We start from the raw sequence: 57,671 nt of genomic DNA on the forward strand, positions 1-57,671 counted from the left end.
GCTAAGGTTTGCAATGGTTGGATTGCTTTTTTCACTTCTTCTCTAACAGCTAAAAAGAGTTGGTATTCTAGATCTACTGATTTTTCTTCCGCTTCTAGAATCTGTGTTTCTAATTCTTTTAATTCAGGTGTGATAAATCGTTCTGCATTAGCTAACGTTTGTTTACGTTCATATTTTTCCAGTTCAGCATTCATCAAATTCGCTTTCGTGATTTCAATATAATAACCAAACACTCGATTAAACCCAACTTTTAAATTTTTGATTCCTGTACTTTGACGTTCTCGTGCTTCCAATTCCGCTAACCACTGTTTGCCATTCCTCATCGCAGAACGATACGTATCTAGCTGTTCATTGAATCCATCTTTGATGACGTTTCCTTCAGTGATTTGTAAAGGTGCATCTTCTTGGATCGCTTGTTCGATCAGTTCCACTAATGAATCCATTGGTTGCATATCTGTTAATAACTCTGTCCATTGCCCTTGATCGATGCCTTCAATCAGCCCGCGAATCATCGGTACTTGTTGTAGCGATGTTTTTAACTGGATCAAATCTCGACCATTGACGTTACCAAATGCGACACGTCCAGCTAAACGTTCTAAATCATAGACTTTCGTCAACGCACTCTGTAAATCAAGACGTTCAAAATAACTATTGATCAGCGATGCCACCATTTCTTGCCGAGCATTGATTTGATGGGATTGGATCAGCGGACGATCAAGCCATTGTTTTAGCAAACGTCCCCCCATTGCTGTTTTGGTTTCATCTAATAACCACAGAAGCGTGCCATGTTTTTTTCCAGTACGGATCGACTGGCTTAATTCTAAATTGAATTTAGAATAATAATCCATCTTCAAGAAATGATCTGGTTGGTATTCGACCGCTTTTTGGATATGTGCCAAACTTCTTTTTTGCGTGACTGCTAAATAAGTAAGTAACTTTCCAGTCGCTTCCTTTTCTAATTCATCCGTCAACTCACTCGTTAGAAAATTGAATTCCGCATTTTCTTCTACACTTTCTTGTTTTGAAAAGACTAAGCCAAGTCTTGTACTTAGTTGCTCATATAACGTTTCACTGATCTCTGTACCTAGAATCAATTCTTTTGTTTGTAACGCAGAGGTTTCGTTCAAGACAGCTTCTTCGTCAAGTAAGCGGGCCGTTTTTAATTCGCCTGTACTTAAATCGGCATAAGCAAACCCAAAAGCGGAACCTTGATTGACTACCGCCGTCAGAAAGTTGTTGTCTTTGGCTGATAATCCTTTACTGTCCATCACTGTTCCAGGAGTCACTAATTGTACGACTTCTCGTTTGACCATGCCTTTAGTCGTCTTAGGATCTTCTACCTGTTCACAAATCGCTACTTTGTATCCTTTTTCGATCAAACTGTCGATATATCCTTGTGCAGAATGATGCGGTACCCCACACATCGGGATTGGATCATCCGCATTACGATTTCTACTAGTTAGTGTCAGTTCTAAGATTTGTGCTGCCTTGACAGCATCTTCATAAAATAATTCATAAAAATCTCCGAGACGATAGAACAAAAAAGCATCTTGGTATTGCGCCTTGATGCTTAGATATTGTTCCATCATTGGAGTGTTCTTAGTTTTTTGAGGCATTATGCTCCTCCTCTATATACTCATTGATTTCATTTTGGATCATTTGAGTCAAGTGTTGCAATAACTCATTTGCTTCCACCAGTTGACGGCGGTAAGCAATCACTAAAGGATAGCCGTCGATTGATTGTGTTAAGACTTCGATCCGTTTGATCGCTTCTTTTTCTGCTTCTTTTTGTCCATATTGCGCATATTGTACTGCATCTTTTTGCGCTTGCTTCAACGTTTCTGTTTGTTGATTCAAGTAACGACTATGTTTCACTTTATGTTCCAATTCTTGATAACGTGTGATCGTTTCATTCTTCTTTAAAAGAGTCGCCAATTGGTCGACTTCTAATTGGATCGTCGTTTTGTCCTGCACATTCCCTCTCGCTTTCTATTCTCTGTAAGGGCGGTCATCGTTGATTTGGATCAATTGGATATTTTTTGCCTGTCCCGTCTGGTCGTCGATGTCCAAGATACAACCACTTAAAAGACCTCGACCTTGTTCCACCACTTCAAAACGCTTTGGTAAAGCCGTTAAAAATTTTTCAATCACTGGTTCACGGCGCATCCCTAAAATCCCATCATATGGACCCGTCATACCGACATCCGTCAAATACGCCGTTCCTTGTGGCAAAATTCGCGCATCGTTTGTTTGAACGTGCGTGTGTGTACCGACTACAGCAGATACTTTTCCATCTAAAAACCAACCCATTGCTTGTTTTTCACTCGTCGTTTCTCCATGAAAATCAACAAAAATGATTGGTGTTCTTTTCCGAGCTTCTTCGACTAACTCGGTCATTTTACGAAATGGATCATCTAAATCAACCATAAATGAACGAGCTTGCATATTGATGACAGCCAGTTCCAAGTGATTGACTTTGACAAAAACGATTCCTTGCCCAGGGGTTCCTTCTGGGAAATTTGCTGGACGAACCATTTTTTTCGCATCATCGATAAATTCAAAAATATCACGATTGTCCCACGTATGATTCCCCATCGTCACGACATCTACGCCATCTTGCAGAAACTTCTTATAGATTTTCTCTGTGATCCCACGACCTGAAGCCGCATTCTCACCATTCACGATCGTCATTTGTGGACGATATTTTTTCTTCAAGCGAGGGAGATATTCTGTGATCATTTCTCTACCCATCGCACCTACTACATCACCAATAAACAATACCCGCACACGATTTCCTCTTCTCTTCTAACGTATCTTATATTATAAGTGTTTTAGTAAAGAAAGGAAAGAGGTTGTAAAAGAAGCTCTTTTCTAGAATATTAGGAAAGGTCATTTGGAACTAACTAGCAACAGCTTTTTATAACTTTATTCTCTAACTATGTAAATTGACCAAAATTTATTTTTTTATTTTTTTACTAAGTAAACAATACATAGTGCTAAACCTGTGAAGAGCATAAACCAAAACAGAAATTAAAAAACTAAAACAACGTGTACAACAATGTCCCCCATGATATCACCTCCAGAATAAGAAAACATTCACCATCTAAAGAAAACGTTTTCTAAAAAGTTCACTAATGATAAAATATATAAGAATATAATAACATACTATTAAGGAAGTAACACTATGTTTTTTAAAAAAGTTTATACAGATTGGTTTAGCAACAACTATTTTATCAGTTGGGGGGAAGTACTGGTACGCCTCTAGTATCAGCTATTGAAATTAATAAAAATTCAACTCCTTTAGAAACAAATATCCAACAAAAGCAAGACCCTTTAGCTTTCGATAAAAATACAACAAGGATGAGTAAATATGTATTTGAAACTCTGAAATCAAATGCAAGCAAGTCAATAGGAGATTTGGAAAGTATTCGTGTAGATTTTACAGATGCAACATTTTATGATGAAAATGGTATCGAACTAAATAAAGATATTATTATTGAAAATATTAGCAAAGAAATTGAAGAATCTAAAAATCCTATTATTGGTATTTCTACTTGGAGAGAAGGAGGAAGTTGGACTAGTGGTTCCGGCTATTCAAGTTGTAAAGGTACAGCAATTCATGGTTTCTACTCTGGTTTTGAGCTTGTTTTCACAGCTGACTATACCAATCTACAAGGAAATTATGACCAAATTGATAGAATTTACAACGTAAATTGGGCTGGACTTGGTAATTTTTCTCTTATTTCTCAAGGTATATTCCGAGCAAAAGAACAATCTGGATATTCTGCATACGGTGGCGTTAAAGGCGGTTGGAATTTAGGAAATGTATCTAAATCATTATATTTATACTTCAGAGTAGGAAATGATACAGCTTGGATTGATAGCAATATGTAAAAGAATTATTACATAATTTAATTAGAAAAGAATAGTCACTTTAGTAATTCCTGTATCCTAACAGAAGAAAGAAAATAAACACAGAGGACATCCAATCAGAAAATTCTGTTGCATGTCCTCTGTTTTGTTAAGCGGATTGTCGAAGTATTTATTTGACCTAAATCAACGCTAACTCTTTCAATGCCTTCCAAATACCATCTTGATCATTCGTATCTGTCACCATTTTTGCTTCCGCTTGGACTTCTGGTACGGCATTCCCCATTGCCACCCCAATACCAGACATACGAAGCATTTCGCGATCATTTTGTCCGTCACCAAAACTGATGACGTCTTCTGGCGCAATCCCTACTCGATTGGCTAGGTTCATGATCGTTACCGCTTTGGAACCATCGTGTGGCACCACATCGACACTATTTTCGTGCCAGCGCACAAAACGGATACGATCGTAAGCACTGAATTGTTGGTCATAAGAGTGATCAAAGAAAGCTAATGCTTGATACACATCCTGTTTTTCAACAAAGTATTCGTCCAATTCTGGTAAGTGTGCACCAAATGAATGCATCGCATCTTCCATCATATCGATACGATTAGATGAAAAGCGTTTGATTGAATCTAAACTAACAAATGCTGTATCGATAGCCTTTTCTTGTGCTTCTTGAATAAATTGGTGTAATTGTTCTTGATCCAGCAAATTTTTATAGACTTGTTCATGATCCAAAAATCCGGCTGCACCGTTACATAGAATATAATTGCTAAATGCTAGATCACGGATAACTTCTTGTGCGTGAAAGCGACTACGCCCTGTAGCAATCGTCACTAAATGTCCATCTTTACGCAGTTTTTCCAAGGCTTCCCTCGTACTGTCCAATGCCTGTTTGTTGGAATCTAACAACGTGCCGTCGATATCAAAAGCAATTAATTTGCGTGTCATTCTATCTCGCCTCTCTATAAATACTTACTTGCTTCTCTCGTTGCAAGCTTACTTAATTCTTTTGTCAATTGTTCTTTTACCCAAAGTGGATTTGTTTTGCTATAGTCCCGCAACGCCCAACCAATAGCCTTTTGAATAAAAAATTCCTTTGTTGAACGATCTGCATGAATCGCTCGTTCGAGTAGAGCGACATCTGTCTGTTCTTTAAACCCTAGTTGCAGGGTAATCGCAATTCGTCTTAACCAAAAGTCTTCTTGACCTTCAAATAATTTGAAAACCGCATCAACTTCTTGGTGAAGTTTTCCCCACGTGCTGTAGACTTTTTGCCAAGAATCGATACTGTCCCACCATTCCTTCTGTGAGACAAGCTCAAGTAACCATACTAAGTTATCAAAAGAAAGACGTTTGACGTTCTTTTGGACTAAATCGATCGCTAAATACTGATACTCACGTTCTTCCTGCATATAATAATCTTTTACTAATAAAAGTAAGTCTGAAATAGGTATCTTCTGGCTTTCTTTTAAAAGAGCCTTTTGTAGTAACACTCTTTCTGGCTTAGGAACTCCCGCAAATCGGAAATGATGCTTCATGTAAGCTTCCATCTGCTGAGCTTTTTCTTTATTATTTGGAAAAACAATTGTCTCCAAGGGATGGCCTCCTTCGATTTTTAAAGGAACGAACTAGTCAACATAGGATGATTTTGATTGATTCAACCATGCATAACCTAACCCAATGACTAAACCACCGCCAACGTAATTCCCAATCAACGCAAAGGATAGATTGTGGATCACATTACCAACAGTCATCGCATCCATCTGCCCACCTGAAACAAAATAAGCTAATGTAAATGCCGGGAAGTTGGCAATAACGTGTTCATAGCCTAAAAAAGCAAAAATGAAAATAATGAAAACAATCGCTAAGACTTTCCCTGCATCATCTTTCATTCGCATACTAATCAATACCGCTGTATTTACTACAATGTTGGCAAACATTGCTTCTACCAAAATAGTTGTTGTCGGTTTCGTCAATTTGACCGCAATCGACTCTAACATATAATTATCCATTGGCAGATCTTGGAATGGTGTTGTCAAGGAAATTAAAAAGCCAAATAATACCCCACCAATCAAGTTAAATAAAATACAAGTAAACAGAATTTTTGCAGCTAGACCTAATTTTAACCGCTTACGTTGGACCCCGACCGACATATAAAGCATATTTGAGGTACCAAGTTCAGCATTCATGTATAAAATCATGACTAACGACCAACTAAACATAAACGCATAAAGTATTTTTCCAAATCCATGAGCGATATGCTCACCTTTGATCGCAATCGAAAAAGCAACAGCAGTTCCAAGTGTCAAGAACAAACTGGCTAATAAAGCACGCACGGCATAACGGGCGTAACTATTTCCGATCAAATCAACTTTCTTTTCGATTGATGCCTCAATCTTTTCAAACAACGGTGATACTGGGTTCATCTCTTTTCTCCTTTAAGATTTGTTCAATTATTTTCATGCTTTTGGCATATACCCTCTTATTCTATAGACAGAACTGGGGTTTGTAAAGCTTTTTTGCTACTTATTCTCTTGACATTGATAGGTCATATCGCTTATACTGTAATTCGTGTAAAATAATGCAGCAGAAAAATAATAACTCGTCCCTAGTTTGTTGCCCCGCTTCGGGTTCAATTGCGTAACCGCGGCTGCAAAGGTGAAGATTGAAGAACAAACTATACGATTATGAATTTTTTAACGGATTATTTTACTCCAAAAAATATAGTTATCTATTGGAGGAAATTTTAATGTCTCGTTATACAGGACCATCATGGAAAATTTCTCGTCGCCTAGGTATTTCATTATCTGGCACAGGAAAAGAATTAGCACGTCGCCCTTACGCTCCAGGTCAACATGGACCAAACAGCCGTGGCAAACAATCAGAATACGGTATGCAATTAACTGAAAAACAAAAATTACGTCATATGTACGGTATGAACGAACGTCAATTCCGTAACTTGTTCGTTAAAGCAAGCAAAATCAAAGAAGGTAAACACGGGGTTAACTTCATGATCTTACTAGAACAACGTTTAGACAATGTTGTTTATCGTCTAGGTCTTGCAACTACTCGTCGTCAAGCACGTCAATTAGTTAACCATGGTCATATCATGGTTGATGGCAAACGTGTTGATATCCCTTCATACCACGTTGCAGTTGGTCAAGTGATTTCAGTTCGTGAAAAATCACAAAACATCTCAACTGTAAAAGAAGCAGTTGAAGCAACTGTTGGACGTCCAGCATTCGTAAGCTTTGATGCTGAAAAATTAGAAGGTTCATTGACTCGTTTACCAGAACGTGACGAATTGTACCCAGAAATCGACGAAGCACTTGTCGTTGAATACTACAACCAAAGCCTATAATTCAACAAACTTTGGTACAAAAAAGCCGGCTATCTTTTGGATAGCTGGTTTTTTTAGATTGTGAAAAAGATGGATAGATCTAAGTAATAAGAAATAATGTCCCCGTGTCTTTTCTTCGCTCGGACATACATAAAAAGATAGAACTCAAAAAAACATACGTATTGCGTTGAGTCGAGTGCTATCTTTTTATGTTGGCTTTAGCAGGTTCAGGTGCATCCATGACTCGAACAATAGCAAGAGAAATCAATTTGTATTCGCTACTTGGGTGATAAAACAGCGAAGTTTTTGATATTCTCAATTGTTCTCTGAAGATACAGCTTTTAACTGCCACTTCCCAATTGGTTTAGATGAGGAAAAGAACATGTCCTCTACAGTGTGATGCTTCAAAATTCATAAACTGTCTTGCATCATTGCTTTTTCAATGAAATGTTTCCTCTAAGCAAGCAACTGCTTAATTTCTTCCTTTATCAATGGTGGATAGACATATTAACTTCTCACTTTCACAGTTGTTGATTATTGGCACATTCATTCGTCAAACAGCTTTTTGTTACCCATGGCAAAACGATGAATGTTCACTGGCCTTTTCAAGCAACAAACCAGTTCATTGACTAGGTTGGGCACCTATCTGTAGAAAGATCATGAATGATCATCCTCATTTTTCTATGTGCTTAAATATAGTTGATTATGTTATATAAAAATTATATCACGTATCAAAACACTTGCTATTCATACTTTTTCTCACATTTGGAAATTTTTTTTGTACGCTTACTTCTTATGTGCTTTTTCAAAATATACCATAAAGAGACTTTACATTTATTTTCTCTTCCTCTATAATTTCGTTAACCATAAAAATAAAAAAGGTTAACATAAGGAGAACGGATGACAAAATCATTAAAAGAACTTATACTCGTTGCCGAATTTGCCGCAATCATTGCAATTCTTTCACAATTTGTTATTCCATTAGGATTGATTCCACTTACTGGTCAGACTTTTGCGATTGGCTTGACCGCCACTTTTCTTGGGAAACGTGCTGGTACTCTCGCAATTTGTCTGTACCTCTTATTAGGCTTGATCGGACTTCCCGTCTTTTCTGGCATGACTGGGGGAATGGGCATCTTATTTGGACCAACAGGTGGCTACCTTTTTGGTTTTATTCTTCAGTCTTTCGTCATTGGTTGGTGGATTGAGAAGACCAATTCTCGCTTTTTCCATGCTTGGTGTGCCAATCTATTCGGCTCTCTTCTTGCTTTAGCTGTAGGAACTCTTTGGTTATCGTTTAGTAGTCATTTGCCTGTTCAAACTGCTCTATTGAGTGGGTTCTTCCCCTTCTTGTTGCCAGAGTTGATCAAAAGTACTGGAGCGGCTTGTGCTGGCACTACTTTAAGAAAAAGATTACGATTCAACATTCAAAAATTAGTTTAAAAAATTAATAGGATAAAAAAGACAGACTTTAAAAATAAGCGATATCCGCCAAATAGAGCAACTACTTTTTGGCGAATATCGCTTATTCTCATAGCCAGACACTTCTATCATCATCTAGCTATACCATTTCATTTTTTCACTATCAGCTTATTATTCGTCGTATAGATGAAGGACAGAAAGAAAACAAAGGCTTGCAGTGGAAAGATCGCCATTCGCTCCGTCAACCCTAAAATATGCCATTCTTGTGCCATTCCAATTGGATTCAATGCGCCAAAGAAAGTGATCAATATGGCGGTTGCAATACATATTTTTCCTAACGTACGTAGTTTTTCTTGTTTAAGATAACCAAACCCAATAAGGAATAAAGAAGATATAGTAGTAAATACAACAAGGATCGTCACAACGATATGCATCATATTTTGGTAATTCATATCCACCTTATCGCCTGTCAATGGAAATAGTTTATAGCCTACCACTGTGGTGATTGCCATTGCAAGAAAGATCAGATAACCGATTCGAGTCATCCCATGATACTTTTCAAAGGCTTTCACGACCATTCCAATGACAAACAGTAAAAAGCCTATGCCATAGATAAGCAAGATCATATTCAATAAATTCGTATTTGGCGCACCAACGGCGGTTAAAGAACTGATGTCTGTCGTGATTGGATCATATGATCCCCAAAGGTATTGCCCAAGAAACACATGTACAAAATAAGCAACTGCACTAACCATTCCAAGAGGCATCAACCAATCGATCACTTTCATACGTTTCCCCCACTTATTTTTCTTTCAGCTATTTAAGCAACCATCCACCATCGATTGGAACGATTGCTCCATGGATATAACTCGCTTGAGGCGTCGCAAGAAATAACGTCAATTCTGCCACTTCTTCCGGCTGTGCCCAACGCTTAACAGGCGTTTCTTCTGCGACCCATTTGGCCATCTCTCCGTCACCTGCAAAATCAGCTGCATTCATCGGTGTTTGGATGGCACCTGGTGCGATGGCTTTTACACGTATCCCTTGCGCAGCATAATCAAGAGCTAACTGTTTCGTGAAGCCGATGATTGCGTGTTTGGCGCTCGTATACGCGATTCCACCACCGCCAGCCACCATACCTGCAATGGAAGCCATATTGATGATCGTTCCCGTTTGCTTTTCGAGCATATCAGGCAACACTTGTTTTGTTAATCGAAAGAGGCTTTTTACGTTGACCTCATAGATCCGATCCCAAAGTGTTTCGTCTGTTTCTAATAAAGGCTTGTAGCCATCAAGAATCCCTGCGGTATTCAATAAGATAGAAATAGCACCAGCTCTTTCATGACACGTAGTGACCGCTTGTTCAATCACTTCTTTTTGTGAAATATCACCGAGAAATGAGATAAAATGCGTAGGGTATTTTATGGCTAGTTCTTCCATCTTACCTAATTTCAGATCCACACCAAATACTTTCGCTCCTTGATTTAAAAAAGCTTCTGCTTGTGCAGCACCGATTCCTTGAGCGGCGCCTGTCACAAAGACGACTTGATTCGCTAAGTCCGGATAATGATTCGTCATTCAACGATCATCCAATCTTCTGCCAGAATATCGCAAACGGTTGGCGCAAAGCTAGAAAATCCTTCGTCGCTCGTTTTGATCAGAAAATAAGGCGTTACTGGACAACCATCAAATTCATCATCGGATACTAGAACAACATACAATTCAAATCCACTCCAACCTTTTCTAATAACCTTTGCACCTGTTTTTAACTGTGGCAATACTTCTTCAAATGTCATGATTTTTTCTCTCTTTCTTTATTTGGATTTCTTTGATTTTATCAAATAAACGGATATAATCCGAGAGTTCAAGTTCATCTGTGACGATGAAATAGTCTAGATCCGCCCAAGGTTTGCGATGGATCTTGCTTGTAGATAGTAGTAGATCGACCTCTCTTCCTCGATAATCCGCTGGTAAAAAGTACAACTGATACTCCTCTCTGAAAAAGTGCCTTAGGTTATCTTTTAGTAATTCTTCTTCAAAAAGAGGAAAGTCCGTCATCAGTAAAATAGTGACTTTTGGTAATTGTCGATCAAAAACACGCATCGTTTTTAACACGGTTAGATACCTTCGCATCAAGAATGTCGCATTCTCATAGACCCACTCGTCTGCACGTTGTGTCGCTCGATTGAAAAAATCCAACAACCATTGTTTCAATGACTCATTTTCACTAATGAAGTGTCTAGAAAAATTGCTACCTTCCCCATCAACCATTTCCTTCGCATGAGGAAACAAGTACGCGAACAGGTGACTACTAAGCAAATAGTTCTCTGCTTCTTTGGTGAATGATTCCTCTGCCAACTGCTTTTCTTCACAGTATGCTGCTAACGCATTCTTCATTTCTAATAGAGCTATAAAAGGCGCTGTTTGTTGTTTTCGGTGAAAAGCAAAAATCTGCTGACGGATGCCTGACGATTGATAATATTCTTCTCTGGTCATCAGCACTAAAAATAGTGCACCTAATTCTTCTTTTCCTTGGAAATAGTTTGGAAAAAAAGGCGCCATCCACTGACTAAATGCTTCAAAGAGTGGATTTTTTTCAATCAACTGTCGTTTTTTATTATTTAAAACCACAAAATGTTTTTGGGATTTACGTAAGAAAAATGCACCTAGCATATACTCTAATCGCCGTTTCTTGATCTCATTCAACCGAATATCAAAAAACTTTAAAATCTGGTCAGCAATTTGTTTGACGTCCTGTTGTGGAATAGTTTCGAAAGGCCAAACTTTGCCACGAAATAACTGCCAAAAAGTCATATGTAGGTATAATCGAATAATTTCTTCTTCTCCACACGCAATATAGCTTCCTCTTTTGAGTTGGATACCATACCTCGAAAATTGTTCTTTCCAATCATTGATTTTCCGATGAGCAGTTGACTCACTGATATAATGCTTTTGTGAGAATTGATAGAGCGTATGAAATTCTTCAAAAAAAATGTCGTGCAATAGCTGGTATTTAAGCGTACTTTGCACGAGGTAAATCAAAAAGCGTTCACGTTCAATAGGATCCAGAAAATCATAAAAATGATAACCCGATCGATGATTCTTCGTAAATAAAGATTGCTCTTTTCCACTGAATAATTGATAATTTTTGATCAATTCAACTAAATATCTGGTTACACTTCTTGCGTCTAGTTGAACCTTTTGTGCAAGTTGTGCCGCTGTGTGCCCGACCTGATCCTCAAAGCTTTCGAGTAAGAGCACTTTGTAATATAAGTCTTTGTCAAAACGTTTTAAGTACTCAGAAGACAAATACAACGACTTCACCCCTTATCGACTATTTTCCTCATTGTAGCATATAATCCTTATTGAAACACCAAAACAGGCAAGCTAATGAGGCATTCAATTAAAGTAATTCCCTTCTTTTTGTAGACGATTCACTCACAGTACATAGTGCGATTATTCGTTCCATTTCAGTTTCATTTTTTCTGAAATTTTCAAAAAATGTTTGTTGATAGCGACAATATTTGATAAAATCCACTATTTATTTTTGATATATTTATAGTTAGGGTTGGTGTTTTGTGTCATAGGGTTTTATCAATGTGTCGACTGTTGCTCGGATTTCTTTCTATAAAGAAGTCGTTTTTTATTTTGCACTTATCACGACAACAGAAGCACACCTCTTACGGAACACTTCACCCGCTGTGTTGTTGTTTCTTTTTTATATTTCAATAAAATTATGGAGGGTATTATGGATTATTCACTTATGACCCGTCTAGCGGCGGAACTACTTGGTACAGCATTATTGATTGTTTTAGGTAATGGTGCTGTCGCAAATGTAGATTTAAAAGGAACAAAAGGATATGGCAGTGACTGGATGCTGATTGCTGTTGGTTATGGTTTTGGCGTTATGATGCCAGCAATGATTTTTGGTGGCATTAGCGGAAATCATATCAATCCGGCATTTACGATCGCCTTAGCCTCGAATGGTTTATTCCCTTGGGCAGAAGTCGTACCTTATATCGTTGCACAATTACTTGGAGCAGCTCTAGGACAATTGATCGTGGTCGCTTGTTATAAACCTTACTATGATCAAACTGAAGATGTAAACCATGTCTTAGGAACTTTCTCAACGATCAACAGTGTTGGTTCTAAGTTCAATGGTTTCGTCAACGAATTCTTCGGTTCATTCGTTTTATTCTTTGGCGCATTAGGTATCACAAAAGCACCTTTCTTCCAAGATAACTTAGGAACAGCTCACTTAGCTCTTGGTTTCTTAGTTTGGACATTGGTCGCTTCACTAGGAGGCCCTACAGGTCCTGGATTGAACCCAGCACGTGACTTTGCACCTCGTTTGGTCCATGCACTTTTACCATTGAAGCACAAAGGTTCTTCACAATGGGATTACGCTTGGGTTCCAGTCGTTGCACCAATTTGTGCCGGTGTTGTAGCAGTATTTGTCTACAAAGCATTATTTATGGCATAAAATTAATGAGTACTATAAAAACGGGAATCTTTGGAAGCAATTCCTTAGATTTCCGTTTTTATTGATTTCAAAGCTAAAATCATCCTCTGATTGGCTTAATATCCTTTGAATCATCTTTATGCCAATTTCTATATTTATCGGATATCTTTCAATACTTGTTTTTAATCAAGTACAGGTAGCACCTTATCCAATCGGCATCACTCATACTTTACTTTTTGGCTTGGTACTCTTCGTGATTGGCGTGATAAGTTTTATCATTATCAAAAATAAGAATAAAATCTCGGGTAGATAAATCAATACAAAAGCACCTCATTCCTTTTTGAATAAGGTGCTTTTTGATTTGACTTTTAAAACATATTTGAATACAAAAAACCGAAGTGTATAACCGTTCACTTCGGAGCAGATTCTACTATAGATATATATTTTTTCTATGTCCTACTTCTAATGTTAAAACAATCAACTTTTCATCATCAATCTTTGCAATGACGCGATAATTTCCTATTCTGTAGCGCCATTTAACTGTGTAGTTCCCCACAAGTGGCTTACCTGAATATCCAGGATTTTTTGTGCCTTCGTTCTGTTTATGTAACCATCTTAAAATAGTTGTTGCTTCGAATTTGTCTAGTTTTCTTATTTGTCTATCGAAGGTAGGCGTTGTTCTTACAAGTAGCTCATTTTTTTACACCTATCTCATACTCCTCTAAAAGAACAGATAAATCATTTGATTTTTTATCTTTCAAATACTCTTCATAGGCTAAATCTCCTATCTTTGCATCATACGCATCTTCTAAAACATTTAATATTGTTGTTTTAAGTAATGCAGAGAGACTTTTTCCTTCAAATTTAGCCATTTCATCCAAAAATTTTTTCTCATCTTCTGTCACACGAACTGTAATTGTTACCATAATATCCCCTTAAATAAGGGTAGGATAGGGTCGTAGTTTGTAAATCAAAGAGAGAATTGAATCATTATGGACACAAATAAGACAAATGAACGATTAAGTATCAATTTAGACAAGTGAATTGAAAAAAGAAATTGCTAGCTTATTATCTGATGTAGCATTAGATTACATGATCGATGAAGTTGCCGAGTAGGATTGACGGAATAAAGTAGCGGAGATCAAAAATGAATGGGGATGATTGATGAAGTAAAACCAAAAAATACATAAAAGACCACCAAGTGTCATCTAAATCGATACTTGGTGGTCTTCAAATTTTCAGTAAGCAATCACTGTTACTGCTTGTTCAAACTCTTTTTTTAAATGTTGTAACTGGTATTCTTTAAATTCTGGACGATGTGTTCGTAATAATACGCGTAATTTCATTGGATTGTAGCGATCAATCAATTGATATTCATCGATAAAATCTCGTGTTAATTGCCATTCGTAATAATAGCCAAATGGTCGACAACTATAGGTCGTCCCTTGGAGTACTTTATCCTCAAACCGTCGATGCGTATGCCCAAAGACGACTTGTTGAAGATTATCGTATTGATCGAGTAGTTTTCCAAATGAAGCTGAACCTAAGAACGCATTGAGTTGGTTCCAACGTTCATAAGGCGCGTTTTGGTAAACAATGAATTCTTGTTTTGGAACAAAATGTGTTGATAAAATCACGTTCAATTTCTTTTTGTGTAGAGTATCCAATAATGATCGTGTTGCTTCCAATACTCGATCATTCACTTCTAGATCCGTTCCATCTCGCTCAATCAAGCGGTCATACCAGTACAAACGCTTCATCCGCACGATTTTCCTCACGTCTTTTTCTTCTGAGAATTGGTAATCATACCAACCATTGATGCCTAATAACACAGTTTTCTCATTTAATGGAATATAGCGCTCATTCAAAAAATGGACGTCTGGAAAATGACTGATCATTGCTTCGCCAGTAACATCAGCTAACTCATGATTGCCAAAATGGAAAGTCGTTGGTAGCCGCTCAGCAAAAAAGCCAACAACTGCGACACAGCGATCGACTTTATTGGCGGTATCCCCAGCCAGATGAAGTCGAGTAATCTTTTTTTGTTGTAAGACTTCCCATAAGAGCATTAATTCAGCTTCGCCAAATTGATTGATGTCCACATGTAAGTCACTAATGATTGCTAAATTTCCCATTCTTTTTCCTTCTAAATCTTAGATAGTTGATGTGACGATTTGGAGGTTATTTTTGATGATTCCCCCTGGTCCTTTCAGTTGCAGACTCTTGTAAGTTGGTTCTACTGCTAACGTTGTCGGGTTATCCAAATAAACAAGTGCGCTTTTCTTGATTTTGATTGGTCCCATTTGGGTATCGACTACTTCAGAATATAAGCTTAGATCTGCCGATGTTTCTTTTTCTACAATAATCAGACGAAAAGAAGTATCGATTTGGCAAGTGATCCGGCTATTCGCAAATGGTCCATCTCCGTCTTCAACATCTAGCAATAATTGTTCATTGTCATTCACTTTTCCACGAAGCAGTTCTTCCGCTTCTTTTGATACGATAAATTCCATCTTAATCACCTCAATTTTAGCTTAATGATTTTTGTACGAAGTTGCAACTAACTTGTTTTTGGGTGACCTTCCAACCAAGCTTTTTTGGTAATTCCTTTAAGAACGATTGAAATGATTTCTCCTTTTTCTCGTTTTGCATCAGGAATCATAGCTTCTTCTCTCATTCCTAACTTGTCCATCACTCGTCCCGATTTACTATTTTTTGTATTATGATAAGCAAAGATCCTTACGAGATCCATTTTTTCAAAGCCCAATTTCAGAAGCGCTTTTCCAGCTTCCGGCATGATTCCTTGTCCCCAATACTTTTTATTTAAAGCGTAACCTAATTCAGCCGTATCATATCCTTCTTGTATCCGCAAATCAATCGTACCAATCATCTTGCGGTTTTCTTTCCATTCAATAGCATATTTTCCAAGCGGTGATGCCATAAAAAAATTCGCAACACTGATTTTTGTATCTTCGATCGACTGATGTCGAGGGAAAACAAAGCGGGTCGTTTCTACATCATGGGCATATTCAAATATGTCTTCTACGTCTTCCAATGTGATTGGCCTTAAAATCAGACGTTCCGTTTCTATGACACGATTTTCTGCAAACACTAAGTTTCGATTGATCAATAATTCCATGTGCCTCCCCTACCTTTTCCTTTAGTTTAAATTACTGTATCGAAATTCACGGAAAGAAGCAAGACAAAACTTAATATCTCCTTAAAATAACAGATCAACTATAGAAAAACGAAAAAACTTAAATAATCACTGAAAAAGAATAATTTTTTGTTCACGATTTAGTAACAAATTTTAGCTATTGTTATCTTAACAACTAAACAAGCGCTGGAGGTCTTACTTATGACAGAGTATATAAAAAGCATTTACTTTATTGAAGAAACACAGAACATCGAAGGATCTTATATTGAAGTTAAAACATTATTTGTTGATGAAGACAAAGAAAAAGCATTATCGATCTATCACAAATTAGCAAAGAAAAAACCAAACTACTTCGGATTGATCTTAAGTGAGTACAAAATCAAAGCGGAAGATAGTTATTTTTATCAACTTTTGAAACGTTGGTCAAAACTACCAGCTGACTTTTATCGTCAAGTCAAAATCGTCAATTATCAAACATTAGCCGAAACACACGCTTGATTCTATACTTTAAGCTTTTTCTAAGGTTCGCCTTGTATCCTTTTGTCAAATCAAAGGAGGCGATCTTATGTTCCGACAATGGCTTGCTCACTTGTTCCATGACCCTACCCCACGAATCGATCCTTATGAAGTCGATAATGAATTTACCCTTACACTAGATTTTCCTAATGATCAAACAATCACCCATTGAATAAGAAATGAACGAGTACTTATCTAGTTGATAGGCACTCGTTCATTTCTTGTATATTCATTGAAAAATTATTTTAGCGCTTGCTTGACGTCTTCAATCATCAAGTTCATTGATTCAAGTCCACCACCGCTCAAATACCATACATCTGATTGCAATGAAATTACTTGATCATTTTTACCGGCATCTGTTTGTGCTACTAATTCATTTGCAGCTACATTATCGTTGCTTGTATCTCCACCAATTGCTTGGGTACGATCAATCACAAATAAAATCCCTGGGTTCTTCTCTAAAACATATTCATAAGAAACACTTTGACCATGTGTAGACGCTTCGATTCGATCATCAGCTTGTTTAAAGCCAAATAAATCATGAACTAGTCCGAAACGTGAACCTGAACCATATGCCGAAAGTTGCCCTTCATTCACTAAAGTAACTAAAGCAGTTTGATCAAGCGCATTGGCTTTCTCTTTTACTTCATCGATTTGTTTAGTTAAATCTGTTAATTTTTCTTCTGCCTCTTTTTCTTTATCAAAAATCTTTGCCAATGTTGTCACATTTTCTTGCATAGATTTCCATGGGTTTTCTGCATCCATTGCTAAATACAGTGTTGGGGCAATTTGGCTCAACTGTTCCTGATAATCACTTTGACGACCTGAAATAATAATCAAATCTGGTTGCATCTCATTGATTTTTTCCAAATCAGGTTCTTTGATTCCTCCAGCAGATTCAACTTCTTGATATTTTTCTAAGTAAGCAGGTAAATTTTTAGTTGCCGCTCCTATGACTTTGTCTCCAACACCTAATGCATCAAGCGTATCTAATGATCCATTGTCGAACACTACAACTTTCTCAGGGTTTTGTTGCACTTCCACAGATTCCCCGTTGCTATCTTTGACTGTCAACATTGTATCCGTTGCGATAGTACTTGATGCTGTTGTTTCCCTCGTTTGTGCTTCGTTATTTCCACATGCTGCTAATCCTAAAGATGCCATGACTAAAAATCCTAAAACTATTTTCTTCATTTTGATGCTCCTTCGTAGTTTTTAGAAATAAAGACAAAATCTGCGTCCTTCGATTTCACAGATTCGAATGTCCATTTCGTATAATTGATCTAGTACTTCTTTTTTAATAATATCGTTCGTTTTGCCTTGTATAAATAACTTTCCTTGTTTCATTGCGACGATCTCATCGGCATAACTCGCCGCAAAATTGATATCGTGTAACACAATGATGATCGTTTTTCCTAATTCTTGTACAAGGCGCTTTAAAATTTGCATGATTTGTACTGCAAAATTCATATCGAGATTATTGAGTGGTTCATCCAGCAAAATGTAATCAGTATCTTGCGCAAGAACCATCGCAATATACGCTCGTTGCAACTGCCCCCCAGAAAGCGTGTCGATCGTTTGGTCCTTCAGTTCTTCCAATCCTAGATGCTGGAGTGATTCTTCGATGATCTGATGGTCTTTCGTTGTCAGCTTTCCTTTCGAATAAGGAAAACGCCCGAACGATACAAGCTCCTCGACTGTGATTTTCATACTGATCTCATTGGATTGTTTCAAAATAGCTAGTTTTTTTGCCATCTCTTTGGACTTCCAAGCTTTTACTTCATTATGATCCAAGTAGATCTCACCTGCATCTTTAGGAATCAAGCGACTGATCATGGAAAGAACGGTTGACTTTCCCGCGCCGTTTGGACCGATAAAGGCTGTCAATTGTTGATCCGAGATTTCCAGTTGCAAGGCCTCGACGACCGTTTTTCCTTGGTAAGACTTCTCGACACTATTCAAATTGATCATCCCAGTTCCTTCCTTTCTCGAATCAATTTTGTAATAAAGTAAATACCACCCGTGAACTCCACAACCACACTGAGCGTCGTGTTCCAACCAAACACTTGCTCAACGATCAGTTGTCCCCCAGTCAAAAACAAGAAAGCAATCAAAAAACTTCCTAGTAGTAAAACACTATGACGATACGTTGCAAATAAACGATAGCTGACGTTTGCAACAATAAATCCAAGAAAAGTGATTGGTCCCACCAAAGCAGTGGCTGTTCCTGTCAACAAGCTGACACAGCAAAGAATAGAAAATTGAAAACGCTCTGTCTCAATCCCAAGGTTCGTTGCTTGATCCTTCCCTAGATGAAAGACATCCAGAAAATGTCTTTTATAAAAAAGGAACACCCAACAACAGCCAATCAACAATGCAGCAGGTAGGAGATAGGCAGTCTGGACATTACCGAAGCTAGCAAACAACTTCCCTTGCAACAAATCATATTCATTCGGGTCCATCACCACTTGTAAAAACGTACTGATACTATTGAAAAGTGTCCCTAAAATCATCCCCGTCATCAATAATAAGAATAAGTTAGGTGCTTCTTTTCGCAATAAAAAGAAAAACAATAACTGGCTTAAGCCAACCATCAATGCCACGTTGACTAAGAAAAAGCCTGTACCTGTTTGCTGAAGCATCGTCACCCCACCAATCAAGAAAAAGAGGAGGGTTTGAACAAGTACATAGAGGGAATCGAGCCCTAACACAGAAGGTGTCAAAAATTGATTTTGGGTAATCGTTTGGAAACTAACGGTCGCACTGCTTGTCGCAAATGCCACTAAAATGAACGCCATGATTTTTTTGCTTCGTAAGGCCCATGCAAAAGCCCAATTACCATACGTGTTGATTGTCAAATAGCCGATCGTCACGCCAATCACGAGTAGCGACAAAATAAAAAATAGACCAGTGATCTTTTTACCCATGCTTGCGCCCCCTTACTAACAAGTAAAGGAAAATCAAACCACCTATGATACCTACGATGACGCTGACTGGGATTTCATAAGGAAAAATCACAAGACGAGCGATCATGTCGCAGATAAGCAAAAAAATACTACCAAAAATGGCTGTGATCCCTAATGTTTTATGTACCTGATCCCCATAGAGCTTTGCTGTGATATTTGGAATGATCACTCCTAAGAAAGGAATCGTCCCAACCATGATCAAAGTGATCGCACTGGCTAAAGAAACTAGGCCAATCCCTAATAGTTGCATGTTGCGATAATTCATCCCTAAATTCACTGCGAACGATTCACCTAAGCCTACGATCGTAAATTGATAGGCAAAAAAAGACAATATAAGTAATAAAGGAATCGTTACATACAGTAATTCATAATTTCCCCGCATGACTGTTGCAAAATTTCCTTGTAGCCATGAAGACATGTTTTGTACTAACTGAAACTGATAGGCGAAAAATGTTGCAGCAGCCCCGATAATATTTCCTAGCATCACGCCGATCAATGGTAACATCAACTGATTTTTTTGTGGAAAAAATCGTGCAAAAGATAAAAATAAAAGCGTACCTGCAAAAGCAAATAAAAATGCAGTTGCTGAACGAATCCACAAAGAAGCATTCGGTAAAAAGAGCATCACCACTAAGATACCCAATCTTGCACTATCCATCGTGCCAGCTGTCGTTGGTGAGACAAATTTATTTTGAGTCAGATGTTGCATGATCAACCCACAAATACTACTCGTTGCCCCTACCAGTACTAAACAAATCGTTCGCGGAAAACGTGTCGCCAACAACAATTGCATACTCTGTCCTTCAAATCGGATAATCTCCATGAATTCAACTCGAGACACGCCAATAAATAGCGAACATATACTTAAAATAACTAACAAAACCATCAAGCGTCCCACGCGCATTTTCCTTTACCTCACTAACTGAGAATGATTCTCATTCTTATTCTAAGTGAAACATTGAACAAAAGCAACCGTTTTTTAATGAAATAAGAACAAGCTATGCAAATTTGAGAGTACGTGTACGGGACAAAAATAAAATTCCTTTTTGTTTCTGACCTTAAAAATGTGGGAAGTTATTTCTCAATTTCTGCCTTAATGCTTAGAGCTAAACGACTTTCTCACAACCTGGTTAAATCGTGATCCAAAAGCTAACCTTCAACACTAAGCTAGAAAATTACAAAATATGAAAAACAATTTTTTGATTTTCTAGCTTACTTCTCAGATCAAAACGCTTCAGTCACACCCTCTATGTTATAATGACTTAAAACAACAAAGGAGGAAATTGGATGGCATCAGATGAATTGAAAAATCATTTGGACAAAGGAATGTATGGCACGCCCTTGGTCAACCCAGAAGAACAGCATAAATACCTAGGTACCTTTCGTGAACGTTGCTACCTCAGTATGACCGTTGCTGAAATGAATGAGCCGACAAATAAAGAAAAGTTCCTAAAAGAACTCGAGAAACGACCAGAAGCATTTATTCTGATAAACGGAACCCTACCTCTGGAGATCCAGAATCAATACATCCAATTAGCAACGAAAAATCAAACGAAATTCACAGTTGTAAACGATCATGTTTCCGAAGATCCACAAAGCATTGGTCTACTGATTGCGACCAAAGAAGCGGTGAATGAGCCCGTTATTGACATAGAAGAAAAATATCCAACAAAGCCTGAGAAGGAAGCCCCAAAGAAAAAAAGCTTTTGGACGCGATTATTCAAGTGATTTCTAAAGGTAAACTAAATTTTTGTGTTTTTAATCAAAACTTGTCAGCGTTCGTATGTAGCTGTGGCAAAACAAAAAATCATTCACAAACTAGATAAATCTAGTGATGTGGATGATTTTTTTGTCCTACGAGTTCATGATTTATTTAGCCTCTTTTTGTCTGTTGATCACTTCAGGATACAACAGCTCTAAGACATTCATTGTCAGTCTTCTGCCTTGACCAGCAAATGGATAAACGTGCATGTGCATCGCTGGATTGAAGTTCGCTTCAATGATGCCGTAGGCTTGGTCATCTGTTTGAGGATCAATATCTTTATCAGGAATGATCAAATCGATGCCGCTGATTTTCGCTCCTAGGGCTTCCACTGCTTGCTGTGCAATTTGTTTATACGCGTCTGAAAATTCATCTGTTACGTCGATTGAATCGCCACCTGTACTGATATTGGAATTTTCGCGTAAATACACGATTTGATCTTTTTCAGGTACAGAATGGATGGTTAGTCCTTGCTCTTTTAACATCAACTGCTCAAGTTCACCTAACTGGATCAATTCCAATGGTGCACGATGGTGACTGCCTCTTAATGGATCTAGGTTTTTTTCAGCGACAAGTTCTTCCACCGTTCGTTTTCCGTCACCCACAACATTGGCAGGAACTCGAAGTAAGATGGCTTTTACTTGCCCATCGATCACAAAGAAGCGATATTCTGTTCCAGGCATGAATGCTTCAACTAGTACAGAAGTATCTTCGCGAAAGGCGATAGCTAAACCAGCATGGTAATCTTCTAAAGATGCTCCTTCTTTGAAGATCGTGATCCCTAACCCGTAATTTGTCGATTTAGGTTTAATAACAAAGGCTTGTTCTGCAAATCGTGGATAAGCGTTCAAAGCCTCTTCGATTGAAGTAAATTCGGCTCCTTCAGGTACACGGAATCCGGCCTCTTTTAGCACTTTTTTAGTGACTGTTTTATTTTCCATGATCAATGGCACAATGTAGCTGTCTTTACTTGTCATATTGGCATTTTTCACATATTCGATATGCTCTTGATGCTGCAGACGTAAAAATTGATCTGATTCATCTATGACCTGTACTTCGATGCCCTTTTGGATCGCATCAAACATCAGAATCTGTGTCGACAGTTCCATGTCACGAAATCCCGCTAATTGGTACGAACGTTCATGACTTTCTTCTTCATACTGTTTTCCTAGAGTATAAGCAAAGTCATGCTGGCTTGTTTGTTGTGCTTGCTGATAAATCTTGCCTGCCAATGTTTCACGTGGTTCATTCAATTGTGCGATCATGTCATCGATCAATGGTAGGCGTTCGGATTGTCCTAAAGCTCCAAGCATCTCTTTCATTCCTTGAAGAAGCAGCATTCCTTCATCATAAAAAGCAGTTTGATCCATAGGATTTTCTAAAGCTACATGTTCATTTCGCTGCTCGCCTTCTTCGACCCATGCATCGACTGCTACATCATGTTCCATCCATAGCATATACATTAAGAACGATTGTAAAAACTGAACTTGTGCTTGACTGATCCCTACACGTGCGTAAGGATTTAAATCAATATTTCTCAGTTCAATATAGCGAATACCTGATTTTGCTAAATCAGCTACACGTTTTCCACCACGAAAACGGATCGGTGCATAGAATTCTTTTTCTTCGGATAACTTGCCTTCTTCCACCATTTTTTCAATATCGGTTAAATATTGTTGCATTGACGCATAGGATACTTTGACATTCGGATGGTTCGTATAACCATAGGAACTATTACGAATACTGCGTACCGGTTCTGCTGGTGCTGGCTTGCCTACAAAATAGTGGTCTTCACTTAGAGGTGACGCCCCAAACAAATAAGTGATCAACCAACGATAACGCAAGAAGTTCTGTGCTGTTTTAAAATATAATTCTGTTTTAAATGCTGCAAAGTCGGTAAACTCTGTTTGTTGTACAAACAAGGATTGTAAAAGATCATCACCAAACTCAAAGTTGAAGTGAATGCCGCTGACCATTTGCTTGCGTTTGCCATATTCCTTTGCTAAATAACTACGATACAAGACATCTTCAAAATTAGAAAGCTTCGCAATCATGATCTCTTCGTCTTTTTCAGGTAAAGCCGGAGGCATGCTTAAAGGCCAGATCATTTCATCATCTGCCATTGAGCGTGAAGCAACGTCGTAGATTGCTTCCAAGTATTTGAAAAGTTCGTTGATAGAATCCGTGACCGGAGTAATCAATTCGACTTGAGTTTCACTAAAATCTGTCTGGATGTATGGATGATACGTACGATCCCCAAAAATCTCAGGATGATCGGTTGTTGCCAACTTTCCAGAGAAGTTCACACGTTGCCCTTCACGTTCAACCCCAAAACGAGCTTGACTAATGAACGGCAGTGAACGAGGATGCAATAATAATTCTTTATAGTTCATGGTTAAATGTCCTCCAATTCATATGTTACATTATAGTAAAAACCGCCAAGAAAAAGAATGAAATTGTTTTAAAATGAGAAAAAAGGGGGTGTTTTTTTTTTTAACAGCTGATATTGTAGGAAAATGACTTCAAACTGAACAATAAGATAGCACATAGCCAGACAGGATAGTCAAAAAAATCACTGGTTCATTTTTGATTTATACTCGAAATATTATTCCTTAAATATCGCTATTCCATTGGAAGGAGAATAAAGAGCCTGAAACAAACGGAACCTCTTCAAAAATAAAGGAAAAACCACGGAAATTTAACGAACGATTCCCGTGGCTTCTTTTTTATTTCTTGAAGTTGAACACCTTTGTTACAAGCTCTTTAGATGAACTTATGCTCATATATTTTTTATTCTTCTTTCAATAAGCCCTTAAATAGACCGATGACAAAGTCATTGGGATCAAAAGCTTCTAAATCATCGATTCCTTCACCCAAACCAACAAGTTTGACTGGAAGGTGCAATTCATTACGAATGGCTAAGACGATTCCACCTTTAGCTGTACCGTCTAATTTTGTTAAAACTAGCCCTGTCACATCAGAAGTTTCTTTGAACTGTTTCGCTTGGACCATAGCATTTTGCCCTGTCGTCGCATCTAACACAAGTAAGATCTCATGTGGTGCTTCTGGTAATTCTCGTTGGATCACACGTTTGATCTTCTCTAATTCATTCATCAAATTGACTTTGTTTTGCAGACGTCCAGCTGTATCAACAAGTAAAATATCTGCTTGTTGTTCTTTAGCTTTTTCGATGGCATCGTAAACGACTGCCGCAGGATCACCACCAGCTTTGCCTCGAACCACTTCAACTTCTGCACGTTCTCCCCAAACGACTAATTGATCGATCGCACCCGCACGGAAGGTATCTGCTGCGGCTAACAATACCTTTTTGCCTCCCGTTTTGTATTGATGTGCTAATTTACCGATACTCGTCGTCTTTCCTACGCCATTGACACCAACAAAGAGGATCACCGTTAAGCCTTCTTCTTGAATATTCAATGTATTGACTTCATCGATGCCTTCTTGCTCATAAAGCTCAACTAATTTTTCGATGATCGCATTTTGGATCTCAGCTGGTTTCTTGGCGTTTCTTAGCTTCACTTCTTGGCGTAACGCTTCAGTGATCTTGATGGCTGTTTCAAAGCCGACATCTGCACCGATCAATGTTTCTTCCAATTCTTCGAAGAAATCTTCATCGACCGTACGGAAATTCGCAAACAGTTCATTCATTCGTTCACCGAACGTTTTACGGGTCTTTTCTAGACCCTTGTCATATTTCTCTTGTACTTCTACTTCTTCTGGTGCTTCTTCACCAGTAAAGGCTCGTTTGATCTTATCAAAAAATCCCATAGTATACCTCCTTTACACTAAAACAAATTGTTGGATCGCTTTTGCTACCCCATGTTCGATGTTACTTGCCGTGACATGATCAGCGGCTTCTTTGACAAAAGGCACCGCATTTTCCATGGCTACACCAAGTCCTGCGTATTCGATCATCGGTAGATCATTTTCCTCATCTCCGATTGCCATGATCTCACTACGTTCAAGTCCTAAATCTTTTGCTAATAAAGAAATGCCATATGCCTTAGTAACGCCTTTTGGCATAAATTCTAATAAAACATTGCGCGTTTTGATAATCTCATATGACTCATAATAAGCGCTTGGAATGTCCTTGATTTTTGCATCTAGTTCTTCTTGCTCATAGGCAATGACTGCTTTGTTCAACACAAACTCATCTGTGATATCAGCTAGTACTGCTGGTTGGAATTGCAATAAGCTGTTTAATACATTGTACAACGATTGCTTTTGAGGCGCACTAGGTAATTGCAAGACAACATTATCTGATAAGACGTCTAATGGCAAGTCTAGTTCTTGTGCCAACGCATAAAGACGATGGATATCAGACACAGACATCGCTTTTTTCTCTATAATTTCACCTGTATCATTTTTCTGGACTAAGCCACCGTTGAAGGTAATGCTATAATCGCCTTCTTCGATTAAACCTAATTCTTGTAAATAGTGAGCCATTGCTGCTAAAGGACGCCCCGTGCATAAAACGATTTTTATCCCTTGTGCTTTTGCTTGAGCCAAAGCTTGTTTATTCTCAGATGAGATTTTCTTTTCTTCGTTCAATAGTGTTCCGTCTAAATCGATAGCGATTAATTTAATCATTTCGTCCCCTACACTTTCGTTTCACTCATTCTTCCTTCTTCATTGATGTCTTCCATACGGACAGAGACGATTTTTGAAACCCCAGACTCTTGCATGGTTACACCGTATAAGACATTCGCAGCAACCATCGTCCCTTTACGATGCGTCACCACAATAAACTGTATATCGTCTTGGAACTCGCTGAGATAGCGACCAAAGCGTTTGACATTGGCTTCATCTAGCGCAGCTTCGACCTCATCAAGGATACAAAACGGTACAGGGCAGACACGAATAATCGAAAAGAGCAACGCAATAGCAGTCAATGCACGTTCTCCTCCTGAAAGTAAACTTAAACTTTGTAGTTTTTTACCTGGAGGCTGAACTTCGATTTCAATCCCTGTCTGCAACAAATCCGTCGGATCAGTCAACACAAGCTCTGCGCGACCGCCACCAAACATATTTGGGAAAACGATTTTGAATTCTTGACGGATTGCTTCAAAAACTTCTTTGAAACGAGTCCGTACCTCATCGTCCATTTCATCCATTGTTTCAAATAATTGATCCTTAGCCGATAATAAGTCATCCCGTTGCGTAGCCAAGAAGGTATGACGTTCATTCACTTGCTCATACTGCTCAATGGCGTTCAGATTTACTGGGCCTAAACGATCGATTTGTTGTTTCAACGAAGCAACTTCTACCCGGCTGTTCGCTACATCCGTTGTTTCTTCATAAGCTTCACAAGCTTTTTCATAATTCATCTGATACTCCATTTGAAGATAATTCAAATGATTATCCAAAATCATTTCCGCACGATTCTTTTGGACCTCTAACTGTGACTGCTCTGTCAAAAGTTCTTTTTGTTTACGGTTTTCAGCTAATAGGTCGGCATCCAACGCATCGATGGTCGCTTGCATTTCTTCACGTGACTGTTTGGCGTCTTCTAGAGAAGCTTTTAAGCGATCTCTTTCTGTCGCTAAATCAGCGATTCGTTGATCTAAACTTTCTTCTGTCAGTTCGTGATCAGAGAAGTCCGCAGTCAATGCATGCAGTTGTTGTTCTAGTCCTTCTTGTTTGGCTAATGCCTCATTTTTTTGTACGCGTGCGCCACGTAGTTGGATCTGTAAATGATTGAATTGCTCTTTCAATACGGCTAATGAGGCTTGCTCCTGTGCTTGTTTTTCCTGGATCTGCGCGCGACGTTCTTCCATCTTGTCACTTTCTTGACTCAATGAACTGATTTCAGTATCGATCTCTTGGCGTTGTATTTCGAGTTCTTGCTGTTTTGCCAAAAGCTCTGCCTGTTGTTTTTGATAATTCTCCATGAATTGTTGCAGTTCACGCGTTTCATAACTTGAGATTTGCTGTTCTTTTTCAAAACGAGTGAGTTCGTTGGCCACATTTTGTCGTTGATTTGCTACTTCTTGTTCTTCAAAGCGTAACTGTTCTCCTTGTGTTCGAAGAAGTTCTTGTTCTTCTGCCAAAACCGTGATTTCTTGTTGCAATGCTTGGACTTTCTTTTCTTGACTTTGCAATTCCTGATCGGCTTGTTGAAACTCACTAGTCAATTGTTTTAATTCTTGATTTTGTGCAAATAAACTTCCTTGATTGCCTCGCTTCGTCGCCCCACCAGTCATTGAACCACCGGCATTCATGACATCACCTTCTAACGAGACCACACGATACTGGTAACGGATCTGTTGGGCAATGGCATTGGCACTTGCTAAGTCTTTTGCTAATAGAATCGTCCCTAATAGATTGTGGACGATTGTCTGGATCTGTTCGGGATAAGTCACTTGTTCGCTAGCGATCCCGATAAACCCGTCAACTGTTTGCGCTTGTGCAAAAATATGAGCAGGTAATTGACGAGGCTTGATTGTCGTTAATGGTAGAAACGTTGCTCGGCCACCTTTTTGTTGTTTCAAATAAGTGATGGCTTGACGTGCATCGCCTTCATTTTCAACAATGACATGTTGCGCCGAACCACCCAAAGCTGTTTCGATTGCCAATGTATAATCCGCTGGAACATCGATCAATTCAGCAACCGCTCCAACGATACCTGAAAGACGTTGTTTTTGTTGCAAGATCAAACGAACACCTTGATAAAAGCCAAAGTAATTTTCTTGGATTTCTTGTAAACTTTTCTGACGTGCTCGTAATTGTTGGACTTGGTTCATCAGTTGATACATTTTAGGCTGTTCTTTTGCCAAGCGCTTTTGTGCTTGTTTCCCTTTTGTTTGCACAAGTTCAAGTGACGCTTTGACCTCATTCAAAGCTTGCTGTAGCTTTTCATGTCGCTCTGTCAATTCGATTTGCTTGGCGGACATTTTCGCAACATTAGCTTCCACTTCAGATTGTTTGGCTAGTGTTTGCTGACTTTTAGATGTCTCTTGGACATATTGACGCTCCAAGTACTTCAATTCATTGCCGACAGTTGCTTGTTCTTGCATCAGATCAACATACTGATCGCGCAATTCTGCCAACAATTCTTTTGTTGATTTTTGGTATTTCTCCAATTCTTGTTGCGTACTCATCAGTGCTTTTTCAGCCTGTTGGATCTCTGCTTCTTTTTGACTGACTTCTCGTGTCAAAGTCGCTTTTAATTCTTCAAAATGAGCCACTTTTTCTTGTACTTCAGTTAAAGAAGCTTGGTATTCTTTTGTGCTCTTTTGGGTATGCTTCGTTCGCTCAAGTAATACTTCTTTTTGTCCTTCTGTTTGTTTCAATTTTTCTGACAAGGCTAACAAGGTTTGTTGATTTTTTTCGATCATGCGATCGGCTTGATTGTTTTGTTTGCGTTTGTCTGCTAATAATTGTTCTTTCGTTTGGATCTGCGTCGTTAATGACGTCAACGATTGATTGAACTGATCCAGTTGTATTTGGCGTTCATCCCACTCTTTTTTTGCAGCCTTGATTTCCGCAATCATTAAGGAGATATCCGTCTTTGTCAATGTTTCTTTTAATCGTAAAAACTCCTTAGCTGCCTCACTCTGGGCGGCCAAAGGAGTTAATTGCTCTTCAAGTTCATAGATGATATCTTGGACACGGCTTAGATTATCCTCTGTTTCAAAAAGCTTTTGCTCCGCCTTTTTCTTGCGCTGTTTGTATTTCAAGACTCCGGCTGCTTCTTCAAAAATCCCTCGTCGATCTTCTGGCTTACTACTAAAAATCGCTTCGACTTTTCCTTGAGAGATGATCGAAAATGATTCTTTCCCTAAGCCAGAATCCATAAATAATTCTTGGATATCTTTCAAACGGCAAGGTTGTTTATTGATGAAAAAGTCGCTTTCACCTGTTCGACGGTAACGACGTGTCACACTGATCTCACTATACTCTAGTGGCAAGTAATGATCAGAGTTGTCTAATACGACGGTTACTTCAGCGACATTCAATTGTTTACGGGAATCAGAACCGGCAAAAATAATATCCGGCATTTTCCCACCACGAAGGCTTTTCGCAGACTGTTCTCCTAGTACCCAACGGATGGCCTCGGTAATATTACTTTTCCCGCTACCATTTGGTCCAACGACCGCTGTGACACTATTTTCAAACTCAATGATTGTTTTATCTGCAAATGATTTAAAGCCGGCTATTTCAATGCGTTTTAAATACACGAAGTCTTTCCCTCACTTACTTAGTGCTGCTAAAGCATTCTCAGCAGCAGCTTGTTCTGCTAGTTTTTTCGATTTTCCTTGTCCAGTTCCAATCAACCGATCATCAACGTATACTTCGATCCAAAAAATACGTTCGTGTGCTGGACCTTCTTCATTGATCAAACGATATTCGATCAACACGTCTCCTGCTTTTTGCAATACTTCTTGTAATCTTGTTTTATGATCCATCTCATGGGAAAAAGCACCGGCACGTACCTTTGGAAAAATCACCATTTCAATAAACGCATGTGCTGCGTCAAATCCTTGATCAAGGTACAATGCTCCTAAAAAAGCTTCAAACAAATCACAAAGAAGTGCTGGACGTGTGCGTCCACCAGAGTTCTCCTCACCTTTTCCTAACAGGATATACTGATCAAAATGACATTCCTTGGCAAATTTGGATAAACTATCTTCACGTACGATAGCTGCACGAGTTTTGGTCAATTTTCCTTCCGGAATATCTGGATACAAACGATACAGATATTCTGAAACCATCAACTCTAATACAGCATCTCCTAAAAACTCAAGACGTTCGTTGTCTGACAATTGCAAATTGCGATGCTCATTCACATAGGATGAATGGGTAAAAGCTTGTTCAAGTAAGTTTAAATCGTGAAAAACGATGCTATACTTTTCTTTCAATTCTTTTGTTAGCTGATTGTCCATTTCCCACATTCCTTTATGGCTATTTTTTCAATACTTCCTTATTATACTGGTTTTTTATAAAATATGAAATGGTTGAGACAAAAGGTATGAAAAGCTTTATAAACCATGTTAAAGATTCTTTTTCATAAAAGTATACTAAACCTTGTAATATTCCTAAATCCAGCTCATTACTTATCAAAGAACAAAAAAAGCACTTTCCAAAAAACAGAAAATGCCTTTTTAAAGTTATATTAATTGTAGTTGGAATCAGCGATTATTCAGTCAGTATAATTTAGCACACGTATATTTAAACAATGTCCAAATATTTTAATAGGAGTACTTTCATTACAATATAAGCACTGAACAAATCTTGCTCTTTTTCATTTCTATGTAATCTAAAAAAATAAGTAACAACATCAGATTTTATAGGTGTTAAAGTATATCTGATCTGATTAATGCATCTTGTTAAATCGACAAACTAATTTATGTATGATCGCCCAAGATTGTTCTTTCAATATCCAAAAAGTTTTCTGCCTCTTCTTCATATCCAAGCAGCCTTAGCATCTCAATAGTTATCGAGCCATCAAATTCCAAATCCCCAACGACAGACTGATACAAAGGAAACTTAACACTGTAACTATAAATAACCCTCGATAGATTTTTTCATAATGAAAGAAAAAAAGGACCTAAAATATGTTTTCAAATATTTAAATACCCGAACTGTATTTGAGATATCACTGAAGAGATTGTTGACTTCTAGTAACAACCTGACCGTAGCAGTAATCTCTATATAGCTCGGGTAATACTGTATAAAAAATTTGTCTTAGGTTCTTAAATCTCTATGCCCACCACCATCCAGAGGTATTTCCCGTAAATGCACGTGGAGCTTCTGCTCTTACTTCTACTCTAGGTCCTCCTGTGACATTAACAGTTTTTGTTCCCTTCGCCTGAACTGTGACTCTTCTACTAGATGGCGTAAATTCTCCCCATACTGTACCAAATCCAGGAACACCGGTTACTCCACCATAAAATGTAGCCATTGTGATTTTCTGCTGAATCATTACTGCTTGTTCTTGCACAATATCCATATCAAATATATTTGCATAGTTTGATATAATCAAAGGTTCATTCATTTCTGACGCACTTACTTGATCGATTGAGACAAATACTCCTATACCAGCAAAAGTTCCATAACACTAATAACTAATTTTTTGTTTTTCATAAAATTCTCCTTTGTATGTTTTATTTTTGATTTAGCATTTCAAAATGTCGATAAAGTAAGTATATATATGAAACGCACCCTCCCCTCTCTCCTATTTCATTTATTCTCATATCTATTATATATTTTTTTCATTATCAAAAAACAAATGTTTCCTTGTTTTTCCTAATTAAAAAACACCCATAGTTTATTTGTTATGTATTAATGATTGATGGTGACAAAACTTTCACAGACCTACACTTATTAAAAAAACCGAGCCAGCCGAGAATAGGAGAATCCTATCTCGAACTGATTCGGTTTTATCATTTGTTGATTATGAACGTGAATCGGAAGTTACAGATACAACAGCCCATGGATTGACAGCATCATATGCCCAGTTCCAATCTTTGACGCGGTCGTTTACTGGTAATACTTCGTTACGGAACAATGTTGGAATAGCAAAAGCTTCTTCAAATGCGTATTCTTGCCATTTTTTGTAAGCTTCTTTTTGGTAATCTGCATCAAATGCTGCACTTGAATTGATATCATTGATCAATTTTGTGTTTTCTTCTGACTCAAAACGAGTGTAGTTGAACGCTGCATTTGCACCCCATAGTCCACTTGGGTTTGGATCTGTTCCTGTGCTCCAAGCTGCTTGGTAGATATCGATTTCTGGATCATCATTTTCCAAACGATCATAGAATGAGTTGAATTCGATCAGACGACCTGTTGTATATTGAACATCTAAACCAATCTCTTTCCATTGTTGTACGTAGTAATCTGCTAATGGTTGTGCTGTTTCGCCACCTGCCATTGACGCAAAGTTGATTGTCAACTTGTTACCATCTTTGTCTTCACGGATACCATCGCCATCAACATCTTTATATCCTGCATCATCCAATAATTTATTGGCTTTATCAAGATCTTGTGTGAAGCCTTTTAGATCTGCATCGTGGAATGATTCAAATACTGGTGGAATCAATGAAGTCGCATTGCTTCTTAAACCAGCATAGAAACGTTCGCCTACTGCAGTGTTGTCTAACGCGTAACCCATTGCTTGACGTAATGCTTTGTCAGCCATTTTTGAGTTTGGATCATATTCAACACTTCCACTTTCAGCATTCCATTTACCTAGTTTGAAACCTAAGTAAGTGTATGAAGTTTGCTGACGTCCTAGATTCGTATAACCAGCGATATCTTTGTATGTGTCATACGTATCTGTTGGCATTTGGAAAATCATGTCATATAATTTTGAATTTAATGCTTCTGTTGCACTTGCTGTTGGTAATGATTTCATTGTGATTTTTTTCAATTGTGGTGTACCATTCCAGTAGTATTCATTTGGTAAGAACTCTACTGATTCACCAGCAACGATGTTACTCATATAGTAAGGACCAAATGTCACAGGATTCTTACGAACTTGGTCACTTGATTCCATGTCTTTGATAGCAATTCCTTCAAGTGTGTGTTTTGGTGCTGCATATGTCCAAATTCCACCACCTGCTTGAAGCATGCTTGGGTTCATTTCTTTATATTCGATTTTAACAGTTTTGTCATCTACTTTTGTAATTCCAGAAATCGTATCTGCACTACCGCTGTTATATTCTTCCATACCAACGATATTACGGAATGTATCATCGTAACGGATACCAGTGTATTCAGAGTTTCCGATGATTTCATAAGGGAAAATAACATCATCTGCTGTGACATCGACACCATCAGACCATTTTACGTTGTCTTTAAGTGTGATTGTTGCTGTTTTTGCATCTTCATCTAATTCTAATGAGGCTGCACCATCGTTTGTGATCGTGAAGTTATCATCATTTGAAAACAATGGTTCATGTGAAGGCGCCATAAATGCTGCATCAAAGGCATCTTGATAAAATTCCCATTGGAACAATCCTTTAAACTGACTGTCTGTTGCTACTGCCACATCTAACTGTCCATCTTCGATTGCTTCATCATTATTCGTTGTAGCTAATGGGAAAGTCAATTCACTTTTATCCCCATTATCTGCTGAATTATTACCTGACGAGCTAGTTCCGCCGCCATTTCCACACGCTGCTAATGCTCCCACAGATAGCAGTGTGACAAATCCAAAAATCGTTTTCTTCATATCCTATTTTCCCCCTTCACTTCTCTTATCCTAAACGTTGTCGCGCATCTGCAGAACGCTTAAATGCTTGTCCAACGTAGTTTATACTCAACATCAACACTAAAATTAGAATTGACGCGGGTAACCAAATCCATTGTCGATTCACTAAAACTTCACCATTACTTGCATAACCGATCAATGTTCCTAAACTAGGTACATTAGCTGGCAATCCAAAGCCTAAGAAAGTCAAAGTGGTCTCGATCCCAATATTTGCCGCAAAGTTCATTGTTAAGTTGGTGATGATCAATGAACTAAGGTTTGGCATGATTTCACGGAACATGATTTTGAAATCACTTGTTCCCATCGTTTTTGAAGCACTGACATAATCACGTCTAGCTTCTGATAACGTCTTACTTCTGAATAATCGGGCTTTAGCTACCCAATAAAATGCACTCATGATAAAAATAAATGACCAAACGTTATAGCGCGAAATGATCGAAACAAACACGATAATGATCAACATGATCGGTAAAATCATAATAAAATCAACAATACGCATCAATACGTTATCAATGATCCCACCATAAAACCCTGAAAGAATTCCAAGCCCTACTCCGATGATCGACGTAATGATCGTAATCGCAAAACCGATCATCACAGAGTTTCTTGCTCCGATAATCAATTGACCGAAGACATCACGTCCACCTTCATCTGCTCCTAAAAGGAATTTTGATCCTTGAGAAGAGATGGCGCCAGGTTCAGCATACTTATCAAAAATACTAACAAACATTACTTTATCTTGATCAATAAAGATCGCCCCGATAAAAATAACTAATAATAAAACAACTAACAAAGCCAGTGAAAAAATGGCTACTTTATCTTTTTTGAATTCTCGTGCAATCATTCGTATACCCATCGGTGGGATACTTTCTTGCGCAACTTCTTTGTTTTTATCACTCATGATCGATTCTCCCTTCTGTTTGATTTTTTTATTGGATTCGTATACGCGGATCAACAATGCTCATGATAATATCTGACAGCAGTGTTCCGACGAGCGTTGCGATTCCTAAAATCAAGACTAAGGCTGTGATTACGGTATAATCACGTTGACCGATTGAGTCAATAAACAATTTTCCGACACCAGGATAACCAAAGATTTTTTCGATAACGACAGAACCAGCAATCAATGAAGTAATTTCATACCCCATTTGAGATGCCATCGGCAATGCTGCATTACGGAAAATGTGACGACTGAATACTTTGTTTGTCGGCACCCCTTTGGAACGAGCTGTACGTACAAAGTCTAAGGATTTCGAATCAATGACTTCACTTCGTAAATACTGGATCGTTACTGCTGTGGCTAAAAAGGCCTGTGTGATCGATGGTAATAAAATGTATTGCAATCGATCCATCCATTGAGCGAAAAATCCTCCCTGGAAACCTAAAGTCTGAGAACCACTTGTTGGGAACCAACCTAAACGATAGCCAAAAACAAACAACATGATCAATCCGAAAATGAATAATGGAACAGCAAAACTGAAGAAGTTATAAATAACAACAGCTTTGTCCAAAATCGAATTTTGGTATCGACCAGCTAACATACCTAGTGGTACAGCAATCAAGTACGTAATAATAACAGTTAAAATAGATAAATATAAAGTATTGACGATTCGTTCCCCAATCAAAGAGGAAACCGAACGCTTATATAAGAAACTTTGTCCAAAATCACCTTGTAAGGCATTTCCGACCCAGCGGAAATATTGTTCATACCAAGGATCATTCAAGCCCGCTGCCTGACGCATCTGCTCGATCACAGCTGGATCTTGGTTTGGGTTGATCAATCCTGTAAACGGATCTCCAGGCATGGCTTGCGCTAGCATAAAGATCAACACACTAAGAATGATCACTTGTGGGATCATCAAAAGAACTCTTCGTAGAATCGTTTTCCACATTAGCTAGCACCTCCATCTTTCAACGCTACTTTGTGTGTAGTGGTTAGTGTACGTAAATCATACACTCGACCTGCTGTATCGTAGTAATCTTTTTGATGTTCGATATACTCACGTTCAACATTTCGTCGGTTTTGTTTTTGTATTTCCCGATTGTCTACATCGATGCGTGGAATCGCAGATAGTAAGCGTTTTGTGTAGATGTGGCGCGGATCATTATAGATATCTTCTCGTGTACCGATTTCAACAAATCGACCTTTATACATGATCGCGATGTTGTCACACATGTGTTTTACGACACCCAAGTCATGAGAGATGAATAAATAGCTCAAGCCAAATTCTTGTTGGATGCGTTTCATAAAGTTCAATACTTGTGCCTGAACAGATAAGTCTAGGGCAGATACAGGTTCATCAGCAACAATCAATTTAGGATTCGTTGCTACTGCTCGGGCAACGCCTAAACGCTGTCTTTGTCCACCAGAAAATTCATGAGGATATTTGTATAACGCATCTTCTGGCATCCCAACGATGTCCAATAAGCCTTTGACTTTTTTCTTTTCTTCCTGATCGCTCAAGCGTTCAAAGTTACGGATCGGCTCAGCGATAATGTCCAATACTCGTTTTTTAGGATTCAAACTAGACATTGAATCTTGAAAGATCATTTGGACGTCTTTGTTGTAGCCGATTTTTTTTCGGTTACTTCTTTTCGTGACGTCTTTTCCTTCATACATGATTTGGCCAGAAGTCACTTTTTCTAGACCGACAACCGCTTTTCCGGTTGTGGATTTCCCAGAACCTGATTCTCCAACTAATCCGTATGTTTTTCCTTTTTCAATAATAAAATCGACACCGTCTACTGCATAGACATGGTCTGTCACTCGGTTGAAAAACCCACTGCGAATAGGATAGTGAACTTTCAAATCTTTGATTGTAATTAATTCTGACATCTACACCTCTCCTTTTTCGTCTCTAAAGTGGAAATGTTTATAACATGAGCAACGTACCATATGATTCGGTGCGATTTCATGTAAGACTGGATTTTCTTCGTGAGCGCTCGCTGGGATCCAAGGAATCCGTGGCGCAAATCGGCAACCTGTTCGTGGCATATTTTTTAATGAAGGGACTACACCTTCAATCACATGTAACTCTGCCTCGTGATTTCCTTCTTGTGGAATTGAATTTAGCAATGATCGTGTATATGGGTGTTTTGGATTTTCAAATAACTCTTTGACTCCTGCAACTTCAACAAATTGTCCCCCATACATCACAGCAACACGATCCGCCATTTCAGCTACGACACCTAAATCATGTGTGATCAAGATGATCCCAGTTTTAGTTTCTTCTTGTAAATCTTTCAGTAAGTCAAGAATCTGTGCTTGAATCGTTACGTCCAAGGCAGTCGTTGGTTCATCCGCGATAATGATCGGTGGCTTACATGCAATCGCAATCGCGATGATCACCCGCTGTCTCATCCCACCTGACAACTCATGAGGATACTGACGTCCAACTCGTGCAGGATTCGGAATCCCTACTTGTTCTAGTAATTCTAATGCACGTGCTTGTCTTTGCTCAGCAGTCATTTTTGTATGGTAAGACAAACCTTCTTTGATTTGGTCTTCAATTCTCATCAAAGGGTTTAGTGCAGATAATGGATCTTGAAAAATCATCCCAATATCATTTCCGCGGATCTTGTTATACAATGTTTCATTTAATTCAATCAAATTTAAATCATTGTACATGATTTCCCCTGTGATCTTTGTATTGTTAGGATCTAATAATCCCATAATCGTTGTAGCTAACGTACTTTTCCCGCAACCAGACTCACCAACGATGGCTAAGATCTCGTTTTTATCTAAAGTAAAAGAAACGTCGTCTACTGCATCGTAGTATTCATCTTTTAGACGGAAGCCTGTGTGTAGGTTCTGAACATCTAATAATTGGTTATCTGACAATCGAATACCCCTCTCTGCTCCCTCGATGGAAGTTTTTAATAAAAAAAATAATCCTACACTGAATAACAACTTAGCAAAAAAAAATTAAATAAGTAGCATTCTAAGGAGTGTGTAATTAATTATTAATAATTATATAGAAAACCGTTTTATATTGCAAGATTATTTCACACTGTTGCCAGAATTGTCTGAAAAATCTTACGTAGCTATGTCAGCTCCTAAAGAAGATTAAAAAAAAATGAGGTATGTGGCTAACCTTCTCTTTATCCTACTATTTTTATAAATTAAGAATCATTATAAAAATCTGCAAAAATCACTTTTTATATGAAAAACAGTTTTAACCTAAGAGGTGTCCCATTTTAAAAAAGCATAATTATACAGTATATACGAAATAGAAATGTTGTGTAACTACCTCTTTCTATCGAATGTTGTGACATAATTCTTCTCTTTAAAAAAACTCTTTTTATTTAAATAACTATGATTGAAAAAGCCAAGAAACCATGAAATAGCTAAACTATTTCTGGCTTCTTGGCTTGAGTTGAAATTGGCTTTCGCCAATTCATTCATCAGTTGATGTGTATTTATTCAATTTATTTCAAGTGTTTGCTGATATAATCCACGGCACCGCCGACTGTTTCGATTTGTTCAGCATCTTCATCAGAGATCTCTGTACCAAACTCATCTTCCAGTTCAAGAACAAATTCCATGATACTAATTGAATCAGCTTTCAGATCATCTTTAATGTTCAATTCATCTGTCACTTTGTCTGTATCCATTTCAAAGTGATTTGAAATGATTTTAGCTACCTTATTAAATACTTCTTCGCGCGTCAATTTTTTCACCCCCACAATTCTTAGAACTACTACGTTTTCTTCACCATAGCTAATTTTACTGACAATTTTTTGGAATGTCCACCCTTTTTTCTCCATCAGCTTGTCAATTCGTAGAAAATTTAGTCCTCTTTTTTCTCAAATTGTTCCACCAGTTGTCCTACAACATTGGTTTCAAGCATCGTATGGATTTGACGGATCGTGTAGCGAACTGCATCTGGTCCAGTTGCACCATGCGTTTTGATAACTGGTGCTTTCAATCCAAATAAAACAGCTCCTCCATGTTTAGAATAGTCCATTTCAGATTTCAAAGAGCGCAAACCATCTTTTAGCAGTAATGCCCCCATTTTACCTTTGATGCCTTCATTCAAGATGGCAGATTTCAATAAGGTCATCATATTCATCGCTGTGCCTTCAATGGATTTCAACACTGCATTTCCGGTAAAGCCATCGGTTACTACGACGTCTGCCACACCATTTAGTAAGTCACGCGCTTCCACATTGCCAATGAAGTTCAAGCTTGTTTCATTTTGCAAGAGTTCAAATGCTTGTTTTGTTAATTCGCTTCCCTTAGTCTCTTCCGTCCCATTGTTGAGCAATGCTACGCGAGGTCGTCCGATACCACGAACTTTTCTCGCATAAAATGACCCCAAAATACCATATTGTAAAAGATGCTCTGGTTTGTTTTCTGCATTTGCACCTAAGTCTAGCATATCAAACCCTTCGCCTTCTTTGCCAATAACTGGCAATGTGGACATTAGTCCAGGGCGTTCGATGTTTTTTATGCGTCCAACAATAAACAAGCCAGCTGCTAGCAAGGCTCCTGTATTTCCTGCTGAAAAAATAGCATCTGCTTCCCCATTTTTAACTGCCTGTGCAGCTAAAACCATTGAAGCAGTTTTCTTGCGACGGATCGCTTTAACTGGCTCATCATCACTATTGATTTTTTCGTCAGTGTGGACGATCGTGATATTTGTTTCGTCTGCCAAATATTTCTTGATCTCTGATTCTTTACCGTAAAGAACAAATTCCAACTCAGGGAAATCTTTTTGTGCTAGAGCGATTCCTTCCACAATGGCTTGTGGTGCGTGATCTCCGCCCATTGCATCTACTGCAATTCTCATTATTATTTCCACTCCTTGTCATCATTTTGAAAGTGTTGATAATCTGTTAATCAAAATAACGATTATCTTGTTCGCCTAATTGCAACTTGGCTGTTAATGGTTGATATTCAGGTAATAACTGCCAGTCTTTGATTTGCCAGATTGCCGCAGCTTCTTCACGGGCAACCTCTAAGACATTCCCATCTGTTACTAGATCTGCGATCGCAAATTCTGGCAACCCGGATTGACGGAAGCCAAATACTTCTCCAGGACCTCGTAATTCTAAATCCTTTTCACTCAAGATAAAGCCATTTGTGGTTTCTGTCATGATTTTCATTCGTTCGACACCCAGTTCATTTTTCGGATTTGCCACGAGGATACAATAAGAAGCCTCACTTCCTCGACCGACACGCCCACGCAACTGATGCAGTTGCGCTAAGCCAAAACGATCCGCATCCATGATCAGCATGACCGTTGCATTCGGCACATTGACACCGACCTCGATCACTGTAGTTGACACTAAAATCTGGAGTTGATTTTCTTTGAATGTTTCCATGATTTGATCTTTTTCTTGATTCTTCATTTTACCATGCAATAAGCCAACTTCATATTCTGGTGCAAATAACTCACGAAGTTTTTCGTAAATTTCCACTGCATTTTTCACATCTAAAGCTTCGGACTCCTCGATCAATGGACAAATCACATACATTTGATGCCCTCTGCGCAATTCTTTATAGGTCCATTCTAGCACGCTATCTAATTGAGGTGTTCGGACCCATCTTGTTTCGATCGGAATCCGTCCAGCGGGAAGCTCATCGATCACAGATACATCCATTTCGCCGTATGCTGTAATTGCTAAGGTTCGAGGGATAGGGGTGGCCGTCATGAACAACACATCCGGACGCCAACCCTTCTCACGCAATACTTTTCGTTGGTTCACTCCAAAACGATGTTGTTCATCGGTGATCACTAAACCTAGATTTTGGAAGGCTACACCCTCTTGAATCAGTGCATGTGTTCCCACGACGATATCGATCTCCCCATTTTCTAACCGTTCTAATCGCTCGCGACGTTCTTTTGCTTTCGTTGATCCGGTCAATAACGCAACAGTCACTTCATTTGGGTCAAATAGTTGGGATAAACTTTCCATATGTTGTTGCGCCAATATTTCTGTTGGGACCATCAACGCTCCTTGAAAGCCAGCAGTCACTGTCGCATATAAAGCAATCGCAGCAACAACGGTCTTCCCACTTCCCACATCCCCTTGCAACAAACGCTGCATATGATGTGGATTACGGAGATCACGGCAAATTTCATTAGTGACACGTTTTTGTGCCATCGTTAATTCAAACGGCAATTTTTTCGTAAATTGTTTTAATCTTTCAACATCATAAAGGATCTCTAAGCCATTCTTTTCAGACTTTTCGGCTTTTTTCAGTCCTTGTAACTGCATCTGGAAAAAAAAGAATTCTTCAAAAACCATCCGTCGTTTGGCTTGATGATTTTCCTCATGATTTTGCGGAAAATGCATACTTCTTACAGCAGTTGGACGATCAAGCAAACGGTATTTTTCAATTAAAGATAGTGGTAAGTTTTCTTCAATCAAATCACCATACTCACTAAACCCTCGACGGATCAGATCGACCAATGTCGTTTGGCGAATGGATTTGTTGACATGATAGATCGGAGAGAAATCATCTGGACTTTGCGAACCAAGGATCTTCATCCCATTTAGTGCTTTACGTTTCGCATCCCATTTCCCATAAACTGCGATTTCTTCAGATAAAATGACTTTATCTTTTAAATAGGGCTGATTGAAGAAAGAAACATTGAATACTTCATGTTCTTGCATCATTCGAAACTGCAGACGGCTTTTTTTGTAGCCAAAACGACTCATTACTGGCGGCGAGACAACTAACCCTTTTAATGTAACTTTTTCTTGGTCTTGGATTTCGTTTAGATTTCTTTCTTGGATATCTTCATAACGAAAAGGATAGTAAGTTAACAAGTCTTCGATTGTATGGATGCCTAGGCTAGCCAAGCTATCCGCTCTTTTTTGACCAACACCTGCCAACACTGTGACTGGATCTGCTAACGAACGCATAAGATTTCCCTCCTTTAACAAAAAAAGGAACTTGGTCAACGATTCGCGAATCGTTGACCGAAGATCCTTTCAAATGATTTTCTGCTTTATCTATTGGCTTCAGGCTGTATTATTCAGCAGAAAATAAATAAGGATAGACAGGTTGATCTCCTTGATGGATCTCGATTTCTAACTCAGGATATTTGTCGCTCAGTTGATCCGCAAATGCTTGTGCTTGTTCTGCAGACCCGTCTTCTCCGGTTAATATCGTGACGATCTCAGTATCCTCGTTGATCATTTGCTCTAATGTAGCAAGTGATGTCGCTAAGATGTCTGGATTAGAGATCACGATTTTCCCATCGATCATCCCTAAGAAATCACCTTCTGTGATTTTCACTCCGTCAATCATCGTGTCGCGGATCGCATGTGTCACTTGACCACTGACAACACTTGAAAGCACATCTGTCATCGTTTCTTTATTTTCTTCTAACGTTGCTTGTTCATTGAAGGACAACATCGCTGTTAATCCTTGAGAAACTGTTTTTGATGGAACAACAGCAACTGGAAGTTCAGCCACTTCAGCCGCTTGATCAGCTGCCATAAAGATATTTTTGTTATTCGGTAAGATGATGACTTTATCTGCATTCACTTCATTGATCGCTTTCACGATATCTTCCGTACTTGGATTCATCGTCTGTCCACCACTGATCACGTAGTTTGCTCCTAGACTTTCAAATAACTCTTGCACACCTTTCCCGGCTGCGATGGCAACGATCCCGTAAGGTACACGAGGCTTCGTTTGTGCAACCGGCGCTGAAGGGGCTTGATCATGTTCTAAGATCGTTTCGTGTTGCAAACGCATGTTGTCCACTTTGACTTTCACTAAGGAACCAAATTTCTGTCCGTAATTCATGACTTCCCCAGGGTTTTCTGTATGAACGTGTACTTTGATGATTTCATCGTCATTGACCACTAACAGGGAATCCCCAAGGCCATCTAGATAGTTACGAAACTCTTCATAATCAAATGTACTATCTACAGTTGGACCTTCACCGATCTTCACCATGATTTCTGTACAGTAACCATAATGGATATCCTCAGTTGCTAACTGACCTTGCACACTACGATGATGCTCTGCATTTACCATATCGTCCATTTGAGCAGGAGATGGTTCATAGACCTCGTCTGCTTGGTATTCACCATTCAACGCAGTTAAAAAACCTTCGTATACGAATAATAGTCCTTGACCGCCACTATCTACAACGCCTACTTCTTTTAATACAGGCAACAAATCAGGTGTTTTTGCTAACGCACGTTTTCCACCTTTAACGACCGCAGTCATGACTTCGATCACATCATCTGTTGATTTTGCTTTTTTCTCACCAGCTTTGGCAGCTTCTCTTGCGACTGTCAGGATCGTTCCTTCGACAGGTTTCATTACTGCTTTATAAGCTGTTTCGACCCCATGAGTAAAAGCTGCAGCTAAATCTATTGCTGTCAAAACAGTCACATCAGGGATTTGTTTTGAAAAACCACGGAACAACTGAGATAAAATAACCCCAGAGTTTCCTCTTGCCCCCATCAATAAACCTTTAGATAACAGCGCTGCTAATTCTCCTACCTTTTCAGAGGTAGAATCGACAACGGCTTTTGCACCACTTGTCATTGATAAATTCATATTGGTACCGGTATCTCCATCGGGAACCGGGAATACATTTAGGGAATTGACGTATTCTGCATTTTTTTGTAGCCGATTCGCACCGGACTGAACCATTTCCTGGAATTGGCTTGCACTAATTTCTGTTACACTCACCTAGATAATCCTCCTTCAGATCGACTGCTGAACAGTCAGCAAGTCTCCTGCCTAGTCTGGCAGTACACGAACACCTTGCACGAAGACATTTACTGAATTGGCTGTAACACCTAGTAAAGTCTCCAAGTTATATTTCACTTTTTCTTGGACATTACGAGAAACTTCTGAAATTTTTGTGCCATAACTAATGATTGTATAAACATCTACTGCGATCCCATTAGCTTCTTGGCGGACAACTACTCCTCTTGAGTAATTTTCTTTACGTAAAATTTCAGTGATATTATCTTTGATTTGATTCTTGCTAGCCATTCCTACAACACCAAATACATCTGTTGCGGCACCACCAACAACTGTTGCGATGACATCATTGGTAATTTCAATGGTTCCAGCTGACGTTTGAATTTTTACAGCCATGAATGAGCCTCCTTAACGGGTAAAATATTCCCATTTTTCTACTATCACATTTTATCATAGCGTCAACCGAAATAAAAGGTTGTTCCCTTAAAGTACTCAAAAACCATTGAAAAAAATTAGGAAAAGACTTTGTTCACGTTACAATTAATCACTGAAAATGTCAATCAATTCTATGAAAATATGCTTGCAAATTCCTACGCCATATGATATGTTATTCTGGTATGAGCTGAAGTTACTATTGCTCCAAATCAAGGCAAAGGAGGAAATTTACATGGCAAAAGTTTGTTACTTTACAGGTCGCAAGACAAAAAGTGGAAACAACCGTTCACATGCGATGAACTCAACAAAACGTACAGTTAAACCTAACTTACAAAAAGTTCGCGTATTGATTGACGGCAAACCTAAAAAAGTTTGGGTGTCAACTCGTGCGTTGAAATCAGGAAAAGTTGAACGCGTATAATTGAATAAAATGATTTGAACCGTTCAACAAAATGAACGGTTTTTATTTTTTGCAAATCATTATCAAATGTGAGACATTTCCTCAACTACATGAAACTTAAGAAGAAAAAATAAAAAAGGCTTAAAACAATCAATCACCCAGATAATTGTTTTAAGTCTTCTTTTATGTGCCACTACCTCTCAGATAGTGATAAGTATATGTTTTTTTATAATTGTTACAAATAAAACATAACGTATTTGCAAACGCCTGTCAACACTTTATTTTAAAGTATAAAGTGTTTTCTTATTTTGTGCTATTTTCTTGATGTAAATGTAATTTTAACTCACGAATGTTATTTAATTCCAAATGTAATTTTTTTATGAATTTGGTTGTATTTTCAGCAAGTAAAATCATGAATGTGATAAACTAATTATAACTTCAAATAGAAATTTGGTGACTGAATTGTAATGAAAAAAACATTGAAAAAATTCTTAAAAGAAAACGGCCGCTATGCAGCTGCTAGCTTTTTTATCCCTTTGCTGATTCTTTTATTGGTTTATTTAAGTATCGGTATTTATCCAGGAAGTGATCGGAGCATCTTGGCTAGTGATGCTTTCTCACAATTTTCAAACTTTCATGCAAGCTTCCGTAATATGTTGTTAGGGAAACAAAGCATTTTTTACACGTGGAATGCCTCACTTGGTTTAAATTATCTATCATTGATTTCTTATTATTTAGGTGGACTTTTCACACCACTCGTTTTATTGTTCCCGAATCAATTGATGCCAGATGCCTTGTATCTCATCACCTTACTAAAAGTTGGTTCAGCAGGTTTATCCTTCTGGTTTCTAGCACGTACCTATCGTATTCCTCATTGGGGGCAAGTCGCATTAAGTATCAGTTATGCGTCGATTTCATTTATCACTGCCCATTCAGAGATCATCATGTGGTTAGACACCTTTATCTATCTTCCTCTGATCATTTTAGGCATCCATCGTGTGATGGATCAAAAGAAACCTATTTTATTGTTTGTTAGTTACTTGCTTTTGTTCTTATCCAGTTTTTATATGGGCTTCATGGTCGGGCTTTTCTCCTTTTTATACTTTGTTACACGACTACTGACGAATTGGCGGAGGTACAAAGGAACGATTTTACCTTATGGGATCACCTCTTTATTAGCAGGAGGTGCATCGATGGTGATCATCCTGCCTGCCATTCTCGATCTACGTGCCAATGGCGAAGCGTTGACGCAGATCACTTCATTGAAGACGGAAGCAACTTCTTATTTAGATTTATTGATGAAAAACATGGTGGGAGTTTATGACACGACGAAATATGGATCGATCCCGTTTATCTATGCTGGATTGTTTCCTTTAGCATTATGCCTCTTGTATTTTGTCAGTCGCAAATTCCCCTTGAAAAATAAATTGTTGTTCGGTGGGCTATTCACGATCTTGATTGCTAGCTTCTATTTCGTCCCTTTGAATTTATTCTGGCATGGGATGCACGCACCAAATATGTTCTTATTCCGTTATGCCTATCTCTTTTCGTTTCTCGTACTCTTGTTAGCAGCCCATAGTTGGGAACAGTTACAGGAGAAGGATCATAAACGATTGCTAGGCGTCATTATTGTACTAGCGGCTGCTTTTGCTACAGCTTGGGGAATCAAACCAGATGGCAGTTACACGTATGTCACGCTCACATCCTTTGTTTTGACATTAGTCTTTTTAGCACTCTACGCATTGACGATTGGTTTATTCCAACAACACCCATTTGATCTGAAACGTTTGAGTATTCTTCTGTTACTATTGATGACAGCAGAAGCCGCAGTCAATACTAACAGTATGATACATGGCATTCTCGATGATTGGAATTATGCCTCAAGAAGTTTGTATACCGAACCTTATCCTGAGATCAAAACGTTAGTTGATGCCTCGAAAAAGGATTCCGATACGTTTTATCGATTAGAAAACCTTGATCCTGTTTCACCGAATGATTCGATCAATTATGGTTATAGTGGAATCAGTATGTTCTCCTCAATCAGAAATCGAAACTCTTCCTCTTACTTGGATACTTTAGGATTCCGTTCTAGAGGAACAAATTTGAACATTCGCTACAATAATAATACCTTGTTGATGGATGGATTTACGGGAATCAAATACAATATTGCTAAAAACGACAGTAGTTTTAATAAATACGGCTTCCAATCCGTCGAACAAACGGACAACTATACTTTGTACGAAAATAGTAATGCTGTGCCATTAGCCTTTAAAGCACCTTTGACGATCAATAAGATCGAACAGCCGATAGGTGATAATCTAACCAGTCAAACAAATTTGATGAATGCTCTTTCTGGGTTGAATCAATCATTCTTTACGTTTTACAAACCAACCCTAAAAAGTCAACAGAACACGAAGATCACAACAACGACAAATGGGGTCACTTATAGTGAAACAGCGAATAATCAACCAAAAGAATTGACTTGGGAAGTCCAAGTCCCTGCGAATACCCAAGCATATCTCAGCCTGTTTCCAACGAATTTCGCACAATTAGAAAGCTCTACAGCAACTATTACTGTCAATGGTGTATCTAGAAAATCTCAAATTAACATTACTGGTCAATATTATGATTTAGGATATTATCCGCAAGACACAACGGTTACCTTCACTGCAAGCTTCTATGGGACCAAAGAAGTTAGCTTTATGGAACCTCAAGTGGTCGGACTTGATGTCGTGGCATATCAAGCCGCAATCAACCAGATCAGAAATAATAGCGTAGAGATGACTACTACCGGTCGAACAGCTACAGGAACCGTTCATGCGACTGAAAAAACGATGGTAGTCACGACTATCCCTTATGATGGTGGTTGGACTGCTAAAATCGATGGCGAAAAAGTCCCTGTGAAGAAATTCCAAGATGCCTTTTTGATGGTGGAAGTTCCTGAAGGTGAACATACGATTACTTTTAGCTACATGCCAAAAGGATTCATTCCTGGATTACTTCTCTTTATTGGATGTATTTCCTTTTTTATCTTGTATCTATGGTACCTTCGTAGACGTCAGTCGTTTCGCGGCGTCATTGATCCTATAAACGAAAGCGATGATCACCGTCCAAGACGTGAACGTCGTCGTACAAGATAAAAAAAGCGTTTCGGTGATTGCCGAAACGCTTTTTTCTTGTATGCTATTCATATTTTACTTCGTATAGGTATAACCCTTCCGGATGAGCAGTCGGACCCGCTGCATTGCGGTCTTTTTTTGCAATGATTTCCGGCAGACAATCCTCTGGTAAACGATCGTTGCCTATTTTTAACAACGTACCAACTAAAATACGGATCATTTTATAAAGGAAGCCATCACCACGAAATGTAAACGTCAACTCATCGCCTGCTTCATTGACCTGTAAGCTGGCTTCATAGATAGTCCGTACTTTATCCTCAATGGAACTTCCAGAAGCACAAAATGAAGTGAAATCATGCGTACCAAGTAAATCAGGCAATGCTCGTTCAATCTTTGCTACATCTATTGGGTAAGGAAAATAGCTCGCATAGTGTCTACGAAAGGGACTACGTGGTTTTCCGATATCTACTTTGAATTGATAGGTTTTTTCTTTCACTAGATAGCGTGCGTGAAAAGTTTCTGGCACAATCTCCACACTTTTTACTGCAATATCTTCTGGCGACTGCGTATCTAATCCAAAACGCATACGTTCCAAAGGTCGCTCTTCTAGATAATCAAAGTGGATGACTTGCCCGATTGCATGAACCCCTGCATCTGTCCGTCCAGATCCGAAAATCGTGATTTCTTTTCCATTTGCCATCTTTTTTAAGGTTTTTTCCAGTTCTTCTTGGACCGTTCGTCCGTTAGGTTGTTTCTGAAAACCATTGAACTGGGTACCATCATAGGCAATGATTGCTTTATAGCGTACCATTCATCTTCCCCTGTTCTCATTCATCTTTGATAGGTTTAGCTACGGATAAACACTAGTACGATGGTCATGAGCCCAAAAGCAACCATAACAACAGTGTCTTGTAAGTGCCAGTGAAGGATACGGTATTTTGTCCGACCTTCTCCACCTTGGTAGCCTCTTGCTTCCATCGCTGTAGCCAGATCTTCCGCACGATTGAAACTGCTGACAAATAGCGGAATCAGTAAAGGAATCACCGCTTTCATTTTTTGCACCAGACTTCCTTCGCCAAAGTCAACACCACGTGCGCGCTGTGCATTCATGATTTTTTCGGTTTCGTCCATCAATGTCGGCACAAAACGTAAAGCGATCGAAAGCATCAATGATACTTCATGCACTGGAAAGCGAACAACTTTCAATGGTCGTAACAAATATTCGATCGCATCGGATAATTCTAAAGGTGGCGTTGTCAGTGTCAATAAAGTAGACATAAAAATAATCAAAACAAACCGACAAAAAATGAATAGCCCGTTCATTACACCAAATTGAGTGATATTGAAAATCCCCCAACTCCAATACGTTTCTCCACCACTTGTAAACAGTACTTGTAATCCTACAGTGAATAGGATCAACCAGATCAACGGACGGATGCCTCGAATAAAGAATTTGATATCTACTTTTGACAAGAAAACAGCAAATAAAGTAAACGCCGCTAATAAGGCATATGTCTGCCAGTTATTGGCTAAGAAGATAATGCCAATAAAATAGAAACTTGCTAGTAACTTTGCACGTGGATCTAACCGATGGATAAATGAGTCGCCAGGCATATAACGACCAAAAATCAATTTATTCATCATGAGCAGTACCTCCCACCAGTTTGACCAATTGGTCCGCTAATGCGTCTGCGGTGATCGGCAATTCATTAAAATGAATGCCTTTTACTCGTAGTTCCTCTGCAAACTCAGTGGCTGTTGGTACGCCTAACTGCCGTTCTTTTAACCATTCAAGGTGTTGGAAGACTTCTTTTGGTTCTCCACACTTAACAATGCGACCTTTCTCCAATACATAAACAAAATCGGCATAGTTTGCCACATCATCCATCAAATGGGTGACTAAAACAATCGTGATTTGCTGTTCCTTATGCAACTGCCAGAACATATCCATCATTTCTTTTCTTCCTTGTGGATCTAACCCAGCTGTCGGCTCATCTAAGACGAGAACTTCGGGTTTCATAGCTAGAACACCGGCAATCGCTACACGTCGCATTTGACCACCTGACAGCTCGAAAGGCGAGCGTTCTAAATACGTCTCATCTAAGCCGACTTGTTCTAAGGTCTCCTTTGCTAGTAGAGTCGCCTCTTCCTCACTTACACCAAAGTTTTTTGGGCCAAACGCAATATCTCTTGCGACCGTTTCTTCAAACAACTGTGCCTCTGGAAATTGAAAAACAATACCGACTTTTTTTCGAATCGGTTTCAAATTTTTATTATCGGTATCTGGTTTGATCTGACGATCGCCGATTTTGACGGTTCCTTCCGTCGGTTTGATCAACGCATTCAAATGCTGAAGTAAGGTGGATTTCCCACTTCCAGTATGACCCACTAATGCAGTGTAGCTATTTTCTTTGATCAACAAGTCAATATCAAATAAAGCTCGTTGCTCGAATGGTGTGTTCGGTTGGTACGTAAAGTTTACTTTTTCAAAACGGATGTCCATAACCAATCCACCATCCTTTCTTCTGTCATGTATTCTTTAGGCACTTCAATGCCACGTTCTTTCAAGGCACTTTTTAGTTTTTCAGGAAAAGGCAAATCTAACCCTAGATTGATTAGTTCAGGTCCGGCAGAGAAAATCTCCTTCGGTGTGCCTTCATTCACTAGTTCGCCTTCTTTCATCACGAAAATACGATTTGCATTGGCTGCTTCATCAATATCATGCGTGATTGAAATAACGGTCAGTTGACTTTCCTCTTTGATTTCTTTGATCGTTGTGATGACTTCTTCACGACCTTCAGGATCTAACATACTTGTTGCTTCATCCAAGATGATGATTTCTGGTCGGAGGGCTACAACACCGGCAATCGCCACACGTTGTTTCTGTCCACCGGAAAGACGAACCGGTTCTCTTGTCGCAAAATCAGACATTCGAACTTTTCCAAGAGCATCTTTCACTCGAACGATCATTTCTTCTCGAGGAATGCCTTGATTCTCTAAACCAAAGGCCACATCATCCTCTACTGTTGACCCAACAAATTGATTGTCCGGATTTTGAAAGACCATGCCGACTTTTTGGCGGATCGTCCATATATTCTCTTCATTTAGTATTTGATTACCAACCTTGACCGTCCCAGACTCAGGAAGGAGTAAGCCATTAATCGTTTTTGCAAGCGTTGATTTACCAGAACCATTGTGCCCGATAATCGCGATCCATTCTCCTTTATTGATCGTAAAAGAAACATCTTTCAATGCTGGTCGTAAATCTTCTGGTTGGTATTTGTAATTAATCTTTCCTAATTCAATAATCGGCTCCATAAGTACTCCCTCTTCATCCTAAAGTTCCTATTAACCCTATCAAAAAACTGCTTAGTTTTCAATCATTTCTAATTTTTAAAATGTTTTTTTATACCCTCAAGGCTGTCTTGACAGTTAATTGAAGGTACAAAAAAACACTTTATGATGAGTGCATACTCCCCAAACGAATCGCTTGGGGAGCAGCGCTGAGCTAGACTCGGAATAAGTAACTTCCAACATCATAACACTCTAAAAGAATCATCCATAAAGTGATGTTATTAGTGTGATTTTAGACAAGTTCTAAGACAACCATTGGTGCTCCGTCTCCGCGTCTTGGTTCTGTCTTCAAGATACGAGTGTAGCCACCTTGACGTTCAGCATAACGAGGTGCAATATCGTTGAATAACTTTTGTAAAGCTGATTCGATAACGATTTCCTCATTTTCTTCACGCACGCTAGCAACTTCATTACGTACGAAAGCCGCAGCTTGACGACGTGCATGTAAGTCTCCGCGTTTGCCTAAAGTGATCATTTTTTCAGCAGTTGAGCGAACTTCTTTCGCACGAGCTTCTGTAGTCACAATACGTTCATTAATTAATAAGTCAGTTGTTAAATCACGCAACATCGCTTTACGTTGGCTAGATGTGCGTCCTAGTTTACGATAACTCACGTTGGTTTCCCTCCTTCGTAAAAGGTTTAATCTTCTTTACGTAAACCTAAACCTAAGTCATGCAATTTTGCTTTAACTTCTTCCAATGATTTACGTCCTAAGTTACGGACTTTGATCATTTCTGGCTCAGATTTATTCGTAAGTTCTTGTACAGTATTGATTCCTGCACGTTTTAAGCAATTATAAGAGCGAACAGATAAGTCTAATTCTTCAATCGTCATTTCTAACATTTTTTCTTTTTGTGTTTCTTCTTTTTCGACCATGATTTCAGCGTTTTTCGCTTCATCAGTTAGGTTGACAAAGATGTCTAAATGTTCAGTCATGATTTTTGCAGATAAACTCATTGCTTCCAATGGTTCGATTGAACCATCTGTCCAGATCTCCATTGTCAATTTATCAAAATCTTCACGATGTCCAACACGTGTGTTTTCTACTTGGTAGTTGACACGACGTACAGGCGTGTAGATTGAATCGACGGGAAGAACACCAATTGGCATGTCTTCTTTTTTGTTTTCATCTGCTTGAACATAACCACGTCCTGGTTTCACCGTTAGGCGAGCATGGAACGTAGCACCTTCAGATACACTGCAGATGTACATATCTTTGTTAAGAATTTCTACCTCACTATCAACGATAATATCGCCAGCAGTTAATGTAGCAGGTCCGGTAATATCGATTTCAAGGGTTTTTTCTTCTTGACCATACATTTTCAGTGCTAAACCTTTAATGTTCAAGATGATTTGAGTGACGTCTTCTCTAACACCTTTGATGGTAGAGAATTCATGCAGTACACCATCGATTTGAATATTAGTGATGGCAGCACCTGGCAAAGAAGATAATAAAATACGACGTAGGGAATTCCCTAAAGTAGTCCCATACCCTCTTTCAAGAGGTTCAACGATGAACTTGCCATAATCTTTTTCTTCATCAATTTTTGCGATTCTTGGTTTTTCGAACTCAATCATTCTTATCTTTACCCCTTTCAAAACGAAAAGTGTCTTGTTCAATGACGTTACTAATAGAACTCAAAATGAGAGGCACTCATTAAACACGACGGCGTTTTGGAGGGCGGGCACCATTATGAGGAACTGGAGTCACGTCACGAATTGCAGTCACTTCTAAACCTGTTGCTTGTAATGAACGAATTGCTGCTTCACGTCCAGAACCAGGTCCCTTAACTGTTACTTCAACAGTTTTTAATCCGTGTTCCATTGCTGCTTTTGTAGCTGTTTCTGCTGCCATTTGAGCGGCAAAAGGAGTTGATTTTTTGCTTCCTTTGAAGCCTAATGAACCAGCTGATGACCACGCTAAAGCATTTCCGTGAGTATCAGTGATCATGATGATTGTGTTGTTGAATGTAGAGTGGATATGTGCAATCCCAGCTTCTATATTCTTTTTCACACGGCGTTTACGATTCACTTTTTTTGCTACCATGAAGATTTAACCTCCTTCACTTAAGAATTATTTTTTCTTGCCAGCGATAGCGCGAGCTGGGCCTTTACGAGTGCGTGCATTGTTTTTCGTGTTTTGTCCACGAACAGGCAATCCACGACGGTGACGGATTCCACGGTAAGAACCGATTTCCATCAAGCGTTTGATGTTTAAGTTCACTTCACGACGAAGATCCCCTTCAACTTTTAATTTATCTACTTCTGCACGGATAGCATCTGTTTGTTCATTCGTTAATTCACGAACGCGAACATCTTCAGATACGCCAGCATTAGCTAAGATTTGTTTCGCAGTAGTGTTACCAATACCATAGATATAAGTAAGTGAAACTACTACACGTTTATCACGAGGAATATCTACTCCTGCAATACGAGCCATATTTAGTGCACCTCCATTTATCCTTGACGTTGTTTATGTTTTGGATTTGCTGGGCAAATCACCATAACGCGTCCTTTACGACGAATTACTTTACAATGTTCACACATTGGTTTTACTGATGGTCTTACTTTCATGATAATACCTCCTGTAGTTTTACGGAGTACAATTATTTAAAGCGATAAGTAATACGGCCACGGTTTAAATCATATGGAGACAATTCAACCGTCACTTTGTCACCAGGTAGAATACGAATGTAGTGCATACGAATTTTACCTGAAACAGTAGCAAGAACTTGGTGTCCGTTTTCTAGTTCAACTTTAAACATTGCATTCGGCAAAGTTTCGACGACTGTACCTTCGACTTCAATCATATCTTCTTTTGCCACGCACAGTACCTCCTTGTACTTGTTTCGCATTTTCACACGATAAAATGGCGGAAACTGCAGTTCCCACCTCAAAATTCTCAAAATGGATCATCTAGAGGATTCTCTAGAAGTCGGACTGACATATTCTATCATAATTTATTGAACTTGACAAGAGTAACTGCTTAATGCAAGTCGGCTACGGGCAATCGTGCTATTTTTCAATGATTTTTTGGACATCAGTAAATACAGCATCGATTTCACGATCACCATCGATAGTGTGTAGCAAACCTTGTTCTTTATAATAAGCCAAGATTGGTTCACTATTTTTGATGTTGATAGCCAGACGATTTTTAACCGTCTCAGGTTTATCATCTTCTCTTTGATAGAATTCATGCCCACCACAACGATCACATGTGTCTTCAACTTTTGTAGGGTTGAAAATTTTATGGTAAGTTGCTCCACAGTTACGGCAAATGAAGCGGCCTGCTAAACGCTCAACCAAGACTTCTTCACCCACGTGGATATCGATGACAGCATCAATTTGTTTATTTAAATCTTTTAACATTGCATCTAGAGCTTCTGCTTGCTCGATTGTACGAGGAAAGCCATCTAATAAGAAGCCTTTCTCTGTATCGGGTTCTGCTAAACGCTCTTTTACGATTCCATTTGTTACTTCATCAGGAACTAATGCACCTTTATCCATATAAGACTTTGCTTCCAGGCCAAGAGCTGTTTCATTTTTGATAGCTGCACGAAACATATCTCCTGTTGAGATGTGAGGAATCCCATAAGCGTCAATGATTTTTTCAGCTTGTGTTCCTTTACCTGCACCTGGCAGCCCCATTAAAATGAGGTTCATTGCTTTCCCTCCTAATAAATGTGAGAACGTGTGTTGAGGAAAAACCTCAACACGCTTTCTTACTCAATAAAGCCAACATATTTACGTTTCAGCATTAAGCCTTCTAACTGTTTCGCAGTTTCTAAAGCCACACCGATCACGATCAACAGACTTGTACCACCTAATCCGATTGATTGTGGCAGATCCCAAATCATTTGTGCAATGATTGGTAATAATGCCACTAAACCAAGGAATAGTGCTCCGACTGTACTTAATCGCATCAATAAGCTTGAGACATACTCTTCAGTCCCCTTACCAGGGCGTACACTTGGTATATAGCTTCCTTGCTTTTGTAAGTTCTCCGCTAATTTCTCAGGGTTTACTTGAACAAAGGCATAGAAGAATGTAAATGCGACGATCAATACCGTATAAATCGTTGCGCCAGGCACCGTATTATAGTTAAAGATCTCCATCATTATTTTATACCAGTTTTCAGATCCGAATCGGCCACTTAACGCTTGTAACACAGCATTTGGTGTCGCAATAAATGAACTTGCAAAGATAACCGGAATTACCCCAGCAGCATTTACTTTCAACGGTAGATAACTACTTGTTGGCGCACCTGCTATACGTTTTGTGTACTGAATCGGGATCTTACGTTCAGCTTGTTGGAAAAATGTTACGAATGTCACGATTGCTAGAACCGCAACTAGTAAGATGGCAATGAAAATCGCAGATTTCCAGATATCGGAAGAATTGATATTTACGAAGTAATCTTCATAAATTTCACGTACACTTTCCGGTAATCTTGAAATGATCCCTGCAAAGATGATCATTGACACACCGTTACCAATACCTTTTTCAGTGATTTGTTCACCCAACCAAGTAACAAACATCGTTCCTGCAGTTAAGATCAAACCGATCGTTACATAAGTAGAGACATTTGGATTGTTGACAAAACCTAATTGAGCGTATTGGTTAAATCCTGCTGTGATACCGACAGATTGGATAAATGCCAATACTAATGTCAAATATCTTGTTGCCTGATTCAACTTTTTACGACCAACTTCACCTTGTTTCGACCATTCCACAAAACGTGGTACGATATCCATTTGTAATAATTGGATAACGATCGAAGCAGTAATGTAAGGCGAAACCCCCATCGAAAAGATCGAGAAGTTTTGCATTGCACTACCACTTACCAAGTTCAACATGTTGAAAAACGGTAAGCTAGATAGATCTTGTAATGAGCTTGCATTTACGCCGGGAACAGTGATATGTGCCCCTAAACGAAAAACAAAGAGAACAAATACAGTAAAAAGGATTTTCGATCTAATATCTTTGACCTTAAAAGCGTCTTTTAATAGTTTAAGCATTAGATCACCTCAACAGAGCCACCAGCCGCTTCGATTGCTTCTTGTGCTGCTTTAGAGAATTTAGCTGCTTTCACAGTTAACTTTTTGTTCAATTCTCCGTTAGCTAAAACTTTGATTCCAGCTTTTTCGTTTTTCACGATTCCAGCTTCTACTAAAGCAACAGGAGTTACTTCAGCTCCGTCTTCAAAGCGATTCAAGACATCTAAATTAACGACTGCGTAGTCCTTACGGTTAACATTTGTAAATCCACGTTTTGGTAAACGACGGAACAATGGTGTTTGTCCCCCTTCGAATCCTAGACGTACACCACCGCCTGAACGAGCTTTTTGTCCTTTTTGACCACGTCCGGCAGTTTTTCCGTTACCTGAAGAAGTACCACGACCAACACGGTTACGTACTTGGCGTGAACCTTCAGCGGGTTTTAATTCATGAAGTTTCATAGGTTTGGCACCTCCTTAATTGTCCTAATTCTTATTTTATTTGTTTAATTAAACTTCTTCAACGTCCACTAAGTGAGAAACAGTGTTGATCATGCCTTTGATTGCTTCATTAGCAGGCTTAACCACAGAACTGTTAATCTTTGTAAGACCTAACGCTTTAACAGTATCGCGTTGGTTTTGAGGACGTCCGATAATACTGCGTTTTAAAGTTACTTTTAATTCAGCCATTATGTTTGTCCTCCTTATCCGATTAATTCTTCCACTGATTTGCCGCGTAGAGCTGCAACTTCTTCAGCACGTTTTAATTGTTTCAAACCTTCAACAGTTGCGCGAACAACGTTGATTGGTGTGTTTGAGCCTAAAGATTTAGAAGTGATATCTGCTACCCCTGCTAATTCTAATACGGCACGAACTGGTCCACCAGCAGCAACCCCAGAACCTTCAACAGCAGGTTTCATTAGGATTCTACCGCCACTAAAAGCACCAATTACTTCGTGTGGGATTGTTGAACCAACCATAGGTACTTCAATTAAGTTTTTCTTCGCATCTTCAATTGCTTTACGGATCGCTTCAGGTACTTCTTGTGCTTTACCAGTACCAAATCCTACGTGTCCGTTTTTGTCACCGACAACAACTAAAGCAGCAAAACGTAGACGACGTCCACCTTTAACAACTTTTGTTACACGGTTAATTGCAACAACGCGGTCTTCTAATTCCAAATGTTTTGGATCGATATAAACCATGAATGGTATTCCTCCTTCTTCTAAAATTCTAGTCCATTTTCGCGAGCAGCTTCAGCTAAAGCTTGCACACGGCCATGGTAAAGGTATCCACCACGGTCAAAGACTACGACTTTAATGCCTTTTTCAGCTGCGCGTTCAGCAACTAATTTACCGACAGCTTGTGCTGCTTCTGTTTTTGTTCCACCTGAAATTTCTTTATCCAAGGTAGAGGCACTTGCTAGCGTTACACCCGCTACGTCATCAATAAGTTGCGCGTAGATGTTTTTGTTAGAACGAAAAACGTTCAAGCGTGGGCGCTCAGCAGTACCAGAGATAGTGTTACGTACACGACGGTGTCTCTTTTGACGTGTTTTGTTCTTATCTGGTTTTGTAATCACAATTGTCACCTCTTTATTTTTATTTTTCTACTGTCAGACAGTAGAAATGATCAGTTTTGAAAAAATAGAAGCTGCGGCACAAGTAAACTCTCTCTTAATGAAGAAATACTTCAGCAAAATCCTTTTTTCCTGCTGCTGGCTTCTATGAAATTTTTCGAAACGATTATTTACCAGTTTTACCTTCTTTACGGCGTACGAATTCGCCAACATAACGAATACCTTTACCTTTATAAGGTTCTGGAGGACGAGTACCACGGATGTTCGCAGCTAATTCGCCAACTTCTTCTTTGTTCGCACCCTTCACAATTACTTGTGTGTTAGATGGTACTTCAACAGTCACGCCAGCTGGTGGTGTGATTT

60 protein-coding genes and 1 pseudogene (2 of these 61 running past the window's edge) are annotated in these 57,671 nt (G+C 38.8%); 9 read left to right on the forward strand and 52 right to left on the reverse strand.

The window, feature by feature from the left end:
* The 3 genes in view from mutS to P3R27_RS05855 are tightly spaced (at most 15 nt apart) and all read right to left on the reverse strand, a layout consistent with a single transcriptional unit that may run on beyond the window.
* A protein-coding gene (gene mutS, locus P3R27_RS05845) for a DNA mismatch repair protein MutS (protein ID WP_034689354.1) crosses the window boundary here: on the reverse strand, positions 1-1,616 show its 5' portion. It extends 1,003 nt beyond the left edge of the window; only the first 1,616 of its 2,619 coding nucleotides appear in the window; the start codon lies at positions 1,614-1,616; its stop codon lies beyond the left edge, outside the window.
* Positions 1,600-1,974 carry a YlbF family regulator gene (locus tag P3R27_RS05850; protein WP_034689355.1) on the reverse strand — a complete coding sequence of 125 codons (375 nt, stop codon included), beginning with the start codon at positions 1,972-1,974 and terminating at the stop codon, positions 1,600-1,602. Before P3R27_RS05850 ends, mutS begins: the two co-directional genes overlap by 17 nt.
* Before the next feature lie 15 nt (positions 1,975-1,989).
* Complete coding sequence (locus P3R27_RS05855; protein ID WP_034689357.1) at positions 1,990-2,787, reverse strand: TIGR00282 family metallophosphoesterase; 798 nt, start codon at positions 2,785-2,787, stop codon at positions 1,990-1,992.
* Positions 2,788-3,237: 450 nt separating this feature from the next.
* Here P3R27_RS05855 and P3R27_RS05860 point away from each other — a divergent pair, with 450 nt between their 5' ends.
* Positions 3,238-3,894, forward strand: coding sequence for a hypothetical protein (locus tag P3R27_RS05860; protein WP_126133812.1), 657 nt, complete (start codon positions 3,238-3,240; stop codon positions 3,892-3,894).
* Between the two features lie 157 nt (positions 3,895-4,051).
* On the opposite strand, the gene P3R27_RS05865 is transcribed toward P3R27_RS05860, so the two are convergent.
* The 3 genes from P3R27_RS05865 to P3R27_RS05875 are packed head-to-tail and all read right to left on the reverse strand — an operon-like array spanning position 4,052 to position 6,303.
* Positions 4,052-4,825 carry an HAD family hydrolase gene (locus tag P3R27_RS05865; protein WP_034689358.1) on the reverse strand — a complete coding sequence of 258 codons (774 nt, stop codon included), beginning with the start codon at positions 4,823-4,825 and terminating at the stop codon, positions 4,052-4,054.
* 14 nt (positions 4,826-4,839) lie between these two features.
* A complete protein-coding gene (locus tag P3R27_RS05870) occupies positions 4,840-5,472 on the reverse strand; it encodes a DNA alkylation repair protein (protein WP_034689361.1) in 633 nt (210 codons plus the stop codon).
* Between the two features lie 33 nt (positions 5,473-5,505).
* Positions 5,506-6,303, reverse strand: coding sequence for a formate/nitrite transporter family protein (locus P3R27_RS05875; RefSeq protein ID WP_010734405.1), 798 nt, complete (start codon positions 6,301-6,303; stop codon positions 5,506-5,508).
* Positions 6,304-6,626: 323 nt separating this feature from the next.
* Here P3R27_RS05875 and rpsD point away from each other — a divergent pair, with 323 nt between their 5' ends.
* Both rpsD and P3R27_RS05885 read left to right on the forward strand, forming a co-directional pair.
* Entirely contained in the window at positions 6,627-7,238 is a 612-nt protein-coding gene (gene rpsD / locus P3R27_RS05880) for a 30S ribosomal protein S4 (RefSeq protein WP_010734406.1), read from the forward strand.
* Between the two features lie 879 nt (positions 7,239-8,117).
* The gene (locus P3R27_RS05885; protein ID WP_034689363.1) at positions 8,118-8,660 is read left to right on the forward strand and encodes a biotin transporter BioY; all 543 of its coding nucleotides are present in this window, start codon (positions 8,118-8,120) and stop codon (positions 8,658-8,660) included.
* 128 nt (positions 8,661-8,788) lie between these two features.
* Here the strand turns inward: P3R27_RS05885 and P3R27_RS05890 are convergent, their stop codons facing one another.
* From P3R27_RS05890 to P3R27_RS05905, 4 genes are read right to left on the reverse strand one after another with little or no spacing between them, the layout of a single operon-like run.
* Positions 8,789-9,427, reverse strand: a complete 639-nt coding sequence (locus tag P3R27_RS05890) for a DUF998 domain-containing protein (RefSeq protein WP_034689365.1) — start codon at positions 9,425-9,427, stop codon at positions 8,789-8,791.
* 28 nt (positions 9,428-9,455) lie between these two features.
* Positions 9,456-10,217 carry a 3-oxoacyl-ACP reductase gene (locus tag P3R27_RS05895; protein ID WP_034689367.1) on the reverse strand — a complete coding sequence of 254 codons (762 nt, stop codon included), beginning with the start codon at positions 10,215-10,217 and terminating at the stop codon, positions 9,456-9,458.
* Positions 10,214-10,435: a DUF2829 domain-containing protein gene (locus tag P3R27_RS05900; protein WP_010734410.1), complete on the reverse strand. Its 222-nt coding sequence runs from the start codon at positions 10,433-10,435 to the stop codon at positions 10,214-10,216. The genes P3R27_RS05895 and P3R27_RS05900 overlap by 4 nt, the downstream gene beginning before the upstream one ends.
* Positions 10,425-11,954, reverse strand: coding sequence for a helix-turn-helix domain-containing protein (locus P3R27_RS05905; protein ID WP_034689369.1), 1,530 nt, complete (start codon positions 11,952-11,954; stop codon positions 10,425-10,427). The genes P3R27_RS05900 and P3R27_RS05905 overlap by 11 nt, the downstream gene beginning before the upstream one ends.
* Positions 11,955-12,387: 433 nt before the next feature.
* Here P3R27_RS05905 and P3R27_RS05910 point away from each other — a divergent pair, with 433 nt between their 5' ends.
* Positions 12,388-13,122, forward strand: coding sequence for an MIP/aquaporin family protein (locus P3R27_RS05910; RefSeq protein WP_019723412.1), 735 nt, complete (start codon positions 12,388-12,390; stop codon positions 13,120-13,122).
* Positions 13,123-13,531: 409 nt separating this feature from the next.
* On the opposite strand, the pseudogene P3R27_RS05915 reads toward P3R27_RS05910, so the two are convergent.
* The 5 genes and pseudogenes from P3R27_RS05915 to P3R27_RS05935 all read right to left on the reverse strand — a co-directional run.
* Positions 13,532-13,774: pseudogene (locus P3R27_RS05915) on the reverse strand (type II toxin-antitoxin system RelE family toxin); the annotation flags it as partial.
* Positions 13,775-13,793: 19 nt separating this feature from the next.
* The gene (gene relB, locus P3R27_RS05920; RefSeq protein ID WP_034689371.1) at positions 13,794-14,027 is read right to left on the reverse strand and encodes a type II toxin-antitoxin system RelB family antitoxin; all 234 of its coding nucleotides are present in this window, start codon (positions 14,025-14,027) and stop codon (positions 13,794-13,796) included.
* A gap of 312 nt (positions 14,028-14,339) precedes the next feature.
* Positions 14,340-15,236, reverse strand: a complete 897-nt coding sequence (locus P3R27_RS05925) for a metallophosphoesterase (protein WP_034689372.1) — start codon at positions 15,234-15,236, stop codon at positions 14,340-14,342.
* An 18-nt stretch (positions 15,237-15,254) separates the two neighbouring features.
* Positions 15,255-15,614 carry an iron-sulfur cluster biosynthesis family protein gene (locus P3R27_RS05930; protein ID WP_010734414.1) on the reverse strand — a complete coding sequence of 120 codons (360 nt, stop codon included), beginning with the start codon at positions 15,612-15,614 and terminating at the stop codon, positions 15,255-15,257.
* A 47-nt stretch (positions 15,615-15,661) separates the two neighbouring features.
* Entirely contained in the window at positions 15,662-16,240 is a 579-nt protein-coding gene (locus tag P3R27_RS05935) for a GNAT family N-acetyltransferase (RefSeq protein ID WP_301355217.1), read from the reverse strand.
* A 219-nt stretch (positions 16,241-16,459) separates the two neighbouring features.
* Here P3R27_RS05935 and P3R27_RS05940 point away from each other — a divergent pair, with 219 nt between their 5' ends.
* Together P3R27_RS05940 and P3R27_RS05945 are read left to right on the forward strand one after the other, a co-directional pair.
* Positions 16,460-16,756: a hypothetical protein gene (locus P3R27_RS05940; RefSeq protein WP_034689375.1), complete on the forward strand. Its 297-nt coding sequence runs from the start codon at positions 16,460-16,462 to the stop codon at positions 16,754-16,756.
* Positions 16,757-16,823: 67 nt separating this feature from the next.
* On the forward strand, positions 16,824-16,946 hold the full coding sequence (locus P3R27_RS05945; protein ID WP_268745025.1) for a hypothetical protein: 123 nt from the start codon (positions 16,824-16,826) through the stop codon (positions 16,944-16,946).
* Between the two features lie 68 nt (positions 16,947-17,014).
* On the opposite strand, the gene P3R27_RS05950 is transcribed toward P3R27_RS05945, so the two are convergent.
* From P3R27_RS05950 to P3R27_RS05965, 4 genes are read right to left on the reverse strand one after another with little or no spacing between them, the layout of a single operon-like run.
* The gene (locus tag P3R27_RS05950; RefSeq protein WP_034689376.1) at positions 17,015-17,968 is read right to left on the reverse strand and encodes a siderophore ABC transporter substrate-binding protein; all 954 of its coding nucleotides are present in this window, start codon (positions 17,966-17,968) and stop codon (positions 17,015-17,017) included.
* A gap of 21 nt (positions 17,969-17,989) precedes the next feature.
* Positions 17,990-18,745: an iron ABC transporter ATP-binding protein gene (locus tag P3R27_RS05955; protein ID WP_034689377.1), complete on the reverse strand. Its 756-nt coding sequence runs from the start codon at positions 18,743-18,745 to the stop codon at positions 17,990-17,992.
* Positions 18,742-19,701, reverse strand: a complete 960-nt coding sequence (locus tag P3R27_RS05960; protein ID WP_034689379.1) for an iron chelate uptake ABC transporter family permease subunit — start codon at positions 19,699-19,701, stop codon at positions 18,742-18,744. The genes P3R27_RS05955 and P3R27_RS05960 overlap by 4 nt, the downstream gene beginning before the upstream one ends.
* Positions 19,694-20,644 (reverse strand): ABC transporter permease, encoded by a 951-nt coding sequence (locus P3R27_RS05965; protein WP_126133810.1) that lies wholly within the window; start codon positions 20,642-20,644, stop codon positions 19,694-19,696. Before P3R27_RS05965 ends, P3R27_RS05960 begins: the two co-directional genes overlap by 8 nt.
* Positions 20,645-21,027: 383 nt before the next feature.
* Here P3R27_RS05965 and P3R27_RS05970 point away from each other — a divergent pair, with 383 nt between their 5' ends.
* A complete protein-coding gene (locus tag P3R27_RS05970; protein ID WP_034689381.1) occupies positions 21,028-21,468 on the forward strand; it encodes a YueI family protein in 441 nt (146 codons plus the stop codon).
* Positions 21,469-21,609: 141 nt separating this feature from the next.
* Here the strand turns inward: P3R27_RS05970 and gshAB are convergent, their stop codons facing one another.
* The 16 genes from gshAB to P3R27_RS06050 form a co-directional block, all read right to left on the reverse strand.
* A complete protein-coding gene (gene gshAB / locus P3R27_RS05975; protein WP_301355224.1) occupies positions 21,610-23,895 on the reverse strand; it encodes a bifunctional glutamate--cysteine ligase GshA/glutathione synthetase GshB in 2,286 nt (761 codons plus the stop codon).
* Positions 23,896-24,292: 397 nt separating this feature from the next.
* Positions 24,293-25,291 (reverse strand): signal recognition particle-docking protein FtsY, encoded by a 999-nt coding sequence (ftsY, locus tag P3R27_RS05980; RefSeq protein WP_034689385.1) that lies wholly within the window; start codon positions 25,289-25,291, stop codon positions 24,293-24,295.
* A gap of 12 nt (positions 25,292-25,303) precedes the next feature.
* Positions 25,304-26,113: a Cof-type HAD-IIB family hydrolase gene (locus P3R27_RS05985; protein ID WP_034689386.1), complete on the reverse strand. Its 810-nt coding sequence runs from the start codon at positions 26,111-26,113 to the stop codon at positions 25,304-25,306.
* A gap of 8 nt (positions 26,114-26,121) precedes the next feature.
* Positions 26,122-29,703: a chromosome segregation protein SMC gene (gene smc, locus P3R27_RS05990; RefSeq protein ID WP_034689387.1), complete on the reverse strand. Its 3,582-nt coding sequence runs from the start codon at positions 29,701-29,703 to the stop codon at positions 26,122-26,124.
* A 12-nt stretch (positions 29,704-29,715) separates the two neighbouring features.
* Positions 29,716-30,408 carry a ribonuclease III gene (rnc, locus tag P3R27_RS05995; protein WP_034689388.1) on the reverse strand — a complete coding sequence of 231 codons (693 nt, stop codon included), beginning with the start codon at positions 30,406-30,408 and terminating at the stop codon, positions 29,716-29,718.
* An 818-nt stretch (positions 30,409-31,226) separates the two neighbouring features.
* Positions 31,227-31,427 carry a hypothetical protein gene (locus P3R27_RS06000; RefSeq protein WP_241234781.1) on the reverse strand — a complete coding sequence of 67 codons (201 nt, stop codon included), beginning with the start codon at positions 31,425-31,427 and terminating at the stop codon, positions 31,227-31,229.
* 492 nt (positions 31,428-31,919) lie between these two features.
* On the reverse strand, positions 31,920-33,701 hold the full coding sequence (locus P3R27_RS06005; RefSeq protein WP_034689389.1) for an oligopeptide ABC transporter substrate-binding protein: 1,782 nt from the start codon (positions 33,699-33,701) through the stop codon (positions 31,920-31,922).
* 25 nt (positions 33,702-33,726) lie between these two features.
* Entirely contained in the window at positions 33,727-34,641 is a 915-nt protein-coding gene (locus tag P3R27_RS06010) for an ABC transporter permease (protein ID WP_010734434.1), read from the reverse strand.
* A gap of 28 nt (positions 34,642-34,669) precedes the next feature.
* Entirely contained in the window at positions 34,670-35,632 is a 963-nt protein-coding gene (gene opp4B / locus P3R27_RS06015) for an oligopeptide ABC transporter permease (protein WP_010734435.1), read from the reverse strand.
* Positions 35,632-36,576 carry an ABC transporter ATP-binding protein gene (locus tag P3R27_RS06020; RefSeq protein WP_010734436.1) on the reverse strand — a complete coding sequence of 315 codons (945 nt, stop codon included), beginning with the start codon at positions 36,574-36,576 and terminating at the stop codon, positions 35,632-35,634. The genes opp4B and P3R27_RS06020 overlap by 1 nt, the downstream gene beginning before the upstream one ends.
* The gene (locus tag P3R27_RS06025) at positions 36,577-37,581 is read right to left on the reverse strand and encodes an ABC transporter ATP-binding protein (RefSeq protein ID WP_034689391.1); all 1,005 of its coding nucleotides are present in this window, start codon (positions 37,579-37,581) and stop codon (positions 36,577-36,579) included.
* A 587-nt stretch (positions 37,582-38,168) separates the two neighbouring features.
* Positions 38,169-38,411, reverse strand: coding sequence for an acyl carrier protein (acpP, locus tag P3R27_RS06030; protein WP_023518907.1), 243 nt, complete (start codon positions 38,409-38,411; stop codon positions 38,169-38,171).
* 119 nt (positions 38,412-38,530) lie between these two features.
* A complete protein-coding gene (gene plsX / locus P3R27_RS06035) occupies positions 38,531-39,532 on the reverse strand; it encodes a phosphate acyltransferase PlsX (RefSeq protein WP_034689393.1) in 1,002 nt (333 codons plus the stop codon).
* A 46-nt stretch (positions 39,533-39,578) separates the two neighbouring features.
* Positions 39,579-41,615 carry an ATP-dependent DNA helicase RecG gene (recG, locus tag P3R27_RS06040; protein WP_126133808.1) on the reverse strand — a complete coding sequence of 679 codons (2,037 nt, stop codon included), beginning with the start codon at positions 41,613-41,615 and terminating at the stop codon, positions 39,579-39,581.
* Positions 41,616-41,724: 109 nt separating this feature from the next.
* Positions 41,725-43,407: a DAK2 domain-containing protein gene (locus P3R27_RS06045; protein WP_034689397.1), complete on the reverse strand. Its 1,683-nt coding sequence runs from the start codon at positions 43,405-43,407 to the stop codon at positions 41,725-41,727.
* Between the two features lie 51 nt (positions 43,408-43,458).
* Positions 43,459-43,821 carry an Asp23/Gls24 family envelope stress response protein gene (locus P3R27_RS06050; protein ID WP_010720424.1) on the reverse strand — a complete coding sequence of 121 codons (363 nt, stop codon included), beginning with the start codon at positions 43,819-43,821 and terminating at the stop codon, positions 43,459-43,461.
* 271 nt (positions 43,822-44,092) lie between these two features.
* On the opposite strand from P3R27_RS06050, the gene rpmB reads away from it, so the two are divergent.
* Both rpmB and P3R27_RS06060 read left to right on the forward strand, forming a co-directional pair.
* A complete protein-coding gene (gene rpmB / locus P3R27_RS06055; RefSeq protein WP_010734442.1) occupies positions 44,093-44,281 on the forward strand; it encodes a 50S ribosomal protein L28 in 189 nt (62 codons plus the stop codon).
* Between the two features lie 446 nt (positions 44,282-44,727).
* The gene (locus P3R27_RS06060; protein WP_034689398.1) at positions 44,728-47,400 is read left to right on the forward strand and encodes a YfhO family protein; all 2,673 of its coding nucleotides are present in this window, start codon (positions 44,728-44,730) and stop codon (positions 47,398-47,400) included.
* Between the two features lie 43 nt (positions 47,401-47,443).
* Here P3R27_RS06060 and truA read toward each other — a convergent pair whose 3' ends face one another.
* The 17 genes from truA to rplF form a co-directional block, all read right to left on the reverse strand.
* Positions 47,444-48,190, reverse strand: a complete 747-nt coding sequence (truA, locus tag P3R27_RS06065) for a tRNA pseudouridine(38-40) synthase TruA (RefSeq protein ID WP_265262126.1) — start codon at positions 48,188-48,190, stop codon at positions 47,444-47,446.
* 35 nt (positions 48,191-48,225) lie between these two features.
* Entirely contained in the window at positions 48,226-49,023 is a 798-nt protein-coding gene (locus P3R27_RS06070) for an energy-coupling factor transporter transmembrane component T family protein (RefSeq protein ID WP_071867778.1), read from the reverse strand.
* Complete coding sequence (locus P3R27_RS06075; RefSeq protein WP_265262127.1) at positions 49,013-49,882, reverse strand: energy-coupling factor ABC transporter ATP-binding protein; 870 nt, start codon at positions 49,880-49,882, stop codon at positions 49,013-49,015. Before P3R27_RS06075 ends, P3R27_RS06070 begins: the two co-directional genes overlap by 11 nt.
* Positions 49,858-50,697, reverse strand: coding sequence for an energy-coupling factor ABC transporter ATP-binding protein (locus P3R27_RS06080; protein WP_265262128.1), 840 nt, complete (start codon positions 50,695-50,697; stop codon positions 49,858-49,860). The genes P3R27_RS06075 and P3R27_RS06080 overlap by 25 nt, the downstream gene beginning before the upstream one ends.
* 268 nt (positions 50,698-50,965) lie before the next feature.
* Positions 50,966-51,346 (reverse strand): 50S ribosomal protein L17, encoded by a 381-nt coding sequence (gene rplQ / locus P3R27_RS06085; RefSeq protein ID WP_010734449.1) that lies wholly within the window; start codon positions 51,344-51,346, stop codon positions 50,966-50,968.
* A gap of 26 nt (positions 51,347-51,372) precedes the next feature.
* The gene (locus P3R27_RS06090) at positions 51,373-52,311 is read right to left on the reverse strand and encodes a DNA-directed RNA polymerase subunit alpha (protein WP_301399068.1); all 939 of its coding nucleotides are present in this window, start codon (positions 52,309-52,311) and stop codon (positions 51,373-51,375) included.
* 79 nt (positions 52,312-52,390) lie between these two features.
* Entirely contained in the window at positions 52,391-52,780 is a 390-nt protein-coding gene (rpsK, locus tag P3R27_RS06095; RefSeq protein ID WP_010734450.1) for a 30S ribosomal protein S11, read from the reverse strand.
* Between the two features lie 27 nt (positions 52,781-52,807).
* Positions 52,808-53,173 (reverse strand): 30S ribosomal protein S13, encoded by a 366-nt coding sequence (gene rpsM, locus P3R27_RS06100; protein ID WP_010734451.1) that lies wholly within the window; start codon positions 53,171-53,173, stop codon positions 52,808-52,810.
* A 17-nt stretch (positions 53,174-53,190) separates the two neighbouring features.
* Entirely contained in the window at positions 53,191-53,307 is a 117-nt protein-coding gene (gene rpmJ, locus P3R27_RS06105) for a 50S ribosomal protein L36 (protein ID WP_002288710.1), read from the reverse strand.
* Positions 53,308-53,339: 32 nt separating this feature from the next.
* Positions 53,340-53,558: a translation initiation factor IF-1 gene (infA, locus tag P3R27_RS06110; protein ID WP_002288695.1), complete on the reverse strand. Its 219-nt coding sequence runs from the start codon at positions 53,556-53,558 to the stop codon at positions 53,340-53,342.
* Positions 53,559-53,748: 190 nt separating this feature from the next.
* Positions 53,749-54,396 (reverse strand): adenylate kinase, encoded by a 648-nt coding sequence (locus tag P3R27_RS06115; RefSeq protein ID WP_010734452.1) that lies wholly within the window; start codon positions 54,394-54,396, stop codon positions 53,749-53,751.
* 59 nt (positions 54,397-54,455) lie between these two features.
* Entirely contained in the window at positions 54,456-55,751 is a 1,296-nt protein-coding gene (secY, locus tag P3R27_RS06120) for a preprotein translocase subunit SecY (protein ID WP_265262129.1), read from the reverse strand.
* The gene (gene rplO / locus P3R27_RS06125; protein ID WP_010734454.1) at positions 55,751-56,191 is read right to left on the reverse strand and encodes a 50S ribosomal protein L15; all 441 of its coding nucleotides are present in this window, start codon (positions 56,189-56,191) and stop codon (positions 55,751-55,753) included. Before rplO ends, secY begins: the two co-directional genes overlap by 1 nt.
* A 48-nt stretch (positions 56,192-56,239) precedes the next feature.
* On the reverse strand, positions 56,240-56,419 hold the full coding sequence (rpmD, locus tag P3R27_RS06130; protein ID WP_010734455.1) for a 50S ribosomal protein L30: 180 nt from the start codon (positions 56,417-56,419) through the stop codon (positions 56,240-56,242).
* 14 nt (positions 56,420-56,433) lie between these two features.
* The gene (gene rpsE, locus P3R27_RS06135; protein ID WP_034689405.1) at positions 56,434-56,934 is read right to left on the reverse strand and encodes a 30S ribosomal protein S5; all 501 of its coding nucleotides are present in this window, start codon (positions 56,932-56,934) and stop codon (positions 56,434-56,436) included.
* Between the two features lie 20 nt (positions 56,935-56,954).
* Positions 56,955-57,311 (reverse strand): 50S ribosomal protein L18, encoded by a 357-nt coding sequence (rplR, locus tag P3R27_RS06140; RefSeq protein ID WP_034689408.1) that lies wholly within the window; start codon positions 57,309-57,311, stop codon positions 56,955-56,957.
* 163 nt (positions 57,312-57,474) lie between these two features.
* On the reverse strand, positions 57,475-57,671 hold the final stretch of the coding sequence (gene rplF, locus P3R27_RS06145) for a 50S ribosomal protein L6 (protein WP_034689409.1). 340 nt of this gene lie beyond the right edge of the window; the window shows 197 of its 537 coding nt (coding positions 341-537); the start codon falls outside the window, past its right edge; its stop codon occupies positions 57,475-57,477.

The sequence above is a fragment of the Enterococcus spodopteracolus genome, assembly GCF_030441955.1.
Taxonomy (GTDB): Bacteria; Bacillota; Bacilli; order Lactobacillales; family Enterococcaceae; genus Enterococcus_B; species Enterococcus_B spodopteracolus.

Coding starts and splice junctions, on each gene's coding strand:
- P3R27_RS05890 (WP_034689365.1), bottom strand. CDS start 9,427: ATGAAAGTGATCGATTGGTTGATGCCTCTTGGAATGGTTAGTGCAGTT.
- gshAB (WP_301355224.1), bottom strand. CDS start 23,895: ATGAACTATAAAGAATTATTATTGCATCCTCGTTCACTGCCGTTCATT.
- P3R27_RS05945 (WP_268745025.1), top strand. CDS start 16,824: ATGTTCCGACAATGGCTTGCTCACTTGTTCCATGACCCTACCCCACGA.
- P3R27_RS05875 (WP_010734405.1), bottom strand. CDS start 6,303: ATGAACCCAGTATCACCGTTGTTTGAAAAGATTGAGGCATCAATCGAA.
- P3R27_RS06020 (WP_010734436.1), bottom strand. CDS start 36,576: ATGTCAGAATTAATTACAATCAAAGATTTGAAAGTTCACTATCCTATT.
- P3R27_RS06010 (WP_010734434.1), bottom strand. CDS start 34,641: ATGAGTGATAAAAACAAAGAAGTTGCGCAAGAAAGTATCCCACCGATG.
- P3R27_RS05965 (WP_126133810.1), bottom strand. CDS start 20,644: ATGCGCGTGGGACGCTTGATGGTTTTGTTAGTTATTTTAAGTATATGT.
- opp4B (WP_010734435.1), bottom strand. CDS start 35,632: ATGTGGAAAACGATTCTACGAAGAGTTCTTTTGATGATCCCACAAGTG.
- P3R27_RS06050 (WP_010720424.1), bottom strand. CDS start 43,821: ATGGCTGTAAAAATTCAAACGTCAGCTGGAACCATTGAAATTACCAAT.
- plsX (WP_034689393.1), bottom strand. CDS start 39,532: ATGAGAATTGCAGTAGATGCAATGGGCGGAGATCACGCACCACAAGCC.
- P3R27_RS05985 (WP_034689386.1), bottom strand. CDS start 26,113: ATGATTAAATTAATCGCTATCGATTTAGACGGAACACTATTGAACGAA.
- P3R27_RS05910 (WP_019723412.1), top strand. CDS start 12,388: ATGGATTATTCACTTATGACCCGTCTAGCGGCGGAACTACTTGGTACA.
- P3R27_RS06060 (WP_034689398.1), top strand. CDS start 44,728: ATGAAAAAAACATTGAAAAAATTCTTAAAAGAAAACGGCCGCTATGCA.
- P3R27_RS05930 (WP_010734414.1), bottom strand. CDS start 15,614: ATGGAATTTATCGTATCAAAAGAAGCGGAAGAACTGCTTCGTGGAAAA.
- truA (WP_265262126.1), bottom strand. CDS start 48,190: ATGGTACGCTATAAAGCAATCATTGCCTATGATGGTACCCAGTTCAAT.
- ftsY (WP_034689385.1), bottom strand. CDS start 25,291: ATGGGATTTTTTGATAAGATCAAACGAGCCTTTACTGGTGAAGAAGCA.
- P3R27_RS05925 (WP_034689372.1), bottom strand. CDS start 15,236: ATGGGAAATTTAGCAATCATTAGTGACTTACATGTGGACATCAATCAA.
- P3R27_RS06090 (WP_301399068.1), bottom strand. CDS start 52,311: ATGATTGAGTTCGAAAAACCAAGAATCGCAAAAATTGATGAAGAAAAA.
- rplO (WP_010734454.1), bottom strand. CDS start 56,191: ATGAAACTTCATGAATTAAAACCCGCTGAAGGTTCACGCCAAGTACGT.
- P3R27_RS05950 (WP_034689376.1), bottom strand. CDS start 17,968: ATGAAGAAAATAGTTTTAGGATTTTTAGTCATGGCATCTTTAGGATTA.
- P3R27_RS05885 (WP_034689363.1), top strand. CDS start 8,118: ATGACAAAATCATTAAAAGAACTTATACTCGTTGCCGAATTTGCCGCA.
- P3R27_RS05960 (WP_034689379.1), bottom strand. CDS start 19,701: ATGGGTAAAAAGATCACTGGTCTATTTTTTATTTTGTCGCTACTCGTG.
- rnc (WP_034689388.1), bottom strand. CDS start 30,408: ATGGACAATCAGCTAACAAAAGAATTGAAAGAAAAGTATAGCATCGTT.
- rpsD (WP_010734406.1), top strand. CDS start 6,627: ATGTCTCGTTATACAGGACCATCATGGAAAATTTCTCGTCGCCTAGGT.
- P3R27_RS05900 (WP_010734410.1), bottom strand. CDS start 10,435: ATGACATTTGAAGAAGTATTGCCACAGTTAAAAACAGGTGCAAAGGTT.
- rpmD (WP_010734455.1), bottom strand. CDS start 56,419: ATGGCTGAATTAAAAGTAACTTTAAAACGCAGTATTATCGGACGTCCT.
- recG (WP_126133808.1), bottom strand. CDS start 41,615: ATGCGTTCGTTAGCAGATCCAGTCACAGTGTTGGCAGGTGTTGGTCAA.
- P3R27_RS05895 (WP_034689367.1), bottom strand. CDS start 10,217: ATGACGAATCATTATCCGGACTTAGCGAATCAAGTCGTCTTTGTGACA.
- P3R27_RS06005 (WP_034689389.1), bottom strand. CDS start 33,701: ATGAAGAAAACGATTTTTGGATTTGTCACACTGCTATCTGTGGGAGCA.
- rpsK (WP_010734450.1), bottom strand. CDS start 52,780: ATGGTAGCAAAAAAAGTGAATCGTAAACGCCGTGTGAAAAAGAATATA.
- P3R27_RS06080 (WP_265262128.1), bottom strand. CDS start 50,697: ATGGAGCCGATTATTGAATTAGGAAAGATTAATTACAAATACCAACCA.
- P3R27_RS06070 (WP_071867778.1), bottom strand. CDS start 49,023: ATGATGAATAAATTGATTTTTGGTCGTTATATGCCTGGCGACTCATTT.
- P3R27_RS05935 (WP_301355217.1), bottom strand. CDS start 16,240: ATGGAATTATTGATCAATCGAAACTTAGTGTTTGCAGAAAATCGTGTC.
- rpsM (WP_010734451.1), bottom strand. CDS start 53,173: ATGGCTCGTATTGCAGGAGTAGATATTCCTCGTGATAAACGTGTAGTA.
- P3R27_RS06075 (WP_265262127.1), bottom strand. CDS start 49,882: ATGGACATCCGTTTTGAAAAAGTAAACTTTACGTACCAACCGAACACA.
- P3R27_RS06115 (WP_010734452.1), bottom strand. CDS start 54,396: ATGAACCTCATTTTAATGGGGCTGCCAGGTGCAGGTAAAGGAACACAA.
- relB (WP_034689371.1), bottom strand. CDS start 14,027: ATGGTAACAATTACAGTTCGTGTGACAGAAGATGAGAAAAAATTTTTG.
- rpmJ (WP_002288710.1), bottom strand. CDS start 53,307: ATGAAAGTAAGACCATCAGTAAAACCAATGTGTGAACATTGTAAAGTA.
- rpmB (WP_010734442.1), top strand. CDS start 44,093: ATGGCAAAAGTTTGTTACTTTACAGGTCGCAAGACAAAAAGTGGAAAC.
- P3R27_RS05865 (WP_034689358.1), bottom strand. CDS start 4,825: ATGACACGCAAATTAATTGCTTTTGATATCGACGGCACGTTGTTAGAT.
- P3R27_RS05970 (WP_034689381.1), top strand. CDS start 21,028: ATGGCATCAGATGAATTGAAAAATCATTTGGACAAAGGAATGTATGGC.
- P3R27_RS05955 (WP_034689377.1), bottom strand. CDS start 18,745: ATGATCAATTTGAATAGTGTCGAGAAGTCTTACCAAGGAAAAACGGTC.
- P3R27_RS05940 (WP_034689375.1), top strand. CDS start 16,460: ATGACAGAGTATATAAAAAGCATTTACTTTATTGAAGAAACACAGAAC.
- P3R27_RS06000 (WP_241234781.1), bottom strand. CDS start 31,427: ATGGCTACATTTTATGGTGGAGTAACCGGTGTTCCTGGATTTGGTACA.
- secY (WP_265262129.1), bottom strand. CDS start 55,751: ATGCTTAAACTATTAAAAGACGCTTTTAAGGTCAAAGATATTAGATCG.
- rpsE (WP_034689405.1), bottom strand. CDS start 56,934: ATGGTTTATATCGATCCAAAACATTTGGAATTAGAAGACCGCGTTGTT.